Origin of the sequence: Pararhodobacter marinus (assembly GCF_003122215.1) — a bacterium.
Classification (GTDB): domain Bacteria; phylum Pseudomonadota; class Alphaproteobacteria; order Rhodobacterales; family Rhodobacteraceae; genus Pararhodobacter; species Pararhodobacter marinus.
This window is the reverse complement of the sequence record NZ_QEYD01000003.1, coordinates 113,299-169,773: the sequence shown is the minus strand read 5'-3', so window position 1 is coordinate 169,773 and position 56,475 is coordinate 113,299. Positions and strand designations below refer to the sequence as shown.

Annotated in this window: 51 protein-coding genes and 1 tRNA gene (2 of these 52 cut by a window edge); 26 read left to right on the top strand and 26 right to left on the bottom strand. The window is 67.1% G+C overall.

All coding sequences use genetic code 11. The features are described from left to right. Together accC and accB are read right to left on the bottom strand one after the other, a co-directional pair. Window positions 1–1,063, bottom strand: partial view of an acetyl-CoA carboxylase biotin carboxylase subunit gene (gene accC / locus C4N9_RS05755; RefSeq protein WP_109532348.1) — the 5' portion only. It extends 284 nt beyond the left edge of the window; only the first 1,063 of its 1,347 coding nucleotides appear in the window; its start codon is at window positions 1,061–1,063; the stop codon falls past the left edge of the window. A 10-nt stretch (window positions 1,064–1,073) separates the two neighbouring features. Beyond that, window positions 1,074–1,568, bottom strand: coding sequence for an acetyl-CoA carboxylase biotin carboxyl carrier protein (accB, locus tag C4N9_RS05750; protein WP_109532347.1), 495 nt, complete (start codon window positions 1,566–1,568; stop codon window positions 1,074–1,076). A 305-nt stretch (window positions 1,569–1,873) separates the two neighbouring features. Here accB and C4N9_RS05745 point away from each other — a divergent pair, with 305 nt between their 5' ends. From C4N9_RS05745 to clpX, 9 genes are all read left to right on the top strand, one after another. Then, entirely contained in the window at window positions 1,874–3,196 is a 1,323-nt protein-coding gene (locus tag C4N9_RS05745; protein WP_109532346.1) for a helix-turn-helix transcriptional regulator, read from the top strand. 266 nt (window positions 3,197–3,462) lie between these two features. Then, the gene (locus C4N9_RS05740) at window positions 3,463–3,819 is read left to right on the top strand and encodes a response regulator transcription factor (RefSeq protein ID WP_245902473.1); all 357 of its coding nucleotides are present in this window, start codon (window positions 3,463–3,465) and stop codon (window positions 3,817–3,819) included. Window positions 3,820–3,826: 7 nt separating this feature from the next. Further along, a complete protein-coding gene (locus tag C4N9_RS05735) occupies window positions 3,827–4,171 on the top strand; it encodes a hypothetical protein (RefSeq protein ID WP_245902472.1) in 345 nt (114 codons plus the stop codon). Then, on the top strand, window positions 4,168–6,909 hold the full coding sequence (locus C4N9_RS05730) for an ATP-binding protein (protein ID WP_109532344.1): 2,742 nt from the start codon (window positions 4,168–4,170) through the stop codon (window positions 6,907–6,909). Before C4N9_RS05735 ends, C4N9_RS05730 begins: the two co-directional genes overlap by 4 nt. A gap of 92 nt (window positions 6,910–7,001) precedes the next feature. Next, window positions 7,002–8,978 (top strand): heme lyase CcmF/NrfE family subunit, encoded by a 1,977-nt coding sequence (locus tag C4N9_RS05725; protein WP_109532343.1) that lies wholly within the window; start codon window positions 7,002–7,004, stop codon window positions 8,976–8,978. Window positions 8,979–8,982: 4 nt separating this feature from the next. Beyond that, window positions 8,983–9,429 (top strand): cytochrome c-type biogenesis protein, encoded by a 447-nt coding sequence (locus C4N9_RS05720; RefSeq protein ID WP_109532342.1) that lies wholly within the window; start codon window positions 8,983–8,985, stop codon window positions 9,427–9,429. A 71-nt stretch (window positions 9,430–9,500) separates the two neighbouring features. Beyond that, window positions 9,501–10,277: an enoyl-CoA hydratase-related protein gene (locus tag C4N9_RS05715; RefSeq protein ID WP_109532341.1), complete on the top strand. Its 777-nt coding sequence runs from the start codon at window positions 9,501–9,503 to the stop codon at window positions 10,275–10,277. A 163-nt stretch (window positions 10,278–10,440) separates the two neighbouring features. After that, window positions 10,441–11,067 (top strand): ATP-dependent Clp protease proteolytic subunit, encoded by a 627-nt coding sequence (locus C4N9_RS05710; RefSeq protein WP_109532340.1) that lies wholly within the window; start codon window positions 10,441–10,443, stop codon window positions 11,065–11,067. Between the two features lie 140 nt (window positions 11,068–11,207). Continuing rightward, a complete protein-coding gene (clpX, locus tag C4N9_RS05705) occupies window positions 11,208–12,491 on the top strand; it encodes an ATP-dependent Clp protease ATP-binding subunit ClpX (protein ID WP_109532339.1) in 1,284 nt (427 codons plus the stop codon). A 123-nt stretch (window positions 12,492–12,614) separates the two neighbouring features. Here the strand turns inward: clpX and C4N9_RS05700 are convergent, their stop codons facing one another. Genes C4N9_RS05700 through C4N9_RS05685 form a run of 4 tightly spaced genes read right to left on the bottom strand, consistent with a single transcriptional unit; the run spans window position 12,615 to window position 16,846 of the window. Next, entirely contained in the window at window positions 12,615–14,168 is a 1,554-nt protein-coding gene (locus tag C4N9_RS05700; RefSeq protein WP_109532338.1) for a 5-guanidino-2-oxopentanoate decarboxylase, read from the bottom strand. Continuing rightward, on the bottom strand, window positions 14,165–15,343 hold the full coding sequence (locus tag C4N9_RS05695) for a pyridoxal phosphate-dependent aminotransferase (protein WP_109532337.1): 1,179 nt from the start codon (window positions 15,341–15,343) through the stop codon (window positions 14,165–14,167). Before C4N9_RS05695 ends, C4N9_RS05700 begins: the two co-directional genes overlap by 4 nt. A 1-nt stretch (window position 15,344) precedes the next feature. Next, complete coding sequence (locus tag C4N9_RS05690; RefSeq protein WP_109532336.1) at window positions 15,345–15,971, bottom strand: TetR/AcrR family transcriptional regulator; 627 nt, start codon at window positions 15,969–15,971, stop codon at window positions 15,345–15,347. Then, window positions 15,968–16,846 (bottom strand): dimethylarginine dimethylaminohydrolase family protein, encoded by an 879-nt coding sequence (locus C4N9_RS05685; protein WP_109532335.1) that lies wholly within the window; start codon window positions 16,844–16,846, stop codon window positions 15,968–15,970. The genes C4N9_RS05690 and C4N9_RS05685 overlap by 4 nt, the downstream gene beginning before the upstream one ends. A gap of 113 nt (window positions 16,847–16,959) precedes the next feature. Here C4N9_RS05685 and C4N9_RS05680 point away from each other — a divergent pair, with 113 nt between their 5' ends. The 3 genes from C4N9_RS05680 to C4N9_RS05670 are packed head-to-tail and all read left to right on the top strand — an operon-like array spanning window position 16,960 to window position 19,289. Next, entirely contained in the window at window positions 16,960–17,730 is a 771-nt protein-coding gene (locus C4N9_RS05680) for a transporter substrate-binding domain-containing protein (RefSeq protein ID WP_109532334.1), read from the top strand. 3 nt (window positions 17,731–17,733) lie between these two features. Beyond that, window positions 17,734–18,483, top strand: a complete 750-nt coding sequence (locus tag C4N9_RS05675) for an ABC transporter permease (protein ID WP_109532333.1) — start codon at window positions 17,734–17,736, stop codon at window positions 18,481–18,483. Next, complete coding sequence (locus C4N9_RS05670; protein WP_109532332.1) at window positions 18,480–19,289, top strand: ABC transporter permease; 810 nt, start codon at window positions 18,480–18,482, stop codon at window positions 19,287–19,289. Before C4N9_RS05675 ends, C4N9_RS05670 begins: the two co-directional genes overlap by 4 nt. Window positions 19,290–19,472: 183 nt before the next feature. On the opposite strand, the gene C4N9_RS05665 is transcribed toward C4N9_RS05670, so the two are convergent. From C4N9_RS05665 to C4N9_RS05650, 4 genes are all read right to left on the bottom strand, one after another. Continuing rightward, window positions 19,473–20,546 carry a TRAP transporter substrate-binding protein gene (locus C4N9_RS05665; protein WP_109532331.1) on the bottom strand — a complete coding sequence of 358 codons (1,074 nt, stop codon included), beginning with the start codon at window positions 20,544–20,546 and terminating at the stop codon, window positions 19,473–19,475. A 14-nt stretch (window positions 20,547–20,560) separates the two neighbouring features. Further along, window positions 20,561–22,102, bottom strand: coding sequence for a TRAP transporter large permease (locus C4N9_RS05660; RefSeq protein WP_109532330.1), 1,542 nt, complete (start codon window positions 22,100–22,102; stop codon window positions 20,561–20,563). Continuing rightward, complete coding sequence (locus C4N9_RS05655) at window positions 22,099–22,587, bottom strand: TRAP transporter small permease subunit (RefSeq protein WP_210403986.1); 489 nt, start codon at window positions 22,585–22,587, stop codon at window positions 22,099–22,101. Before C4N9_RS05655 ends, C4N9_RS05660 begins: the two co-directional genes overlap by 4 nt. An 87-nt stretch (window positions 22,588–22,674) precedes the next feature. Next, window positions 22,675–23,070, bottom strand: a complete 396-nt coding sequence (locus tag C4N9_RS05650) for a YbaN family protein (protein ID WP_109532557.1) — start codon at window positions 23,068–23,070, stop codon at window positions 22,675–22,677. 278 nt (window positions 23,071–23,348) lie between these two features. Between C4N9_RS05650 and C4N9_RS05645 the strand changes: the two genes are divergently transcribed. Together C4N9_RS05645 and C4N9_RS05640 are read left to right on the top strand one after the other, a co-directional pair. Then, window positions 23,349–24,920: a Re/Si-specific NAD(P)(+) transhydrogenase subunit alpha gene (locus C4N9_RS05645; RefSeq protein ID WP_109532329.1), complete on the top strand. Its 1,572-nt coding sequence runs from the start codon at window positions 23,349–23,351 to the stop codon at window positions 24,918–24,920. A gap of 15 nt (window positions 24,921–24,935) precedes the next feature. Further along, window positions 24,936–26,381: an NAD(P)(+) transhydrogenase (Re/Si-specific) subunit beta gene (locus C4N9_RS05640; protein WP_109532328.1), complete on the top strand. Its 1,446-nt coding sequence runs from the start codon at window positions 24,936–24,938 to the stop codon at window positions 26,379–26,381. A gap of 100 nt (window positions 26,382–26,481) precedes the next feature. On the opposite strand, the gene C4N9_RS05635 is transcribed toward C4N9_RS05640, so the two are convergent. Together C4N9_RS05635 and hemB are read right to left on the bottom strand one after the other, a co-directional pair. Then, on the bottom strand, window positions 26,482–27,060 hold the full coding sequence (locus tag C4N9_RS05635) for a lipid-binding SYLF domain-containing protein (RefSeq protein WP_109532327.1): 579 nt from the start codon (window positions 27,058–27,060) through the stop codon (window positions 26,482–26,484). Between the two features lie 136 nt (window positions 27,061–27,196). After that, window positions 27,197–28,195 carry a porphobilinogen synthase gene (hemB, locus tag C4N9_RS05630; protein WP_109532326.1) on the bottom strand — a complete coding sequence of 333 codons (999 nt, stop codon included), beginning with the start codon at window positions 28,193–28,195 and terminating at the stop codon, window positions 27,197–27,199. 124 nt (window positions 28,196–28,319) lie between these two features. On the opposite strand from hemB, the gene C4N9_RS05625 reads away from it, so the two are divergent. The 3 genes from C4N9_RS05625 to C4N9_RS05615 all read left to right on the top strand — a co-directional run bounded on the left by C4N9_RS05625 (window position 28,320) and on the right by C4N9_RS05615 (window position 33,157). Then, on the top strand, window positions 28,320–28,847 hold the full coding sequence (locus C4N9_RS05625; RefSeq protein WP_109532325.1) for a component of SufBCD complex: 528 nt from the start codon (window positions 28,320–28,322) through the stop codon (window positions 28,845–28,847). A gap of 31 nt (window positions 28,848–28,878) precedes the next feature. Next, the gene (mfd, locus tag C4N9_RS05620) at window positions 28,879–32,301 is read left to right on the top strand and encodes a transcription-repair coupling factor (protein WP_109532324.1); all 3,423 of its coding nucleotides are present in this window, start codon (window positions 28,879–28,881) and stop codon (window positions 32,299–32,301) included. Between the two features lie 154 nt (window positions 32,302–32,455). After that, a complete protein-coding gene (locus C4N9_RS05615) occupies window positions 32,456–33,157 on the top strand; it encodes an NYN domain-containing protein (RefSeq protein WP_109532323.1) in 702 nt (233 codons plus the stop codon). 42 nt (window positions 33,158–33,199) lie between these two features. On the opposite strand, the gene C4N9_RS05610 is transcribed toward C4N9_RS05615, so the two are convergent. After that, the gene (locus C4N9_RS05610; protein ID WP_109532322.1) at window positions 33,200–33,622 is read right to left on the bottom strand and encodes a PaaI family thioesterase; all 423 of its coding nucleotides are present in this window, start codon (window positions 33,620–33,622) and stop codon (window positions 33,200–33,202) included. 56 nt (window positions 33,623–33,678) lie between these two features. Between C4N9_RS05610 and C4N9_RS05605 the strand changes: the two genes are divergently transcribed. Continuing rightward, window positions 33,679–34,467: an enoyl-CoA hydratase gene (locus C4N9_RS05605; protein ID WP_109532321.1), complete on the top strand. Its 789-nt coding sequence runs from the start codon at window positions 33,679–33,681 to the stop codon at window positions 34,465–34,467. 122 nt (window positions 34,468–34,589) lie between these two features. On the opposite strand, the gene purB is transcribed toward C4N9_RS05605, so the two are convergent. After that, window positions 34,590–35,891, bottom strand: a complete 1,302-nt coding sequence (gene purB / locus C4N9_RS05600) for an adenylosuccinate lyase (protein ID WP_109532320.1) — start codon at window positions 35,889–35,891, stop codon at window positions 34,590–34,592. Between the two features lie 112 nt (window positions 35,892–36,003). Here purB and C4N9_RS05595 point away from each other — a divergent pair, with 112 nt between their 5' ends. Further along, window positions 36,004–37,023 (top strand): NAD(P)/FAD-dependent oxidoreductase, encoded by a 1,020-nt coding sequence (locus tag C4N9_RS05595; RefSeq protein WP_168192130.1) that lies wholly within the window; start codon window positions 36,004–36,006, stop codon window positions 37,021–37,023. Here C4N9_RS05595 and C4N9_RS05590 read toward each other — a convergent pair. Further along, window positions 37,011–37,487 carry a hypothetical protein gene (locus C4N9_RS05590; protein ID WP_146195121.1) on the bottom strand — a complete coding sequence of 159 codons (477 nt, stop codon included), beginning with the start codon at window positions 37,485–37,487 and terminating at the stop codon, window positions 37,011–37,013. The two genes, C4N9_RS05595 and C4N9_RS05590, sit on opposite strands and share 13 nt — an antisense overlap. A 141-nt stretch (window positions 37,488–37,628) precedes the next feature. Between C4N9_RS05590 and moaA the strand changes: the two genes are divergently transcribed. Both moaA and C4N9_RS05580 read left to right on the top strand, forming a co-directional pair. After that, entirely contained in the window at window positions 37,629–38,639 is a 1,011-nt protein-coding gene (gene moaA, locus C4N9_RS05585) for a GTP 3',8-cyclase MoaA (RefSeq protein ID WP_109532317.1), read from the top strand. Between the two features lie 294 nt (window positions 38,640–38,933). After that, entirely contained in the window at window positions 38,934–39,710 is a 777-nt protein-coding gene (locus tag C4N9_RS05580; protein WP_109532316.1) for a sulfite exporter TauE/SafE family protein, read from the top strand. A gap of 10 nt (window positions 39,711–39,720) precedes the next feature. Here C4N9_RS05580 and C4N9_RS05575 read toward each other — a convergent pair whose 3' ends face one another. From C4N9_RS05575 to C4N9_RS05555, 5 genes are all read right to left on the bottom strand, one after another. Next, window positions 39,721–40,716, bottom strand: a complete 996-nt coding sequence (locus C4N9_RS05575; RefSeq protein ID WP_245902471.1) for an alpha/beta fold hydrolase — start codon at window positions 40,714–40,716, stop codon at window positions 39,721–39,723. Between the two features lie 122 nt (window positions 40,717–40,838). After that, a complete protein-coding gene (locus C4N9_RS05570; protein WP_109532555.1) occupies window positions 40,839–41,150 on the bottom strand; it encodes a hypothetical protein in 312 nt (103 codons plus the stop codon). Then, window positions 41,150–42,334, bottom strand: a complete 1,185-nt coding sequence (locus tag C4N9_RS05565; RefSeq protein ID WP_109532315.1) for a phosphoglycerate kinase — start codon at window positions 42,332–42,334, stop codon at window positions 41,150–41,152. Before C4N9_RS05565 ends, C4N9_RS05570 begins: the two co-directional genes overlap by 1 nt. Window positions 42,335–42,688: 354 nt before the next feature. Further along, the gene (locus C4N9_RS05560) at window positions 42,689–44,452 is read right to left on the bottom strand and encodes a methyl-accepting chemotaxis protein (RefSeq protein ID WP_109532314.1); all 1,764 of its coding nucleotides are present in this window, start codon (window positions 44,450–44,452) and stop codon (window positions 42,689–42,691) included. A 24-nt stretch (window positions 44,453–44,476) separates the two neighbouring features. Then, on the bottom strand, window positions 44,477–45,046 hold the full coding sequence (locus C4N9_RS05555; protein WP_109532313.1) for a hypothetical protein: 570 nt from the start codon (window positions 45,044–45,046) through the stop codon (window positions 44,477–44,479). A gap of 296 nt (window positions 45,047–45,342) precedes the next feature. Between C4N9_RS05555 and C4N9_RS05550 the strand changes: the two genes are divergently transcribed. From C4N9_RS05550 to C4N9_RS05535, 4 genes are read left to right on the top strand one after another with little or no spacing between them, the layout of a single operon-like run. Next, window positions 45,343–46,755: a circularly permuted type 2 ATP-grasp protein gene (locus tag C4N9_RS05550; protein WP_109532312.1), complete on the top strand. Its 1,413-nt coding sequence runs from the start codon at window positions 45,343–45,345 to the stop codon at window positions 46,753–46,755. A gap of 5 nt (window positions 46,756–46,760) precedes the next feature. Further along, window positions 46,761–47,714 carry an alpha-E domain-containing protein gene (locus C4N9_RS05545; protein WP_109532311.1) on the top strand — a complete coding sequence of 318 codons (954 nt, stop codon included), beginning with the start codon at window positions 46,761–46,763 and terminating at the stop codon, window positions 47,712–47,714. Next, complete coding sequence (locus C4N9_RS05540) at window positions 47,711–48,517, top strand: transglutaminase family protein (RefSeq protein WP_109532310.1); 807 nt, start codon at window positions 47,711–47,713, stop codon at window positions 48,515–48,517. Before C4N9_RS05545 ends, C4N9_RS05540 begins: the two co-directional genes overlap by 4 nt. A 59-nt stretch (window positions 48,518–48,576) precedes the next feature. Further along, window positions 48,577–49,302 carry a proteasome-type protease gene (locus tag C4N9_RS05535; RefSeq protein ID WP_109532309.1) on the top strand — a complete coding sequence of 242 codons (726 nt, stop codon included), beginning with the start codon at window positions 48,577–48,579 and terminating at the stop codon, window positions 49,300–49,302. 167 nt (window positions 49,303–49,469) lie between these two features. Here C4N9_RS05535 and C4N9_RS05530 read toward each other — a convergent pair. Next, window positions 49,470–49,544 (bottom strand) — tRNA-Gln (locus C4N9_RS05530). 319 nt (window positions 49,545–49,863) lie between these two features. On the opposite strand from C4N9_RS05530, the gene C4N9_RS05525 reads away from it, so the two are divergent. Then, a complete protein-coding gene (locus C4N9_RS05525) occupies window positions 49,864–51,027 on the top strand; it encodes a BaiN/RdsA family NAD(P)/FAD-dependent oxidoreductase (RefSeq protein ID WP_109532308.1) in 1,164 nt (387 codons plus the stop codon). 146 nt (window positions 51,028–51,173) lie between these two features. Here C4N9_RS05525 and C4N9_RS05520 read toward each other — a convergent pair whose 3' ends face one another. From C4N9_RS05520 to C4N9_RS05500, 5 genes are all read right to left on the bottom strand, one after another. Then, on the bottom strand, window positions 51,174–52,643 hold the full coding sequence (locus C4N9_RS05520; RefSeq protein WP_109532307.1) for a carboxypeptidase M32: 1,470 nt from the start codon (window positions 52,641–52,643) through the stop codon (window positions 51,174–51,176). 3 nt (window positions 52,644–52,646) lie between these two features. Beyond that, on the bottom strand, window positions 52,647–53,798 hold the full coding sequence (ctaA, locus tag C4N9_RS05515) for a heme A synthase (protein WP_109532306.1): 1,152 nt from the start codon (window positions 53,796–53,798) through the stop codon (window positions 52,647–52,649). Window positions 53,799–53,872: 74 nt separating this feature from the next. Beyond that, a complete protein-coding gene (locus C4N9_RS05510) occupies window positions 53,873–54,622 on the bottom strand; it encodes an RNA methyltransferase (protein WP_109532305.1) in 750 nt (249 codons plus the stop codon). Between the two features lie 260 nt (window positions 54,623–54,882). Then, a complete protein-coding gene (locus C4N9_RS05505; RefSeq protein WP_109532304.1) occupies window positions 54,883–55,671 on the bottom strand; it encodes an FAD binding domain-containing protein in 789 nt (262 codons plus the stop codon). A gap of 12 nt (window positions 55,672–55,683) precedes the next feature. Beyond that, window positions 55,684–56,475, bottom strand: the end of a protein-coding gene (locus C4N9_RS05500; protein ID WP_109532303.1) for a xanthine dehydrogenase family protein molybdopterin-binding subunit. Its footprint extends 1,584 nt past the window's final position; the window shows 792 of its 2,376 coding nt (coding positions 1,585–2,376); its start codon lies beyond the right edge, outside the window; it ends in the stop codon at window positions 55,684–55,686.

Genomic DNA, 56,475 nt, shown 5'->3' with positions numbered 1-56,475 from the left:
TGTTCACCATGCCGGGGCAGGGTGCGAAATTCGGCAGCCTCTCGGCATTGATGCGAACCTCGATCGAATGGCCCAGAACCTGCAGGTCTTCCTGCCGGAAGGACAGGCTGTTGCCCGCCGCGACCCGGATCTGTTCGCGCACCAGATCGACGCCGAAGATCGCCTCCGTCACCGGATGCTCGACCTGCAGACGGGTGTTCATCTCGATGAAATAGAACTCGCCGTCCTCGAACAGGAACTCGATGGTGCCGGCACCGGCGTATTGCATCTTGCCGATGGCGTCCGCGCAGACCTTGCCGATCCAGGCGCGCTGCTCGGCCGTGATGACCGGGCCGGGGGCCTCTTCCAGCACCTTCTGGTGGCGCCGCTGCAGCGAGCAGTCGCGCTCGCCCAGATGCACCGCGCCGCCCTTGCCGTCGCCGAAGACCTGGATCTCGATATGGCGCGGCTTTTGCAGGTATTTCTCGATATAGACCTCGTCGTTGCCGAAGGCGGCCTTGGCTTCAGACCGCGCGGTGCGGAAGGCCATTTCCAGCTCGGTCTCCGATTTCGCGACCTTCATGCCGCGCCCGCCGCCGCCGGCGGTGGCCTTGATGATCACCGGATAGCCCATGCCGCCCGCGACCTTCTTCGCGGTCTCAAGGTCCGGCACGCCGCCCTCGGATCCCGGCACGACCGGGATGCCCAGCGCCTTGGCGGTTTCCTTGGCGGTGATCTTGTCGCCCATCTGGCGGATATGCTCGGCGCGGGGGCCGATGAAGGTCAGGTCGTGATCCTCGACCATCTGCACGAAATTGGCGTTTTCCGACAGGAAGCCATAACCGGGATGGATCGCCTGCGCGCCCGAGATTTCACAGGCCGAGATGATCGCGGCCATGTGCAGGTAGCTGTCGACCGAGGGCGCCGGGCCGATGCAGATCGCCTCGTCGGCCATGCGGACATGCATCGCGTCGCTGTCGGCGGTGGAATGCACGGCGACGGATTTGATGCCCATCTCACGGCAGGCGCGGATCACCCGAAGCGCGATCTCGCCGCGGTTGGCGATGAGGATTTTCTCGAACATGGGAAGCCCCTTATTCGATGATCATCAGCGGCGCGCCATACTCGACCGGCGTGCCGTCGGTGACGAGGATGCGCTTGACCACGCCCGAGGCCGGGGCGGGAATGTGGTTCATGGTCTTCATCGCCTCGATGATCAGCAGGGTCTGGCCCGCGCTGACCTGCTGGCCCACCGACACGAAGGCATCGGCGCCGGGTTCGGGCGCCAGATAGGCCGTGCCCACCATCGGCGAGGCCACCGCGCCGGGATGATCGGCGGGATCGCTGCTTTTCGACGCGGCGGCGGGCGCGGCGGCGGCCGGAGCCGAGGCCGCGGGGGCCTGCGGGGCCGGTGCATAGACCGGGGCCGGGGCTGCCGCCATCGCCGACATCTTCGACACCTTGACGTTGAGCGTATCGTTCTCGCCGTATTCGCGTTTGACCGAAATCTCGCTCAGCTCGTTATCGTTGAGCAGTTCAGCAAGGGCCTTGATGAAGGCCACGTCGTCGGTGGAGTGATCTTTGCTCATGGACATCCTCTTTGGGGGCAGCTTCGGACGCCCCAGATGCTTTTCATTCATGCGTTCGGCGCTAACGCGATTTGCCGCGGCGTTATACGTTACGCTCCGCTCGCTGAAAAGCGCGTTTCTGGGCGGCTTGCGTCTTCGTGCCGTCGGATCGGGCCGCCGGGCGCGGCGAACAGCTTCCTGACGGGACCCGCCGCCCCCCTCCGATCAAGGGCCGGCCCCGGCTTTGCAGGCTTGACGGGCGGGGGCGCGCAGGACCAAACAAGGATCTCGCAACCCGCAACCAACGGCAAGGGATACGCAGCCGGATGCCAAAATCCGCCCTGTCCGGGACCCGGATCCGCGCCTTGCGCACCGCCCGGCGGATCGGGCAGGCCGATCTTGCGCGGCTGGTCGGGGTTTCGCCCTCGTATCTCAATCTGATCGAGCATAACCGCCGCCGCGCCTCGTCCCGGGTGATCGAGGCAATCGCCGAGGCGTTGCAGATCCCCGCCGCGACCCTGCAGGAAGGCGCCGGCGACGAACAGCTTGCCGCCCTGCGCGCCGCGGCCGCGCGCGCGCAGCCGGGCGCTGCGCCGGAAATCGACCGGGCCGAGGAATTCGCCGGGCGCTTTCCAGGCTGGGCCGCGCTGCTGGCGCATCTGGCCGCGCATTCCGAGATGCAGGAGCGTATCGTCGAGCGGCTCTCGGACCGCATGGCGCATGACCCCAACCTGTCGGCCTCGTTGCATGAAATCGTCTCGGCGGTGACGGCGGTGCAGTCGACGGCGGCGATTCTGGCCGAGTCCGAAGACCTCGATCCCGAATGGCGCGCGCGGTTCCACCGCAACGTCCATGCCGATTCGGTGCGGCTGGCCAATGCCGCCGAAACGCTGGTCGCGTTTCTCGACACCTCGAGCGAGGAGGCGGGTCTCGCCGCGCCGCAGGAAGAGCTGGAAAGCTGGCTGGAGCGGCAGGGCTATCATGTCGCCGCGCTCGAAGACGGCGCAAGCGTCGATATCGCCGCGCTCACCCAGGGGCAGGCGGAGCTGGCCTCGGTTGCGTCCCGGCAATTGGCCGAGGGCTGGCTGATCCGCGCCCGCGACGACGCCCGGGCGCTGCCGCTTGCCCAGCTGATGCCCGTCCTGTCGCGTCTCTTCGCCTCGGGTCAGGCCTTTGCCCCCGACGTGCTGGCGCAGCGTTTCGGGGTCTCGCTGGCGCGGCTGTTCCGGCGGCTGGCCACGCTGCCCGTGCAGCAAACGATCCCGCGATTCGGGCTGGTGGTCTGCGACGGGTCGGGTACGATCACCTTTCGCCGCCCCGTCGACGGCTTTCAGCTTCCGCGCTTTGGCGGCGCCTGTCCGCTCTGGCCGCTTTACGAGGCCCTGTTGCAGCAGGGCCGCCCGGTCCGGGCCTTTGTCGAATTTTCGGGCCGTCTGCCCGCGCGGTTCGTCGCGCATGCCGTCGCCGACCGGCGCGGGCCGTTGCAGTTCGAGGCGCCCAATGCCTGGGAATCCTCGATGTTGCTGACGCCGGCTGGCGCGGTGCCCGATGCGGGAAGCCTGCCGACGCGGCTGGTCGGGTCGAATTGCCGGGTCTGTCCGCGCGCCGGCTGCGCGGCGCGGCGCGAGCCGTCGATCGTGTCGGTCTGACCCGTGGCGCGGAACACCTTTCGCCGCCGCTTCCCGGCAGAACCGCGCGCAGCGACTCTTTGACACAGGGTTTTTTAGACGTAATAGTCGGGCCCTGGACGGTCGTCAGGGGAGGAGTACGACCGTCCGTGTGCGGAACTGGGGAGGATCGTCGCATGGGCCACGGCGGCCCCGACCAAGCGTCGGGTGATGATTCACCGTTCTGCGCACAGGGGCAGGCCGGCCCGCGTTCAGGCGAGGACGCCAAACGCGGAGCCGGCCGCCGCGTGCTCGTGGTCGAGGACGAGCCCAACATTTCCGAAGCGATCCGGTTCATTCTCAGCCGCGACGGCTGGCAGGTCGAGATGATCGGCACGGGCGAGGGCGCGCTGGACCGCATCGCCGCGGGCGAACCCGACGTGGTGATCCTGGACGTAATGCTGCCCGATCTCAGCGGCTACGACGTGTTGCGGACGCTGCGGGTCAGGCCCTGCACGGCGCGGCTGCCGGTGATCGTGCTGACCGCGCGCGGTACGGCGGCGGCGCGCGAGACGGCGCGCGATGCCGGGGCGTCGGTGTTCATGGCCAAGCCTTTCGTCAATTCCGAACTTCTGAGCGTCGTGCGCCAGCTTGCCGGGGCATGATCGCCGCATGAAGACACCCCGCCCTCCGCTCTTCCTGGAACGCAGCACCTATCGCCGGCGGCGGATGATGGACGCGGCGCGGATCCTGCCGGTGGTGGGTTTCGTGCTGATCCTGCTGCCGGTCCTTTGGACCCATAGCGGCGGCTTCGGCACGGCGGGCGAGGCGGTGTACCTGTTCGGTCTCTGGGGGCTGCTGATCGTGGCGGCGGCGCTGTTGTCCGCGCCGCTGCGCGGGGCGCTGCGCCGCGACGCGCAGGGCAATGCGCCGGACGCCCGGCCCGAAACCCGGACCCGGCCCGTCGACGGGACCGGGGTCGGGACTGGTGGCGGGGCCGAGCGGGACGGCCCATGACGCTCAATATCCTGATCCCGGCGGCGCTGGGATATGTCGTGTTCCTGTTCCTCATCGCCTCGCTCGCCGAGCGGCGCGCCGAGGTCCTGCGCGCCGCGGGGCGCGCCCCGCGTTTCCTGCGCTCGCCCGTCATCTACACGCTGTCGCTGTCGGTCTATTGTACCGCCTGGACCTTTTACGGCGCGGTGGGCTACGCGGCGCGGTCGGGGCTGGAATACGTCACGATCTATCTGGGTCCGACGCTGGTTTTCGTCGGCTGGTGGTGGCTTCTGCGCAAGCTGGTGCGGATCGGCAAGGCGCAGCGCGTGACGTCGATCGCGGACCTGATTTCGTCGCGCTACGGCAAGTCGAACGCGGTCGGCGTCATCGTGACACTGCTCGCGCTGGTCGCGACGACGCCCTATATCGCGCTGCAGCTTCAGTCGATCGCGCTGAGTTTCGGCGCTTTCGCCGCCGATCAGCCGCTCGCGCCGAAGCAGCTGGCGCTCTGGGTGGCGGCCGGGCTGGCGCTGTTCACCATCCTGTTCGGGACGCGCAATCTGGACGCCAACGAGCAGCATCACGGCGTCGTCACCGCCATCGCCTTCGAGGCGGTGGTCAAGCTGGTGGCCCTGATCGCTGTCGGTGCCTGGGTCGTCTGGGGGCTGGCGGACGGGCCGGCCGACATCATGGCGCGCATCTCGGAAGTCGAGTTGCCGGAATGGGAGATCCAGATGGGCCGCTGGATGGGCCTGACCTTTCTGGCCGGCGTCGCGGTCGTCACGCTGCCGCGCATGTTCCAGGTGCTCGTGGTCGAGAATGCCGACGAGACCCACCTGGCCATCGCGTCCTGGGCTTTCCCGCTCTACCTGCTTGCGATCAGCCTGTTCGTCCTGCCGATTGCCGCCGCCGGGCTGACCTTCCTGCCCGAGGGGATGAATCCCGACCTTTTCGTGCTCAGCCTGCCGCATTCGCTGGGCCAGCCGGGGCTGGCGATGCTGGCCTTTCTGGGCGGGCTGTCGGCGGCGACATCGATGGTGATCATTGCCGCCATCGCGCTGGCGACGATGATGTCGAACCATATCGTCGTGCCGCTCTGGCTGGCCTCGCGGCGCCGGGCGGCGGGGCGCGGCGCGATCCCGTCGCGCGATGCCAGCGACATGCGGGGCCTTGTGCTGAACGCGCGGCGGCTGTCGATCGGCGTGATCCTGGGGCTGGGCTATCTGTATTTCGCGGTCTCGGGCGGGTCGCGGGCGCTGGCGGCGATCGGCCTGATCTCGTTTGCCGGGATGGCGCAGGTCCTGCCCGCCTTGGTCGGCGCGCTTTACTGGCGGGGGGCCAGCCGCATCGGCGCGGCGCTGGGAACAAGCGTCGGCACGCTGGCCTGGCTTTACACGCTGTTTCTGCCGTCCTTCGGGCCCGACGTGATCCTCAGCGCCGCGCTGATGAACGAGGGGCCGTTCGGCCTGTCATGGCTGCGCCCGCACGCGCTGTTCGGGGTCGAGGGGCTGGACCCGCTCCTGCATGCGCTGTTCTGGTCGCTGCTGATGAACGTCGCCGCGTTCCTCGCGGGCTCGCTCGTCAGCTTTCCCAGCCCGGTCGAGCGCGTGCAATCGGCGCAATTCGTCAATGTCTACGATCTTGCCGCCTCGGACGAGAGCACGGTCGCACGCGGCTGGTCGCATGACGCGGCCGAGAACGAGGCCGAGGACCTTTTGGCCATGTCGCAGCGCATCCTCGGCGCGGATGTGGCGCTGGCTTTCTTTGCGGCGGCAGCACGCGGGCAGGGCAAGGGCGGCTTCCTGCCCGACCCGACGCCCGATTTCCTGAACCGGCTCGAGCGGGAACTGGCGGGTTCGGTGGGTGCGGCCACGGCCCACGCGATGATCGCGCAGATCGTCGGCGGGCGGCTGGTGACGGTCGCCGACCTGATGGCCGTCGCCAGCGAAACCGCGCAGATCATGGAGCATTCCGCCCAGCTTGAAGCCAAGTCCGAGGAGCTGGCCCGTACCGCCCGCCAGCTGAGCGAGGCCAACGAGATGCTGCAGCGCCTGTCGGTGCAGAAGGACAGTTTCCTCAGCCAGATCAGCCACGAGCTGCGCACGCCGATGACGTCGATCCGGGCGTTTTCGGAAATCCTGATGGATGACGAGGTCACGCAGGACGAAACGCTGCGCTATGCCCGGATCATCCATGACGAATCGATCCGCCTGACCCGGCTTCTGGACGATCTGCTGGATCTGAGCGTGCTGGAAAACGGCCAGGTCAATCTGGATATCGAGGACGCCAACCTGCACGAGTTGATCGACCGCGCGCTGATGGCGTCGAACTCGGTCCAGCCGCAGCGCGATTTCGTCATCCGCCGTCAGGTCGCGGACGAGGATATCGCGCTGCGCACGGATATCGGGCGGCTGACGCAGGTTTTCATCAACATCCTGTCCAATGCCCGCAAATATTGCGATTCCGCGCAGCCTGAACTGCGGATCGTGGTGCGCAAGCGGGCCGCGCAGGTCGCGGTGGATTTCATCGACAACGGCTCGGGCATTCCCAAGCAAAGCCAGGTGCTGATCTTCGAGAAATTCGCCCGCCTCACCGATACGCACAAGGCCGGCGGCGCCGGGTTGGGACTGGCGATCTGCCGCGAGATCATGCTCAATCTGGGCGGCGACATCGCCTATGTGCCGGGGCAGGGCGGCACGGCCTTCCGGGTGACCTTTCCGCTGGTGTTGAAACCCCGCGCCGCACGCGCGGCACGCTGAGCTGTTCACGACCCCGCGACCGCGCCGCAAGGTCGCAGCCTGCGCGCCGCTCTGCGCTTTGCGAAACGGGCCGCGCAGGCTATAGCAGGGGCATGATCGTCGAACTCGGACACTACGCCCTCATCCTCGCCTTTGCCCTGTCGCTTCTGCAGACGGTCGTTCCGCTCGTGGGCGCCCAACGGGGCTGGGCCGACTGGATGGCCGCCGCCAACCCGCTTGCCACGGCGCAATTCGTGCTGATCGCGCTCAGTTTCGCGGCGCTGACCTATGCCTTCGTGACATCCGATTTCTCGGTGGTGCTGGTCGTGGACAATTCCCACACGCTGAAGCCGCTTCTCTACAAGATCAGCGGCGTCTGGGGGAACCACGAGGGGTCGCTGCTGCTGTGGGTGCTGATTCTGGCCCTGTTCGGCGCCTGCGCGGCGTGGTTCGGAGGCAATCTGCCCGCCACGCTCCAGGCCCGCGTTCTGGCGGTGCAGGGCTCGATCGGGGCGGCCTTCATGGCATTCACGATCTTCACCTCGAACCCGTTCCTGCGCGCGGCCTTTCCGCCGTTCGACGGCAGCGACCTGAACCCGCTTCTGCAGGATCCCGGCTTGGCCTTCCATCCGCCATTCCTGTATCTGGGCTATGTCGGCCTGAGCATGGCATTCAGCTTTGCCGTGGCCGCCCTGATCGAAGGCAAGGTCGATGCCGCCTGGGGCCGCTGGGTGCGTCCCTGGACGCTGGCCGCGTGGATCTTCCTGACCATCGGCATCGCGCTGGGATCGTGGTGGGCCTATTACGAGCTGGGCTGGGGCGGATTCTGGTTCTGGGATCCGGTCGAGAACGCGTCCTTCATGCCCTGGCTCTTCGCGACCGCGCTTCTGCACTCGGCCATCGTGGTCGAAAAGCGCGAGACGCTGAAGGCCTGGACCATCCTGCTGGCGATCCTGGGCTTCGGCTTCTCGCTGATGGGGACGTTCATCGTGCGCTCGGGGCTGATCACCTCTGTCCATGCCTTCGCCTCGGATCCCGAGCGGGGCGTGTTCATCCTGATGATCTTCGCCGTGTTCGTCGGTGGCGCGCTCACGCTGTTCGCGCTGCGCAGTGCCGCGCTCGAAGCCAAGGGGGTCTTCGCGCTGGTCAGCCGCGAATCCGCTCTGGTGCTCAACAACGTGCTGCTGGCGGTCGCATCCTTCGTGGTCTTTGTGGGGACGATGTGGCCGCTGGTGTCGGAAATGGCCTTTGACCGCGTCCTGTCGGTGGGCGCGCCGTTCTTCGACGCGGCCTTCACGCCCTTCATGATCGCACTCGCCATCGCGCTGCCCGTGGGCGCGGTGTTGCCGTGGAAACGCGGACAGCTGGGGCGCGCCGCGCGCAGCATGACGGGTGCCGCCGCGCTGGCGGTGGCCCTGGGCGCGCTGACCTTCGCCCTGCAGACCGGCGGCAGCGCGCTGGGGCCGGTCGGCGTGGCGCTTGGCGTCTGGCTGGTCGTCGGCTCGTTCCTGGACCTTTACGGCCGTGCGGGGCGCAAGGGCCTGGGCGACCGCCTGCGCCGCATGACCCGCCTGCCGCGCGCCGAATGGGGCAAGGCCGTCGCCCATGCCGGGCTGGGCGTGACGATCTTCGCGGTCGCCGCCGTCCTGGGCTGGGCGTCCGAGGATATCCGCGTCGCGCGCGTCGGCGAGAGCTTCGAGCATGGCGGCTACACGCTGACCCTGACCGATGTCTCGCGCGAGCAGGGGCCCAATTACATCACCACGATGGCCACGATCGAGGTCCGCGACGGCGCGCGTTTCGTGGCGACCCTGCATCCGGAGAAACGCGTCTACCCCGCCGCCGGGATGCCCACGACCGAAGCCGCCATCGATTACTCGCTGACCCGCGACCTGTATGTCGCCCTGGGCGATGCGCAGGACGGCGGCGGCTGGGCGCTCAGGACCTATGTCAAACCCTTCGCGACCTGGCTGTGGCTGGGGGCGGCGCTGATGGCGTTCGGCGGGCTGGTGTCGCTCAGCGACCGGCGCTACCGGGTGGCCGCGGGCGCGCGCAAGGCGCCGCGCGCCGCCGCGACCCCGGCGGAGTAGGTCCATGCGCAGGCTGCTCCTTGCCCTGACGATGCTGGCTCTGGCGCTGCCCGCGCTGGCGGTGCAGCCCGACGAGATCCTTGCCGATCCCGCGCTCGAAGCGCGGGCGCGCGAGATCACCGCCGAGCTGCGCTGCGTCGTCTGCCGCAACGAGTCGGTCGACGATTCCAATGCCGACATCGCCCGCGACATCCGCCTCATGGTGCGCGAGCGGCTGGTGGCGGGCGATACGAACGAAGAGGCGATCCAGTACATGGTCGACCGCTTCGGCGAATTCGTCCTGCTTAACCCGCGCGCGACGGGGGCGAACCTGATCCTGTGGGTGACGGGCCCGGTGTTGCTGATCGTCGGGTTGGGCATCGCGCTTGTCGCGATCCGCCGCCGCAAACCCGGCCCCGAGGCCCTTAGCGACGCCGAAGAGGCCCGGTTGCGCCAGCTTCTCGAGGAGTGACGCAAGGTCGCGCCTTTTCGCCCCGCCCCGCGCGCGGCTAACCTGCGCTGGAACAACCGGGAGGGGCCGCCATGATCTACAAGACTTTGTCCGTGTCCGAAGATGGCGGGATCGGTGTCATCACCATGAACCGCCCGACGCTGATGAACGCGCTCAACACCCAGATGCGCGCCGAGATCACCGCCGCCGTGCGCGATCTGGGCGCACGGATGCGGGTGCTGGTGCTGACCGGCGAGGGACGGGCCTTTTGCTCGGGTCAGGATCTGGGCGACGGGGTTTCGATCGACGAGCTGGACCTGGGCCGCGTCCTGCGCGAGGAATACGAACCCATGCTGCGCGCGATCCATGATTGCCCGGTGCCGGTCATCGCCGCCGTCAACGGGGCTGCGGCGGGGGCGGGCGCCAATCTGGCGCTGGCCGCGGATGTGGTGATCGCCACGCAATCGGCGGTCTTCCTGCAGGCCTTTACGCGCATCGGCCTGATCCCGGATGCGGGCGGCACCTACTGGCTGCCGCGCCTTGTGGGGTATGCCCGCGCGATGGGGCAGGCGCTGTTTGCCGACAAGGTCTCTGCCGACGAGGCGCAGGAGATGGGCCTGATCTGGGCCTCGGTCCCCGACGACAGGTTCCAGGCCGAGTGGAAAGCCCGCGCCGCCCAGCTGGCGCAGGGACCGACGCTGGCTTACGGCGCGGTCAAGCGCGCGCTTCAGGCCAGTGTGACCAACGATCTGGAGGCGCAGCTCGATGTCGAGGCGCGGCTGCAGGGCGAAGTCGGCGCCACGCGCGACTTCCGCGAAGGCGTGATGGCCTTCCTGGAAAAACGTCCGGCGAAATTCGAAGGCCGTTGACCCCGCCTGCGGCAGGCCCCGGCGCGGTCCGGGGCCCTGGCTCCAAAGCGGGCTCTCAAGATTGCTCCCGGGGGTCCTCTTGCGGGGGGTGGATCGGAAGGCTAAGTCTTGGGCAAGAATTCTTCACTACCGTGACTGATACGTCCCCAGCGAGGCCCGAGCGATGCGTGATCCGATTGAAACCTACATGAACCTCGTTCCGATGGTGGTTGAACAGACCAGCCGGGGCGAGCGTGCCTACGACATCTTCTCGCGCCTGCTCAAAGAGCGCGTGATCTTCGTGACCGGACCCGTCCATGACGGCATGGCCTCGCTGATCGTGGCGCAGCTTCTGCACCTGGAAGCCGAGAATCCGTCGAAGGAAATCTCGATGTACATCAACTCGCCGGGTGGCGTGGTGACCTCGGGCCTGTCGATCTACGACACGATGCAGTACATCAAGCCGAAGGTGTCCACGCTGGTCGTGGGGCAGGCAGCTTCGATGGGCTCGCTGTTGCTGACCGCCGGCGAAAAGGGCATGCGCTTCTCGCTGCCCAACAGCTCGGTGATGGTGCACCAGCCCTCGGGCGGTTACCAGGGGCAGGCGACGGATATCCTGATCCACGCCCGCAACACCGAACGGCTGAAGCGCCGCCTGAACGAGATCTACGTCAAACATACCGGCAATACCTACAAGAAGGTCGAAGACGCGCTTGAGCGCGACAACTTCATGACCCCCGAAGAGGCCAAGGACTGGGGTCTGATCGACGAAATCCTCGAGTCGCGCGAAGCGCCGGCCGAGAAGTCGTGATCGCAGGCCTGATCGTAGGGTCGTGATGATCGGCCGCGGGCGGGACGGCAATTTGGCATTGTCCCCGCCCGCCCACTGGCCTAGTTTTGACGTAAAGGCCCGTCAGAAGGCCGCAACCGATGACGAGCACGAGGTGTCGAATGGCTCATTCCTCCGGTAATGACAGCAAGAATACGCTGTATTGTTCCTTTTGCGGCAAGAGCCAGCACGAGGTCCGAAAACTGATCGCCGGTCCGACCGTCTTCATCTGCGATGAATGCGTCGAATTGTGCATGGATATCATCCGCGAGGAAACCAAGGGCACCGGGTTCAAGACCACGGACGGCGTGCCGACCCCGGCCGATATCTGCGCGGTGCTGGACGATTACGTGATCGGACAGGAGCGTGCCAAGCGCGTGCTCTCGGTCGCGGTCCACAACCACTACAAGCGTCTTGGCTATTCGGGCAAAGCCGGCAAGGCCGGCGAAATCGAATTGTCGAAGTCGAACATCCTGCTGATCGGTCCGACCGGCTGCGGCAAGACGCTGCTGGCGCAGACGCTGGCGCGCATTCTGGATGTGCCGTTCACCATGGCCGACGCGACCACGCTGACGGAAGCCGGCTACGTGGGCGAGGATGTCGAGAACATCATCCTGAAGCTGCTGCAGGCGTCCGAATACAACGTCGAGCGCGCGCAGCGCGGCATCGTCTATATCGACGAGGTCGACAAGATCACGCGCAAGTCGGACAATCCCTCGATCACCCGCGACGTGTCGGGCGAGGGGGTGCAGCAGGCCCTGCTGAAGCTGATGGAAGGCACGGTGGCCTCAGTTCCGCCGCAGGGCGGGCGCAAGCATCCGCAGCAGGAATTCCTGCAGGTGGATACGACCAACATCCTGTTCATCTGCGGCGGCGCTTTCGCCGGTCTCGACCGGATCATCGCGCAGCGCAACAAGGGCACGGCGATCGGCTTCGGCGCCGATGTGAAGGACGAATCCAAGCGCACCGTGGGCGAGGCGCTGATGCAGCTTGAACCCGAGGATCTGCTGAAATTCGGCCTGATCCCGGAATTCGTCGGCCGTCTGCCGGTGGTCGCCACGCTGACCGATCTGGATGAGGATGCGCTTGTCACCATCCTGAGCGAGCCGAAGAACGCGCTGGTGAAGCAGTATCAACGCCTGTTCGAGATCGAAGGCGCGGACCTGACCTTTACCGACGACGCGCTCAAGGCCATCGCGAAACGCGCCATCGCCCGCAAGACCGGGGCGCGCGGCCTGCGCTCGATCATGGAGGACATCCTGCTCGACACGATGTTCGAACTGCCGGGCATGGAGAATGTCGAAGAGGTCGTCGTCAACGAAGAGGCCGTGACTTCGGGCGCGCGTCCGCTTCTGATCTTCACCGAGAACAAGCCGTCACAGAACGCGTCGTCCTCGGCCGGCTGATCCGTTCGCAGGACCGGAACAGAAAACGCCTCGCGGAGTTTCCGCGAGGCGTTTTTCTTTGCTTTCCGGGTGGAAATGAAAGCCTGACATTTTAACGTCAGGCAATTAGGGTTCACCTAATCCTCAGAATTCACTGACAGGTTTGCGCTTCACTTCGACAAGTCGTGGACCTTTTCCACTGGCCACGATCAGCGGCAGGTCGCTGTCGGTCGCCCGGGCATAGGGCAGCCCCATCGCTTCGGCCAGGGCGCGCATATCGGGGGCGGAGGGGGTGCAACCGATCACGTCGGCGCCGGCATCCTTCATCGCCATCGCGATCTCGCCATAGCCTTCGTTGTTGAACACGACGAAGGTGACATCCAGATCCTCGTCATGCGCGGTGCGCAATTCGCCGGGATGGAACATCAGCCCGCCATCGCCGGTCAGGCACACGACGCGCGCTGTCGGATCGGCCAGTGCAGCGCCCACGGCGGCACCGATCCCGTAGCCCAGGGCACCGTAACCGGTGGCGGCGTTGAACCAGCCATTCGGGCGGTCATGGCTGTAGAAAAGGTTACCCGCATAGGCGATCTGCGTGGAATCGCCCACGAAGATCGCGTTCGGCACGGCATCGCGCAGCGCCGACAGAAGCCGGACCTCGTCCTGGTAGTCCGGCGTCAGCGACGCGAAAGCGGCCTGGCGCGCGGCAGCGGCGCGGGCGGGGCCATCGGGCGCCGGGGCCAGCGGGTGCAGCTTGGGCAGGATTTCCTTCGCATCGGCCTGCAGCGTGAGCGCCGAGAAATGTCGCGCCAATTGTGCGCCGTCGATATCGATGCGGATCATTCCCGACAAAGCCGGAAGCTGTCCGTTCACGAACATGTCATAATCGGTCGGCCCCAGTTCGGACCCCACCACCAAAAGCTGGTCCGAGTCGCGGATCAGGTCGCGCACCGGATCGAGGCTGGGCGAGGCGGGCACCGCGAGCGGGTGGTCATGCATCAGCCCGCGCGCATTGGTCGTCAGCACCACGGGCGCGCCCATCGCCTCGGCCAGCGCCTTCAGTTCGGGGCCCGCATCGCGACACCCGCCCCCAGCCAGAATCAGAGGCTTGCGCGACAGGCGCAGCCGGGCCTTGGCCTTGGCCGGATCGGGCTGCGGCGCGCCGGGCTTGGCCAGCGCCACGGCAGGCGGCGAAGGGACGTTCATCAGGTCAAGCGGGATTTCCACATGGACCGGACCGCGCCGCCCGGTGGTCAACGCGCGGCCCGCATGGGCCAGCATCCCGGGCAGGGCGTGCGGGTCTTCCAGATGCAGCGCGGGTCCCACGACGCGGGTCACGGCGCGCTGATCGGGCAATTCGTGCAGATGACCCAGCCCCTTGCCCAGTGTCTCGCGGCGATTGACGCCCGAGATGACCAGCACGGGCACCGAATCCGCGCGGGCCTGCGCCATCGGCGTCAGGGCATTGGTGACGCCGGGGCCGGTGATGACCAGCGCGACGCCGAAATGTCCCGATACGCGGGCATAGCCGTCCGCCATGAAACCGGCGCTGGCTTCGTGCCGGGGGGTGACGTGGCGGATCCCGGCGCCGGGAAGCGCGCGGTACAATTCGATCGTGTGGACGCCGGGGATCCCGAAGATCACCTCGACGCCTTCCGTTTTCAGCCAGTCAACAAGGGTTTGTGCGACAGTCTTCATGCTGCCTTCTGCATTGCATAAGCAGCAATGCGGGCGCAAGCCTCCTCGGTGTCCGCATCGGACGCATTCAGCGCCACGCGCAGCCAGCCTTCCAGCGCCGCGCCGAAAGAGGCGCCCGGCATCATCGCGACGTCGGTCTCGGCCAGAAGGTCCAGCGCGAAGGATTGCGAATCGTTCGACAGGGCGCGGATGTCGATCAGGGCGAACATCCCGGCCTCGGGGCAATGCACTTTCAGCCCGGCCACGCCGTCCAGACGTTCTTTCAGGATGCGGGCGCGGCGGGCCATCCGCGCCGCCATCCCCTGCGCCAGAACCGGCTCCGATGTCAGCGCCAGCGCGGTCATGTCGGCGATGAAGGGTTGCGAGCCGAACAGCATGGTTTCCGACAGCGGCAGCGCGCGCGCGGTGAACTCGGCCGGCCCGCAGGCCCAGCCCGAACGGAAGCCAGGCGCCGCGTGGCTCTTGGAGATCGACGCGGTGACGATGGTGCGATGCTCGAAGGCCGGATCGGCCAGTGCCGAGGTAAAGGGCCGCCCCTCATGCGTCAGATCGCCATACACCTCGTCCGAGACGATCCAAAGATCGTGCTGTTCGGCCAGCTCTCCCAGCGCCGACAGGTCCTCGGGCGACAGGATCGCGCCGGTCGGATTGTGCGGCGTGTTGAGAAAGAGCACCCGGCTTTTCGGCGTGATCCTGGCCGCGACATCGGCGGCCCGCAGCCGGAAGCCGTTTTCCGGGTCCAGCGCCACAGGGACCGGCACCGCGCCCGAGGACCGGATCAGCCCCTCATAGGTCGCGTACATCGGATCGCCCACCAGAACCTCGCAGCCCGCTTCGCACAGGCTGCGGAACACCAGATAAAGCGAGGTCTGCGTGCCCGGCAGGCACAGGAAACGGTCATGCCCGATATCGCGGCCCAGCCTGGCGCTGTAGCGCGCGGACAGAGCGTCAAGCAGCGCAGTCTCGCCCCGCCCGTTGGAATAGCCCGTGCGACCGGCCCGCATCGCGGCGCAGGCGCTTTCGATCAGCGCCTCGGGGGTCTCCACATCGGGCTCGCCGATGGTCAGGTTGATGACCTTGGCACCCGCGCGCAGGCGCGCCGAGGCGGCGGCGCTGAGAACCCATTTGTCCGATCCCAGCCCGGCAAGCTGTTCGGTGACCGCAGCGTATTTCATGTCAAACCTCTGGCAGATCGAGTGAGAGAAGCCGCGAGAAAGCCTTGATCGCGATGGATCGCAGCTCGCCCGGGGCAAACTGGTCGGGCAGGGCGCCGGCTTCGACCCATAGCCCGTCGAGCAGCGCGTTGCCGGCAATGGCAAGGCTTCTGCTCTCGTCGGTGTCGCGTCCGGCGCTGCGCAGCGCGTCGGCGATCATCGCTTCCAGCCGGTCGCGAAAGCCCAGATAGGTGGACAGATGCACCGCCCGCATCGCCGCGTCGCGCGGCACCAGCTGCATCGAGGCAGCCCACAGGGCCACCGCGCGCGGGTCCGTCACCGGCGGCGACACGGCATTGCCGATGAACACCGACAGCCGCGCCACCGGGTCGTCGGGCAGGGCATCCGCGCTTCCCATGCTGGCCTCGGTCAGGCCGGTCATCAGCGTCTCATGCGCGGCGGCGACCAGCTCTTCCTTGGTGGCGAAGTAATGCCGGATCAGTCCCGGCGTGACGCCCGCGCGGGTCGCGATGGCGCGCACGGTCGCGGCCTGCGGGCCGCCCTCGGCAATGAGATCCAGCGTCGCCTCGATCAGCGCGCTGCGCCGGGTTTCCTCGCCCACGCGCTGAAAGGGACGCCGGGCGCTCATGCCGGATCGGCGCGCAGTACGGGCCGCGTCAGGCAGGTGGGGCCACCTTCGCAGGCAATGCACAGCGCGTCGCCTTCGAAAACCTGAACGCGGCAGCCCGCCTCTTCCATCAGCGCGCGGGTTTTCGGGAAACCGTCGACCATCACCACATCCTGCGGCTTCAGCATCAGCACGTTCAGGCTCAACCCGCCCGAGGCCAGGAATTCGTCTTCCGGCGCGTGCAGCAGCGTCCAGCCGCGCGCCTTCAGGTCGGCCCACATCGCGTAGGGCAGAAGCGGCGCATGGATCAGCGCCATCTTCGGCGCCAGCGGCGAGATCAGCGACATCAGGTGCAGACAGGCTTCGGGGCCGGTCCAGTAGGGCAGGTCATAGGCCACGACGGAATAGCCATGCGGTTCCAGGATCGCCCGCACCGCGTCGATGCCCGCCTGGTTCGACCGCGCACCGCGACCAATCGCCAGCGTCGTCGCGTCGATCCAGACGCAATCGCCCGATTCGACCGTCGCGTCACCCGTCAGGCGCCCCAGAACGGGCACGCCAAGCGCTTCGTAGGCGGCGACATGCAGGTCGGGCTCGCCCCGGCGCAGGACCTTGCCCATGTTCAGCACAACGGCGCCCTTGGCCGTGACAAAGGACGGGTCCTGCACGAAGACCGCATCTGACATCGCGTCATCCTGTGACGGAATCCAGTGGATTTTCGCGCCCGAAGCGGCGACGATGCCCGCAAGGTCGGCGTGCTGCGCCTCTGCGCGCCGGGGATCGAAGCCCGGGCCGTAATGCCATTCTGCCGGATCGGCGGCGGCCATGGCGGGGCCGGGTGCGCGCATCATCACGCGGGCAAGGGGTTTCGAGCGATCTTCGGCACCAAAGGGCATGTTCTCACCGGGGCAGCTAATTATACGCTTGCATAATTACGGAGGCTTTGGCCTTCTACAAGGACAAACTCATCACGGGCGCGACCAACAGCGCCGCATCAACAGGAGCCACGATGAAAACCTTCTTCCTCGCCACCACCGCCGCCGCCGCGCTGATCGCCTCGGCCGCTACCGCGCAGGAAACCGTCCGCGTGGGTATCGCCGCCGAACCCTATCCGCCCTTCACCGCGCCCGACGCCGCCGGCAACTGGGTGGGCTGGGAAATCGACATCATCAACGCGGTCTGCGAAGCGGCCGAGATGACCTGCGAGATCACGCCGACCGCCTGGGACGGCATCATTCCCGCGCTGGTCTCGGGGCGCATCGATGCGATCATGGCGTCGATGTCGATCACCGAGGACCGGCTGCAGACGATCGACTTCTCGGATCCCTATTACAACACGCCCACCGTCATCGTCGCCCAGAACGGCGTCGAGATCGAACCCACGCCCGAAGGCCTCGCCGGACTGATCCTGGGCGTGCAGGTCTCGACCATCCACCAGACCTATGCGCAGCAATATTTCGAGGGCGAGACCGAGATCCGCACCTACCAGACGCAGGACGAGGCCAACCAGGATCTGGCCGCGGGCCGCATCGACGCCGCGCAGGCCGACAGCCTCGCGATGGAAGATTTCCTCAATTCCGAGGCCGGCGCCTGCTGCCATCTCGTCGGCGCCGTCGCCCATGACGAGGCGATCCTCGGATCGGGCGTCGGGGTCGGTCTGCGCAAGGGCGAGGACGACCTGCGCGAACGCTTCAACGCCGGTATCGCCGCGATCCTCGAAAACGGCACCTATGACGAGATCACGTCGGAGTATTTCCAGACCTCGATCTACGGCAACTGAGCCTTGCTCGACGGGTTGTACTCGCTGTGGCCGGGGCTTGAAGCCTCGGTCACGCTCCTGTCGCTCGAGCCGCCGGGCTGGGGGGCGAACCTGCTGCGCGGCGCGGTCAATTCGCTGATCATCGCGCTGGGGGCCTTCGGGCTGGGCGCGGTGATCGGCATTTTCGGCGCGCTCGGCAAGCTGGGCGGCGGTCCCGTGACGCGTGACCTGCTGTCGGTCTATACCACCGTCGTGCGCGCGGTGCCCGAGCTGATCCTCATCCTGATCCTGTATTACGCGGGCACCGACCTTCTGAACCAGTTCCTGCGTCTTCTGGGCCAGCGCCCGGTCGAGATTTCGGGACTGGCCGCCGGGATCGGCGTGCTGGGGGTGGTGCAGGGCGCCTATGCGACCGAAGTGCTGCGCGGCGCGATCCAGTCGGTGCCACGGGGACAGCTGGAAGCGGCGCGCGCCTATGGCATGACCCGCAGCCAGACCTTCCGGCGCGTGACCTTTCCGGCGATGCTGCCGCTCGCGCTGCCGGGGCTGTCCAACCTGTGGCTCATCGCCACCAAGGACACGGCGCTTCTGGCGATCGTCGGCTTCTCCGAACTGACGCTGGAAACCCGCCAGGCGGCGGGCTCGACGCGGGCCTATTTCACCTTCTTCCTGGCCGCGGGCGCGATCTACCTGCTGATGACCCTTGTCTCGGGCCGGATTTTCGGCTGGATCGAGGCGCATTACCGGCGCGGACAGGCGGGAGCGCGCGCATGAGGGGAACCGTCACAGGCTCCGTCTCCGGCGCGGTGAGGGACTGGCTCAGACCTCACCGCATCGGACTGATCGCGCTGGCGCTGGCGCTCGCGGTCTGGGCGGGCGTGTCGATGCGCTGGGACTGGATCCCGCGCTATGCCGGGCTGGGGCTCGAAGGGCTCTGGCGCACGCTGTGGCTGCTGGGCCTGTCGATCCTGATCGGCTCGGCCATGGCGGTGCCGCTGGGGCTGGCCCAGGCCTCGGGGCCTGTCTGGCTGGCCGCGCCGGCGCGCTGGTTCTGCACGGTGATCCGGGGCACGCCGCTGCTGCTGCAGATCTGGCTGATCTATTACGGCCTGGGCTCGCTCTTTCCGCAATATCCCTGGATCCGGCAATCCGAGCTCTGGCCCTATCTGCGGCAAGCCTGGCCCTATGCGCTCCTGGCTCTGTCCTTCAGCTTCGCGGGCTACGAGGGCGAGGTGATGCGCGGCGCTTTCAGATCTGTGCCCCATGGACAGCTCGAAGCGGGCCGCGCCTACGGCTTCTCGCGCTTCGCGGTGTTCTGGCGCATCCATCTGCCGCAAGCCATCGCCCGCGCGCTGCCCACGCTGGGCGGCGAAACGGTGCTGCAGCTGAAAGCCACGCCCCTGGTCGCGACCATCACCGTGATCGACATCTACGCGGTCGCCAGCCGGGTGCGGCAGGACACGTTCATCATCTACGAACCCCTCCTGCTGCTGGCGGTGATCTACATGATCATCGCGGGGCTGATTGCCCTGGGGTTCCGACTGCTGGAAAATCGGTTCACCCGGGGGCTCGGCGTGTAGGGGCCCGGCGTCTTGGCGCCACCAAGAAACCCGCAGGATGGAAAACCCGCAGGATGGCCCCGGAACAATCAGCCCGGGTTAACCCGACCTTGAGGCCCATCTTTACGCCGCAAATATCCTCGGGGGGTGAATTTGGCGAAGCCAAAGAGGGGGGCAGACAGCCCCCCTCCTTTCCTTTTCCGCTCAGCGCGCGGCGAGGTAGCGCCCGACGAAGGCATTCGAATAGCCGATCGTGCCTTCGCGGAACGGCTCGTAGCTGTCGAGAACGCGCGCGGCGTCGGCGCTGGCCGCGCGCTGCTCTTCCTTGACCTCTTCCCAGGCGGTCTTCATCGCCGCGACGACGTCCTCGGGGAATTCGAGGAACTCGACGCCGCCCTCCTGAAGCGAGGTCATCGCGCCCACGTTCATGTAGTCGAACTGGCCCAGCGTCTCCATCGAGCATTGCATCGCGGCGGCCTCGAGGATCGCTTTCAGATCGTCGGGCAGGCCGGCATAGGCGTCGGTATTCACCACGACCTGCAGCGCCGCGCCGGGTTCGGCATAGGCGGGCGTGTAGCAGAAATTGGTGATCCGCTGCAGGCCAAAGGCCTGGTCCAGCAGCGGGCCCACCCATTCGGCCGCGTCGATGGCGCCCGATTGCAACGACTGGAAGATCTCGGTCGCGGGCATCAGGATGGCGTTGACGCCCAGCTTGCGCATCATCTCGCCGCCAAGACCGGCGATGCGCATGTTGAGGCCCTGCAGGTCATCGAGGCTTTCGATGCGGCTCTTGAACCAGCCGCCCGCCTGCGTGCCCGAATTGCCCGAATAGAAGGGCTTGAGATTGCGCTCGGCATAGATCTCGTCCCAGATTTCCTGCCCGCCGCCCCATTTCAGCCAGGCGAAATGCTCGTTCGCGGTCAGGCCGAAGGGCACGCCGGTGAACCAGTGCGCCGACGCGGTTTTCGACGCGGCGTAATAGGGCGTGCCGTGGCCGATCTGCACGTTGCCCGCCTGCACCGCGTCTTCGACCGCGAAGGGCGGGACCAGTTCGCCCGCGCCGTAGACATTGATCACCATCCGGCCTGCCGACAGCGATTCCACCAGCTCGGCGAAGCGGGTCGAGTTGGTGCCGACGCCGGGCGCCGCTTTCGGGAAGGACGAGGGCATGTCCCATTCGATGCGCTCTTGCGCCAGCGCGGGGGCGGCAAGCCCGACCGCTGCGGCGCCGCCGGCCGCGATGCCCGCGCCGCTTTTCAGGAAAGTTCTGCGTTTCATTGTGAAACTCCTCCTCAGTTGAACATCAAAGTCGGCAGCCAGGTGGCGAGCGCCGGAAAGGCGAAGACCAGCACCACGGCCAGGATCTGAATGAGAACAAAGGGCACCACGCCGCGATAGATGTCCATCGTCGAAATGCCCCGCGGGGCGACGGAGCGGAAATAAAAAAGCGCAAAGCCGAAGGGCGGCGTCAGGAAGCTGGTTTGCAGGTTCATCGCCATCAGCACCGCGAACCAGACGGGCGAGATGTCGCCCGCCAGCACCGCGGGGCCCAGAAGCGGGACGACGATATAGATGATCTCGACCGCTTCCAGGATGAAACCCAGCAGGAACACGATCACCATGACCGCCAGCAGCGCGCCCATTTCCCCGCCGGGGAATTCGCGCATCAGATGCTCCACCGCGTGCTCGCCGCCGAAGCCCCGGAAGACCAGCGACAGCATCGAGGCGGCGATGACGATGCCGAAGACCATGCCCGAGATCTTGATCGTCTCGACCATCGTGCCGCCCAGCATGTCCCCCCGGACAAGCCGCCAGATCGCGACCAGCACGCCCAGTGCCAGCAAGAGCGCGGCGGCGATGCTGACCAGTTGCGCAAGGCTGCCCGCATCGCCCCGCCCAAGGCTCATGCGGATCGCCACCAGAACGAAGGCTGCAAGCCCCGCGATGCCGATGATGCTGCGTTCAAGCCGCGACCGGCTGAGCGAGAACGCCGCCATCAGCCCGGCGCCGACGGCGCCAAGGCCCGCGGCCTCGGTCGCGGTGGCGATGCCACCCAGGATCGAGCCCAGCACGGCCAGGATCAGCAGCATCGGCGGCAGGAAGGTGAACAGCACTTCGCTCATCGACACCGGCTCGCGCTCGGCGCTGACGCGGCGCGCGCGGCCCGGGCGCAGCGTGATCAGAAGCCACAGCGCGTAAAGCCCGACCAGCACCAGCCCCGGCACCATCGCGCCCGCGAACAGGTCGGCCACGGATACCGGCATGGGCGCGAAGTTCCCCGCGCGCTGTTGTGCCTCGAGATAGGTGTTGCCGATCTGGTCGCCCAGAAGCACGAGCAGGATCGAGGGCGGGATGATCTGGCCCAGCGTGCCCGAGGCGCAGATCAGCCCCGCCGCCTGCCGTTTGGGCACGCCCGCTTCCAGCATCGGCGTCAGCGCGATCAGCACCAGCATCACCACCGTGGCGCCGATGATGCCGGTCGAGGCGGCGATGATGGCGCTGAAGGCCAGCACGGCCAGCCCCATGCCAAGGGGCGAGCCGCCCAGCAGCCGCGCCAGCACCCGCAGCATCCGCTCGGCCAGCTGCGCGCGTTCCAGAAACACGCCCATCAGCACGAAGAGCGGCACCGCCATCAGCAGGGTGTTGGTCATCACCCCCAGCACACGCGCGGGGAAATTGCTGAGAAAGGCAAGGTTGAACAGGTCGAACTGCCCGGCAATCACCGCCAGAACCAGCGGTACGCCGGAAATCGCCAGCATCGCCGGAATGCCCGACAGGATCCCGCCGAACAGGGCAAGGAACAGGACGATCAGCATCCATTCCTGGCCGCTCATGCCTCGGGCTCCCTCAGCACGGCGGCAAGGCCCTGGATGATCATCAGGACAGCGGCGAGCGGCATCGCCGTCTTGACCAGATACATGCCGCCCAGCCCGCCGGGCGTGGTGCTGCCTTCTCCGATCTGCCACGAAAAGACGATCTCACCCCAGCCCGCCCAGACGATCAGCCCGAAGACCGGCACCAGAAACAGCGCCCAGGCCAGCGCATCGGCCAAATGCATGGTGCGGCGCGACAGGCGCTCGGAGAGCACCTCGACCCGGACATGGCCCGCGCGGGCGTGGCACAGCGGGACGGCAAGGATCAGCAGCACGGCAAAGGCATAGGCGGCGAGGTCCTGCATCTTGATCGAGCCGGTCCCGAAGCCGTAGCGCAGCACGACATTGAGCAGCACCATCAGCACCAGCGTTCCGCCCGCCGCCATGGCCAGCCACAGCGTCAGCCGGTCCAGGCCGCGCGCAAAAGCCAGATATCCCCCGATCAAGGTTTCGCTCCCCATCCCCGTTTTGTGCCCACCACGAACGATTTACGCATGGACATGTCAAGGCAAGGGGGCGGGCCGCCGAGGGCCTCAGCGCTTGGCGGCGGGGGGCTTGATGGCGTTCAGGCTGGGTTTCGGGGCCGGACGGGTCAGGATGAACAGCGTCACCGCGCCCAGCGTGACTGCCTGAATGAGCAGGACATGAGACGGCAGGCGCATGAAGACGCTCAGCGCGAACGTGGCGCCGATGGCGATCATCGCCATGGTCTTGGCGCGCGGCGAGATCGCGCCCTCGGCCCGCCAGTCGCGGATCGGCGGGCCGAAGCGGGGATGCTCGACCAGCCACGCCTCGAGCCGGGGCGAGGATCGCGCGAAGCAGAACGCCGCCAGGAGCAGCAGCGGCGTCGTCGGCAGAAGGGGCAGTACGATGCCCACGATGCCGACGGCCAGCGCCACGCCGCCGGCGATGCTCCAAAGGATCCTGATCATGCCGCCTCCGCGCCTTATGCCGCGTAGATAGTACGCAAGCGCCGTCGGGACAGGGCGGGGATCGGGCGGAAAAGGGGACGAACAGCCCCGGGTCGACCGGCCGCGAGACTCCGGGCTTGAATTCCTCTGGCCGAGGCGGCACTCCGAACACCCGCCCTGCGCGGGCCCGCTTCGTGCACAGATCGCCTTGTGAAATAATCTTGCGCGCGCTATGCCACGGCGGGAACGAATAGATCGGGCGGCGCCTCGCCCGGCCCTTGGAACGGAGGACCAACGTGAAGATCGGGGCACCGAAAGAAATATTCCCGGGTGAAAACCGGGTCGCCATGACGCCGGATTCGGCGCTACAGCTGCAAAAGCTCGGCCATAGCTGCATCATCGAAACGGGGGCGGGTGCTGCCGCCGGGTTCGAGGATGCGGCCTACGAAGCGGCGGGCGTGGAAATCGCGCCCTCGGCTCAGGCGCTCTTCGAGGCGGCGGATGTCGTCGTGAAGGTGCGCGAAGCCACCACCGAGGAAATGAACCGCCTGCGCGCCGATCAGACGCTGATCGCCTTCTTCTGGCCCGCGCAGAACGCCGAGATGCTGGAACTGGCCAAGGAAAAGGGCGCCACCGTCGTCGCGATGGACATGGTCCCGCGCATCAGCCGCGCGCAGAAGATGGACGCGCTGTCGTCGATGGCCAATATCGCCGGCTACCGCGCGGTGATCGAAGCGGGCAACAATTTCGGCCGCTTCTTCACCGGGCAGGTGACGGCGGCGGGCAAGGTCCCACCGGCGAAGGTGCTGGTGGTCGGTGCGGGCGTGGCCGGTCTGGCCGCGATCGGCACCTCGACCAGCCTGGGCGCGATCACGCTGGCCTTCGACGTGCGTCCCGAAGTGGCCGAGCAGATCGAATCGATGGGCGCCGAGTTCGTCTATCTCGATTTCGAAGAGCAGGCTCAGGACGGCGCCGCGACCGGCGGCTATGCCGCGCCCTCGTCGCCCGAATTCCGCGAGAAACAGCTCGAGAAATTCCGCGAACTGGCGCCCGATGTCGATATCGTCATCACCACCGCCCTGATCCCCGGTCGCCCGGCGCCCAAGCTGTGGACCGAGGACATGGTCCGGATGATGAAGCGCGGTTCGGTCATCGTCGACCTTGCGGCCGAGAAGGGCGGCAATTGCGACCTGACCGTCAAGGACGAGAAGATCGTCACCGAGAACGGCGTCACCATCGTCGGCTATACCGACTTCCCCAGTCGGATGGGCACGCAGGCCTCGACGCTTTATTCGAACAATATCCGCCACATGCTGACGGATCTGACGCCCGGCAAGGACGGTGTCATCAACCACAACATGGAAGATGACGTGATCCGCGGCGCGACCGTGGCCCATGCGGGCGAGATCACCTTCCCGCCGCCGCCGCCCAAGGTGCAGGCCATCGCCGCGCAGAAGCGCGAGAAGCCGAAGGAACTGACGCCCGAGGAAAAACGCGCGCAGGAAGTGGCCGCGTTCAAGGCCCAGACCCGGCAGCAGGTGACGCTGCTGGGCGTGGGCGGTGCGCTGCTGTTGCTGGCCGGGTTCTTTGCGCCCGCCAGCTTCATGTCCCATTTCATCGTCTTCGTGCTGGCCTGCTATGTCGGCTTCCAGGTGATCTGGAGCGTGTCGCATTCGCTGCACACGCCGCTCATGGCCGTCACCAACGCAATCTCGTCGATCATCATTCTCGGTGCGCTGATGCAGATCGGGTCGGGCAGCTGGCTGGTGATGATCCTTGCCGCGCTGTCGGTCTTCATGGCCGGTATCAACATTTTCGGTGGCTTCATGGTCACCCGGCGCATGCTCGCCATGTTCCAGAAGTCGTAAGGGGAGCGGTCAACCATGGAATACGGTTTCACCACCGCCGCTTACGTCGTTGCGGCTGTTCTGTTCATTCAATCGCTGGGCGGCCTGTCCAACCAGGAAAGCGCCAAGCGCGCGGTCTGGTACGGCATCGTCGGCATGGCGCTGGCGGTTGTCGCCACGCTCATGGGCCCCGGCGCGGGCAACTGGGTGCTGTCGCTCATCCTGATCGCCATCGGCGGGGCCATCGGCTGGGTCGTGGCGCAGCGCGTGCAGATGACCGAGATGCCGCAGCTCGTGGCGGCGATGCACTCGCTCGTCGGTCTGGCGGCGGTCTTCATCGGCTTCAACGCGCAATTCGAAATGGTCCGGGTCGCGGCGATGCAGGCCGCGGGTGACGCGGCTGCGCTGGACATGCTGACCGGCTTCGCCGCCAAGGTGGCCGAGAAGAGCGCGGCCGAGATCGCGGTCCTGAAGGTCGAGGTGTTCCTCGGCGTCTTCATCGGGGCCGTGACCTTCACCGGCTCGGTCATCGCCTATGGCAAGCTGTCGGGCAAGGTGAACTCGGCCGCGACCAAGCTGCCGGGCGGTCACATGCTCAATGCGGGCGCGGCGCTGATCTCGATCCTGTTGCTGATCCTGTACTTCCAGGGCTTCGGCACCTGGACGCTGATGCTGATGACGCTGCTGGCCTTCTTCATCGGCTATCACCTGATCATGGGCATCGGCGGCGCCGACATGCCGGTCGTGGTGTCGATGCTCAACAGCTATTCCGGCTGGGCGGCGGCGGCGATCGGTTTCTCGCTGTCCAACGATCTGCTGATCGTGGTGGGCGCGCTGGTCGGCTCGTCGGGCGCGATCCTGTCCTACATCATGTGCAAGGCGATGAACCGCTCGTTCGTCTCGGTCATTCTTGGCGGTTTCGGCGGAAGCTCGGGCCCGGCGATGGAGATCGAGGGCGAGCAGATCGCCATCGACGCCGACGGCGTCGCCTCGGCGCTGAACGAGGCCGATTCGATCATCATCGTGCCGGGTTACGGCATGGCGGTGGCGCAGGCGCAGCAAGCCGTCAGCGAGCTGACGCGCAAGCTGCGGGCCAAGGGCAAGAACGTGCGTTTCGCGATCCACCCGGTCGCGGGCCGTCTGCCGGGGCACATGAACGTGCTTCTGGCCGAAGCCAAGGTTCCCTACGACATCGTGCTGGAAATGGACGAGATCAACGAGGACTTCCCGGAAACGGACGTGGTGATCGTCATCGGCTCGAACGACATCGTGAACCCGGCGGCGCAGGAAGATCCCAACTCGCCCATCGCGGGCATGCCGGTGCTGGAAGTGTGGCGCGCCAAGCAGGTCTTCGTGTCGAAGCGCGGGCAGGGCACGGGCTATTCGGGCATCGAGAACCCGCTGTTCTACAAGGAGAACACGCGCATGTTCTATGGCGACGCCAAGAAGTCGCTCGATGCGCTGATGCCGATGGTGGAGTGACCCCACCAAGGATGAGAAATGAAAACGGGGGGCCTTGGCCCCCCGTTTTCATGCGCGCTTCCGCCTGTGGCGTGCCGTGGAACCGGCGCGCCGTACCGGGTCAGGGAATGATGCGCTGATAGCGCACGCCCGCGAGCGAGGCGCCCGCGATCAGCCCGGCCTGACCGAAGACGACCGCGATCACCGGCGAGAACATCGTCGTGGTCTGCACCCCCGCCGAGCCGCCATTCTCCGGCGTGGCATAGCGCAGGTCGGCCGAGCCGGCCCAGCCTTCGCCGGCGCGGAAATCGGCCAGTGCCTGCGGTGTCATGAAGAACAGCACATGTGCGTATTGCTGCGCGCCGATCTGCAGCCCGGCAGAAACCCGCGTGGCCGAGTAGTAATCCACCGTCGCGTCGTTGATCCTGAGCGCGCCCTGGCCGAACGAGCCGCCCAGCATGAAGCCCGCCTCGGTCATCAGGGGCATGTACAGGATGCCCTGCGCGTTCTGGAACAGCGGCGTCAGTTCCTCGTGGTTCTGGCGCAGATAGTCGCGGGTCGCGTCCACGCGGGCGTCCAGCCGCTCGGCGTTGACGCTGCCAACCGGGTTACCGCAGGCTGCCAGCAGCGACGCCGCGGCGCCCCCCACCAGCAGGCCACGACGCGAGAGCGGGCGCGAAAGGCGCGTGTCTTGGGTCATGCTCGTCCTCGTTTGTGTCGGTCCGGGATCTTGCGCCCCGGTCGCCGGAAAACCTGTGGATAATCTTATACACCGAAGCGGGAATCGTGTCACGCCCGCATCGCTGCAGGCGGGGGCGTTCCGCCGGTCGAAAACCTTAGCCGCGCAGGGCTTTCGCGGCGGCCGGCGCGAAATAGGTCAGCACGCCGTCGCAGCCCGCGCGCTTGAAGCCCAGCAGGCTTTCCAGCATCACCGCCTCGCTCAGCCAGCCGCGCTCGATCGCGCCCGCCAGCATCGCGTATTCGCCCGACACCTGATAGGCGAAGGTCGGCACGCCGAACTCGTCCTTAACCGCGCGGCAGATATCGAGATAGGGCAGGCCGGGCTTCACCATCACCATATCCGCCCCCTCGTCCAGATCGCGCGCCACGCAGCGCAGCGCTTCCAGACGGTTCGCGGGATTCACCTGGTAGGTCTTCTTGTCACCCACCAGCCGCCCCGAGGCGCCCACCGCGTCGCGGAAGGGGCCGTAAAAGGCGCTGGCGAATTTCGCCGCATAGGACAGGATCGCCACGTGCTGGAAGCCCGCCTTTTCGACGGAACGGCGGATCGCCCCGATCCGCCCGTCCATCATGTCGGACGGGCCCAGGATGTCGGCGCCCGCCTCGCATTGCGCGAGCGCCATCCTGACCAGCGCCTCGACGGTGCGGTCGTTGACGATTTCCTCGCCTTCGACGAAGCCGTCATGGCCGTTGATGTTGTAAGGGTCGAGCGCGATATCCGTCATCACCGCCATGTCGGGCAGCTCGGCCTTGAGCATGCGGATCGCGCGGTTCGTCAGGTTCTCGGGGTTCCACGCCTCGGCGCAATCCTCGGTGCGCAGTTCGGCGGCGGTGTAGGGGAACAGGCAGATCGCCCCCACGCCCGCCTCGTGCGCCTCGGTCGCCCTGCGCATCAGCATGTCCAGCGACAGCCGGTTCACGCCGGGCATCGAGCCGATGGGCTCTTCGACGCTTTCGCCCTCGCGGATGAAGACGGGCCAGATCAGGTCGGCGGCGCTGACGGCATTCTCCGCCACGAGATCGCGCAGCGCGCTGGTGCGGCGCAGGCGGCGAAGACGGGCGGCGGGGAAGGGGGCGGGGCTGTGCGGGGGCATGGATTTCTCCCTATCTGAGGGCGTATTGCCACGCTGTGGGGCCAAGCTCAAGCCTCGGACCGATCGCGTCTTGGCCCCGGCGCGAAAGGCGATTAGTCAGGGGGGCGCAACCTGGGACCCTGCAGTGAATCTGACGGACTCGCTTTTCTCCACCATCGACGTCAGGTCGTTTTCGAACCTGTGGTTCTGGCTGGTGCTTGCGGTGGCGTGGTCGAACGTCACCCATTTCGTCATGGGCGTGCCCTTCGACATGGTCCAGCGCGCGCGCCGGCAGGGCGGCGAGGCAATGCGCGACCTCAACACCCTCGCCGCGATACAGGCCCGCCGACGGCTGGGGATCCTGCGCGCCTCGGGCGTGTGGCTGGTGGGCTTCTGGATGGCGGTGCTGACGTCGCTCGCCCTTCTGGGCTTTCGGCACGGATTCGAACTGGCGCAGGCGTCGTTCCTTCTGCTCGCGCCCCTGTCGCTGGCGGGCTGGCTGAGTCTCAGATTGTCGCTGCGGGTCGCCACGGGCGCGCTGGTTGATGAACCCTTGGTGCGCGCCATCTTCTGGTACCGTGTCGTTATCCAGGCCGTCGGCCTTGCCGCCATCCTGGTCACGACGATGTGGGGCATGTGGCACAACCTTTCGGTCAGCACGCTGGGCGGCTGACGACGGCGACGCAGGAACGGATGAAGACACCATGACCGCTGATCGCATCCTCCTGGGCGGGGCGCCCGAAGGCTTCGACGCCGAATTGCTGCGGCGCGAGATGGCGAAGCGCAGCGCGCCGGTGATCCATGTCGCGCGCGACGACAAGCGGCTCGAGGCGATGCGCACCGCGCTGTCCTTCTTCGCGCCCGATCTGGTCGTCCTCACGCTGCCCGCCTGGGACTGCCTGCCTTATGACCGCGTGTCGCCCAATCCCGAGATCCTCGCCCGCCGCATGGCCTCGCTCGCCGCGCTGGCGCAGGGGGTGCCAGGAAATTTCGTCCTGCTGACCACGCTCAACGCGGCGATGCAGAAACTGCCCGCGCGCGCCACCGTCGGAGCGGCCAGTTTCACCGCCCATGTCGGCGGGCAAGTGGATGAAGAGGCGCTGCGCCAATACCTGGCCCGGATGGGCTATTCGCCCAGCCCGACCGTCACCGAGCCCGGCGATTTCGCCGTCCGGGGCGGCATCATCGACATTTTCCCCCCGGGCGATGCCGAGCCCGTGCGGCTTGACCTGTTCGGCGACGTCCTTGACGGGCTGCGCAATTTCGACCCCGCAACCCAGCGCACGACCGGCAAGCTCGACCGTCTGGAACTGGCGCCCGCCTCCGAGGTGATCCTCGACGAGGCCTCGGTCGCCCGCTTCCGCCAGACCTATCGCATCGAATTCGGCGCCGCGGGTTCCGACGATCCGCTCTACGAGGCCGTCAGCGCCCATCGCAAGCATCAGGGGATGGAGCATTGGCTGGGCTTCTTCCACGACCGGCTGGAAACGGTGTTCGACTACCTGCCCGAAGCCTCGGTGATGCTGGACGACCAGTCCGACGCCGTTCGTGCCGCGCGCTGGGACACGATCGCCGACCAGTATGACAACCGCGTCGAGGCGATGAAGACGAAGTCGCGCGTCGATACGGTCTACAAACCCGCTGCGCCGGACCTGCTGTATCTCGACGATGCCGGCTGGAATGCGGCCCTGACCGGGCACCGCGTGGTGCAGCTATCGCCGCTGCAACAGCCGCCGGGTCCGGGCGTGGTGGATGCCGGGGGCCGTGCCGGACGCTCGTTCTCGCTTGAGCGCCAGCAACCGGATACCAATATCTTCAAGGTGTTGCGCGATCATGTTCAGACCGAACGCAAAGCGCGCAGCGTTGTTCTCGCCTCGTGGTCGGAAGGCGCGCGCGAGCGCCTGAAGGGCCTTCTCGCCGAACACGGGCTGACCGATGTCGCGGAAATCCCCGACGCCCGGGCGCTGGGTGGCAAGGGTCAGGTCGCGCTTGCCGTCTGGCCGCTGGAAGCCGGGTTCGTCACGCCTGACCTCTGCGTCATCTCGGAACAGGACGTGCTGGGCGAGCGCCTGGTGCGTGCCACCCGCAAACGTCGCCCCGAAAACTTCCTGACCGAGACGCAAAGCCTGTCGCCCGGCGATCTGGTCGTCCATGTCGATCATGGTGTCGGGCGCTATAACGGGCTGGAAACCGTCACCGCGATGGGCGCGCCCCACGAATGCCTGGCGCTGGAATATGCGGGCGGCGACAAGCTGTTCCTGCCGGTCGAGAATATCGAACTGCTCAGCCGTTACGGCCACGAGGAAGGGCTGCTCGACAAGCTGGGCGGCGGCGCCTGGCAGGCCAAGAAGGCGCGGCTGAAACAGCGCATTCGCGAGATGGCCGACAAGCTCATCCGCATCGCCGCCGAACGCGAGCTGCGCAAGGCCCCGGCGCTGAGCCCGCCCGAAGGCATGTGGGAAGCCTTCGCCGCCCGCTTCCCCTATGCCGAGACCGAGGACCAACTGAAGGCCATCGAGGACGTCATCGACGATTTCGACCGCGGCCGCCCGATGGACCGGCTGATCGTCGGCGATGTGGGCTTCGGCAAGACCGAGGTCGCGATGCGCGCGGCCTTCATCGCCGCGATGTCGGGCCTGCAGGTCGCGATCGTCTGCCCCACGACCCTTCTCGCGCGTCAGCATTACAACAATTTTGCCGAACGTTTCCGCGGCTTTCCGCTGGTTGTCAGACAATTGTCGCGCTTCGTTTCGGCCAAGGATTCCAGCGCCACGCGCGCAGGCCTCACCGATGGCACGGTCGATATCGTCGTCGGCACCCATGCGCTTCTGGCCAAGCAGGTCAAGTTCCGCAATCTGGGCCTGATGATCATTGACGAAGAGCAGCATTTCGGCGTCAGCCACAAGGAACGGCTGAAGGAGATGCGCTCGGACGTCCATGTCCTGACGCTCACTGCCACGCCGATCCCGCGTACGCTGCAATTGTCGCTCACCGGCGTGCGCGACCTGTCGCTGATCTCGACCCCGCCCATCGACCGTCTGGCGATCCGCACCTATGTCTCGGAATTCGACACGGTCACGATCCGCGAGGCGCTTCTGCGCGAGCGCTATCGCGGCGGGCAGAGCTTCTATGTCGTCCCCCGGATCAAGGACCTGCCGGAAATCGAGGATTTCCTGCGCGATCACGTCCCCGAAGTCTCGGTCCTCGTGGCGCATGGCCAGATGGCGGCGGGCGAACTCGACGAGCGGATGAACGCCTTCTACGACGGAAAATACGACGTCCTTCTGGCTACCACGATCGTCGAATCCGGCCTCGACATCCCGCGCGCCAACACGATGATCGTGCACCGCGCGGACATGTTCGGCCTGTCGCAGCTCTACCAGATCCGCGGCCGCGTCGGGCGCTCGAAGACCCGCGCCTATTGCTACCTGACCACGAAACCCCGCGTGCCACTCACCCCGCAGGCCGAGCGCCGGCTGAAAGTGCTGGGCTCGATCGACAGCCTCGGCGCGGGCTTCAACATCGCCAGCCAGGACATGGACCTGCGCGGCGCCGGCAATATTCTGGGCGAGGAACAATCGGGCCATATCAACGAGGTAGGCTACGAACTTTACCAGAACATGCTCGAGGAAACGATCGCCAAGCTGCGCTCGGGCGAGATGGCGGATCTCTCGGACGGCCAGTGGGCCCCGCAGATCAATCTGGGCGTGCCGGTGCTCATCCCCGAGGATTACGTAACCGATCTCGATGTCCGCCTCGGTCTCTATCGCCGCCTCTCCACGCTCGACAGCAAGGTCGAGTTCGAAGGATTCGCCGCCGAACTCATCGACCGTTTCGGCCCGCTCCCGCGCGAGGTGAACACGCTCATGGTCGTGGTGCGCATCAAGGCGATGTGCAAGAAAGCCCACATAGCCCGGCTCGATGCCGGACCCAAAGGCGCGACGGTGCAATTCCACCAGGACAAATTCCCCAATCCCTCGGGGCTTGTCGAATTCCTGCATGCCCAGCCGGGCGCGAAGATCCGCGACAACAAGGTCGTGCTGCCCGCCGACTGGTCGAAAGAGAAAGACAAGCTGCGCGGCGCCTTCGCCATCGCCCGCGACCTCGCCGCCCGCGCCGATCCCTGATCCGGCGCTCACCGGTGGGCTCAGTCGGGCCTCATCGACCCGCACCCGGCGCTCTCCTTGCCCCTTCACTTTGTCCCAAATACTCTGGGGGTGAATGGGCCGCAGGCCCAGAGGGGGCAACGCCCCCTCGACACGCTCAACAGAAAGGCCCGACATGGCCCGCAACGGTACGCCCATCCTCGCCGTCCTCGTGGATGCCGACAATTCCTCGCCCCGCTGGGCCGACGCGATTTTCGAGGAAATCGCCTCGCTGGGCGAAGCCTCCGTGCGCCGCATCTACGGCGACTTCTCGCGCCAGCAGATGTCGGGCTGGCAAGAGAAACTGCCCGCGCTCGCGCTCGTGCCCCATCACCAGCCGGCCAATACCGTCGGCAAGAACTCGTCCGACATCGCGCTGGTGATCGACGCGATGGACCTTCTGCATTCGGGCCGGTTCGACGGCTTCGTGCTGGTCTCCTCGGACAGCGACTTCACCCGCCTTGCCAGCCGGATCCGCGAGCAGGGGCTCGATGTCTACGGGATCGGTCAGCAAAAGACGCCCGAAGCCTTCCGCAAGGCCTGCAAGCGCTTCATCTTCGTCGAGAACGTGATCCGCGACGCGGAGCCGCGCGAGACGCCCTCGACCAAGTCGCAGCCGCGCGACGCGGTGCCGTTGATCAACGCGGCGATGCAGGCGCTCGACCCCGAGGGCGAATGGTTCCCCCTGGGCCTGATCGGCCAGACGATCCAGTCCACGCATCCCGATTTCGACAGCCGCTCCTTCGGCTGCGGCAAGTTGTCGGAACTGGTCGAGAAAGCGGGCCGCTACGAGATCCGCCGCAACGGCGCCCAGGTCGAATTGCGGCGGCGCGACTGACGCGGCGGGCCCCGGCGCCGGGTCTTAGCGGTGGGGCGGGCCTCAGCGCCGCGGCGGGATCGCGTAGGTCATCGAGGCGCGGGCCAGCACGTCGTCCGACCCCTCGTTGCGGATCAGCACATCGCCCACGGCCAGCGTCTTGCCCAGTTTCAGCAGCCGGGCGGCGCCGATCAGGTCGCGCCCGGCCTCGGGCTTGCGCAGGAAGTCGATATTGGCATTCGTCGTCACGGCCAACGCCACCGGCCCGATCATCCCCAGCAGTACGGCATACATCGCCAGGTCGCCCAGCGTGAACATCGACGGCCCGCTGACCGTTCCGCCGGGCCGCAGGTGGTTCTCGCCGATCAGCATGCGGACATCGGCCTCCATCGGCGCCACGCGCTCGACGCGGAAATCGCGGGCGACCTGCGGAAACTCGGCCATCATGAAGGCGTTGAGCGACGCGGCGTCCATCGCGTTGGTCATGCTTTTCTCCCTCTCTCCCCGTCGCTAAGCTCAGCGAAAGCCGCGAGGAGGGCAAGATGAGCGACGCTTTGGTGACGTGTGACGTGACGGAACGGATTGCGGTTCTTACCCTGAACCGGCCGGGCGCTCTGAATGCGCTGTCCGACGCGGTGCTGGCCGCGCTCAAGGACCGGCTGACCGCCATCGCCGGGGATGATACCGTCAAGGTCGTGGTGATCCGGGGCGCCGGCAAGGTCTTCTGCGCGGGCCACGACCTGAAGGAAATGCAGGCGGGCCGCGCCGCAGCCGATGGCGGGGCGGCCTATTTCGCCGATCTCTTCACCCGCTGCGGCGCGGTGATGCAGCTGATCCCCCGGATGCCGCAGCCGGTCATCGCGCAGGTCCACGGCATCGCCACGGCGGCGGGCTGCCAGCTTGTCGCGGCCTGCGACATGGCGGTCGCGGCCGAGGATGCGCGGTTCGGGGTCAACGGGGTCAATATCGGCCTGTTCTGCTCGACCCCGATGGTCGCGCTCAGCCGCAACGTGCCGCGCAAGCAGGCCTTCGAGATGCTGACCACGGGCGAATTCATCCCCGCCGCCCGCGCGCGCGAGATCGGGCTGGTCAACCGGATCGCGTCGCCCAACCGGCTCGAAGCCGAGACGATGGCGCTGGCGCAGACCGTCGCCGGCAAGCTCGGCGTCGCGGTCCGGATCGGCAAGCGGGCCTTCCATGAACAGGCGCTGATGCCGCTCGATCAGGCCTATGACTACACCCGCGACGTGATGGTCGAGAACATGCTCGAGCGGGACACGAACGAGGGCATCACCGCCTTCATCGAGAAACGCAAACCCGACTGGGCGTGACCGACCCGCGCCCGACGCCACAATCGAAACGGGACGGGCGCGCGTTAACCCAAAGTTAACCCGCGCCCGTCTTTGTTCCTCAAATATCCTGGGGGTCCGGGGGCAAAGCCCCCGGTCCGCCTTCAGCCGAACACGCGGCGGAAGATCGTGTCGACATGCTTGGTGTGGTAGTCCATGTCGAATTTCGCGCGGATCCCGTCCTCGCCCAGCGCCGCCACGACATCCTTGTCGGCCAGCAGCTGCTCCTGAAAATCCACCCGGTCTTCCCAGACTTTCAGCGCGTTGCGCTGGACCATGACATAGGCATCCTCGCGCGACACGCCCGCCTGCGTCAGCGCCAGCAGCACGCGCTGCGACATGACCAGACCGGGGAACTTGTTCATGTTGTCCAGCATGTTCTGCGGATAGATGATCATCTTGTCGACCACGCCCGCCAGCCGGTTCAGCGCGAAATCCAGCGTCACGGTCGCGTCGGGGCCGATGCCGCGCTCGACCGAGGAATGCGAAATGTCGCGCTCGTGCCAGAGCGCCACGTTCTCCATCGCCGGGATCACCGTCATGCGAACCAAGCGGGCGAGGCCCGTCAGGTTCTCGGTCAGCACCGGGTTCTTCTTGTGCGGCATCGCCGACGAGCCCTTTTGGCCCATCGAGAAGAACTCCGCGCCTTCCAGCACCTCGGTGCGCTGCATGTGGCGGATCTCGATCGCGACGTTCTCGATCGACGAGGCGATGACGCCCAGCGTGGCGAAGAACATCGCGTGACGGTCGCGCGGGATCACCTGGGTCGAGATCGGCTCGGGCTTCAGGCCCAACTTGGCGCAGACATGCTCTTCGACCGCCGGGTCGATATTGGCGAACGTACCGACCGCGCCCGAAATCGCGCCGGTGGCGATTTCCTCGCGCGCCGCCCGCAGGCGGGCGAGGTTGCGGTCGAATTCGGCATAGAACCGCGCGAAGGTCAGGCCCATCGTCGTGGGTTCGGCATGGATCCCGTGCGAGCGGCCGACGCGCACGGTATACTTGTGTTCTTCGGCGCGTTTCTTCAGCGCGGCGAGCACTTTCAGGATATCCGCTTCCAGGATGTCGGCGGCACCCACCAGCTGCACGTTCAGGCAGGTGTCCAGAACATCCGACGAGGTCATGCCCTGATGGACGAAGCGCGCCTCTTCGGAACCCACATGCTCGGCCAGATGCGTCAGGAAGGCGATGACGTCATGCTTGGTGACGGCCTCGATCTCGTCGATGCGGGCCACGTCGAAGTCCACGTCCTTGGCTTTCCACACCGCCTCGGCATTCTCTTTCGGGATCACCCCAAGGGCGGCCTGCGCGTCGCAGGCATGGGCCTCGATCTCGAACCAGATCCTGAACTTGGTCTCGGGCGACCAGATGGCGACCATTTCGGGGCGGGCATAGCGGGGGATCATGGGGAATCCTTCAATTCGGGCGGGGTTGCGGCCTGATAGACCCCGGCGCCCAGCCGTGCAAGTCTCGCTCAGGCTCCGGGCGGCCATCGGCCCGGGAATCGGAGGATGGACAATGCGGGTAGCCGTGATCGGTGCGGGAATTCTGGGCGCTTCCGTGGGGCTGTACCTGCGCGAGGGCGGGGCCTCGGTCACGCTCTATGATGCAGGCGAGGGGCAGGCGACGCCCGGCTCTTTCGGCTGGATCAATGCAAGCTGGGGCAACGATCCCGCGTACCGGGCGCTGCGGCTTGCGTCGATGGACCTGTGGCCCGCTCTGGGGGCGGCGTTCCCGGGCGCGGGCTACCGACGCTGCGGCGGGCTGCTATGGGATTTGCCCGAGGCCGACTTGCGCGCGCTCGAGCAGGAGACGGGCGATTACGGGCGCATCGTCGACCGCGCGGCAGCCGCCGCGGTCGAACCGGGGCTGCGCGCCTTGCCCGAGCTGGCCTTCCACGCCCCCGGCGAGGCGCAGGTCGAGCCGCAGGCGGCGGCGCGCCTCATGGCCGGGGCGGTCGAGCGGCTGCGGGTCGAGGCGCTCGAGCCCGGGACAGGCGGGGTCTCCCTGCGCACCGTGGACGGCACGGCCCGCTTCGACGCGGCGGTGATCGCGGCCGGAACCGCAAGCGCATCGCTGCTGGAGCCTCTGGGTCTGGGGCTGGAGATGAGCGCGCCCGTGGGGCATCTGGCCTGGTCCGAGCCCGTCGCGCCGGTTCTGCGCGGGCTGGTGATGATGCCCGACATGCATCTGCGCCAGAATGCCGAGGGACGGATCGTTCTGGGCGAGGATTTCGGCGGCGGTGACGGGAGCGGTGACGCCGAGGACACGGCGCGCGATCTGCTGGCGCGGGCGGGCGAGCGGCTGGGCGTCACACTGGCCCTGTCGCGCGTCACCCGCGCAGCCCGGCCGGTTCCGGGGGACGGGCGCCCGGCGCTTGGCGCGCTGCCCCTGCCGGGGCTGTATCTGGCGCTCAGCCATTCGGGCGTGACGCTGGCGCCGCTGATCGGTCAGGCGCTGGCGGCCGAGATCCTGACGGGCGCGCGCGACCCTCTGGTCGCCCGCTATGCGCCCGACCGGGTGCTTTATTCGGCATAGACCCTGAGCGTGGCGAGCTGGCCCAGCGGCAGACCCAGCGCCTGCATCGCCGGGACCGAGATCGTGCTGCCGGCCGAGGGTGCCGCGCCGGAAGGCCGCAGCTCGACATCCAGCGTGGCGCCCGACTGGGTTTCGACCCGGCCGGGACGGCGCGCGGTGACAAGCCCGGTCTCGACCCAGTTGCCGGGGCCGCCGGCAGCCCCGATCCCCGCCAGCGTCTCGCCGAGAAGCCCGTCCGCGCCGGGTTCGGGCGCCGCCGGCGTGGTTCCGTCGGCCTCCATGCCCGCCTCCATGCCCGGGGCAAGGCCCGTTTCGGCGCCCGCCGCGCCCGGTCGTCCCTGAGGCCGCATCACGCCGGTGTCCGGGCTTTCCGTGACGCGGATATCGGGGCGGTCCCCGGTGCCGCCGAAGGGCAGCGAGGAACAGGCGGCAAGCAGCGGGGCCAGGGCAAGGGCGAGGGGCATGAAGCGCATGCGCGAAGGGTAGCGCTGCCCCCCTGATGCGGCAAGCGCGCAGCGCGTGGAAACCGACGGGCCTGCCTATTCCTTCGTCGACCTTGCCGGGCGCGGGGCGGGGGATTACGTTTCGGTGCCGAGGAGACCCACGTGACCCAGACCGCCCCGCTCATCGACCCTTTCGCGCGCGCCATCCAGTATCTGCGCGTCTCCGTGACCGACCGCTGCGATTTCCGCTGCACCTATTGCATGGCCGAGCACATGACCTTCCTGCCGAAGAAAGAGCTTCTGACGCTGGAAGAGCTCGACCGGCTGTGCACGACCTTCGTCGGCATGGGGGTGGAGAAGCTGCGCATCACCGGCGGCGAGCCGCTGGTGCGGCGCGGGATCATGACCTTTTTCGAAGGGATGGGACGCCACCTGTCGTCAGGCGCGCTCAAGGAACTGACGCTGACCACCAACGGCTCGCAGCTGGCGCGCTTCGCGCAGCCGCTCGCCGATGCGGGCGTGCGGCGGGTCAATGTCTCGCTCGACACGCTCGATGACGACAAGTTCGCCGCGATCACCCGCTGGGGACGGCTGCCGCAGGTGCTCAAGGGGATCGACGCGGCCCAGGCGGCGGGGCTGCGGGTAAAGATCAACGTGGTCGCGCTGAAGGGGTTCAACGAGGACGAGCTGTTCACCATCGCCGAATGGTGCGCGCGCGAGGATCTGGACCTGACCTTCATCGAGGTCATGCCGATGGGCGACATGTCCGAAGAGGCGCGGCTCGACCAGTACTGGCCACTCAGGGATCTGCGCGCCCGGCTGGCCGAGCGCTATACCCTGATCGACCTTGCCGAGCGCACCGGCGGCCCCGCGCGCTATGTCCGGCTGGAAGAGACGGGGCAGAAGATCGGATTCATCACGCCGCTCACGCATAATTTCTGCGAAAGCTGCAACCGCGTGCGGCTGACCTGCACGGGCGAGCTGTTCATGTGCCTGGGACAGGAGGACGTGGCCGATCTGCGCGCCCCGCTGCGCGCCTCGGACGATCCGGCGGTGCTGGAACAGGCGATCCGCGACGCCATCGCGCGCAAGCCCAAGGGCCACGATTTCGACTATTCGCGCCAGAAAGTCGCGGGACAGGTCAGCCGCCACATGAGCCATACCGGCGGCTGACCCCTGCCGCAGCCGCGGCGTTTCCGTGCAAGAGGGGGGCTGTCTGCCCCGCTCGGCCTGCGGCCTCACCCCCGAGGATATTTTGGGAACAAAGATGCGCGAGTTTTCGTAAAATTGCGCTGTTCTGTGCCCTGCTCATCTTTGTTCCTCAAATATCCCGGGGGTCCGGGGGCTGGCCCCCGGGGGCGGATGCGGGCGCAGCGCCATTCAGGGACGGCCTGATCGCGGGGTTTTCTTCGCCTGTTCAGTAAACTAGGGTCGCGCTCGTCGTGTTGAGGCCGGGAAGGGCGGGACATGGATTTTCTCACGCATTGGACGGTGTTCCAGTCCCCGTCTATGGTCTGGGTCACGCTGCTGGCCGTGGGGCTTGTGGGCCTGTCCAAGGGGGGGCTTGGCGGAGCCTTCGCGCTGATGGGCGTGCCGCTCATGTCGCTGGTGATGCCGCCGGTTCTGGCCGCGGCAGTGTTGTTGCCGGTCCTTTTGATGATGGATGCCGCCAGCCTGTGGATCTGGCGACACTGGCGCGACGGCGAGGTGCTGCGCGTGATGCTGCCCGCGGCCATGGTCGGTATCGCGGCGGGCTGGGCGGCGGCGGCGGTGACCTCGGACGCCGCGGTGCGGCTGATCGTCGGGATCGTCGCGCTGGGTTTCGCCGCGCGCGCGCTTCTGGGGCGCTTCATCGGCACCGCGCCGCGCTATGTGCCGGCGATGGGCTGGCTCTGGGGGACGATCGCCGGGTTCACCTCGTTCGTGGCGCATGCCGGGGGGCCACTGTTCCAGATCCAGGTCCTGCCCAAGCGGCTGGACCCCAAGCTCTATACCGGCACCTCGGTGCTGTTCTTCGCTGTCGTCAACCTCGTCAAGGTCGTGCCCTATGCCGCTCTGGGCCTGTTCGAGCGCGACGTGCTGGTCTCGGCGCTGATCCTGTTGCCGCTGGCCTTCATCTCGGTCAGGGCAGGGGCGGCGGTCATCAAGCGCATGAAACCCGAGGTCTTTTACCCCTTCACCTATTCCATGGTCGTCGTGGTCGGGGTGAAGCTGGTCTGGGACGGGGTTTCAGCGCTTTTCTGACGCGCGCCGGTCAGCCGCCATACCCCGCGCGGCGCCTGGCGCGGTCGATGGCCGCAAGCACCGCGTCAAGCCGCGTATGCTGGATCATGTGGCCCGCGCCGGGCAGGGTGACGAGATGCGCGCTGGGAACCCGGGCGGCGAAGGGGCGGGCATGGATGTCGATGCCGACGATCTGGTCTTCCTCGCCGTGGAGCATCTCGATGGGCAGGGTCAGCGTGTCGTAATCTTCGCTCATCTCGGTGATATACGACAGAAGATCGTTGATCTGCCGGTTATTGGCCGCCTGCGAGGCGCGGCGCAGCGAGAGGACCGCGCCGAAGGCTTCAGCATAGCCTTCGGGCGGGTCCTCAGGCTCGAAGACCTTGGCGATGGGGGCCTCGATCGCGGCTTCGGGCGTGAAGGCCGACAGGGCCGAGCGTACGGGCGCGCCCAGCGCGGTCTGGTTCAGGTCATACCAGAAGCTGAGGGTGCCGTCCCAGGGTTCGAGCGCGGCCGCAAGGAGAACAAGCGCCGCCGTGTCCTGAGGGGCTTCGAGCGCCCAGGCGGTGGCGACCGCGCCGCCATAGGAATGCCCCAGCACGATCGGCCGGTCCAAGCCGATCTGCTCGGCCGCGTCGCGCAGCACGCGGGCCTGCAGCCGCGGGTCGCTGTCGGCGGGACCCCAGCTGTCGGAATAGCCCAGCCCCGGCCGGTCGAGCGCGATCACCCGATAATCGGCTTCGAGCCGCGAGACGAGATCGATGGTGAAATCGCGCACATTGCCGTTGGCGCCGTGGATCAGCACGATATCGGGGGCGGTGCCGCGCGGGCGTCCGCGCTCGATCAGGTGGACGCGGTGGCCCTCGACCTCGACGAAGCGGCCCAGCGGCGGGTATTCGGCCTCCCATTGCGCCTCGCGATTATCGGCGCGTTCATCGACCAGCGGACCGCAGCAGGTCAGCAGGGTCAGTGCGGCGAGGATCGGCATCAGGCGGGAAAAGCGGGGGCGATCGGAAACAAGGGGCATCGGGCAGGGATCCGGCGGCGAGGTTGCGGGGCGCAGGAACAGCTAGCCCGCCACGGCGGCGGGACCAGTCCGGGCATAGACGGGCCCGCCGCCATGGCGGGCCGCTTGCGGCGGTGCAGGGGTCAGTTGGCAAGCCCCGTCACGCGGGCCGCGCGCCCGCCCCGACGCCGATGGCTGTTGAGCGAGGGCGCGCTGGCCGCAGCCAGCAGCGCGGTCATCGGATGGTCCGCATCGCGCGGCGCCTGGCTGGCCAACCGCGCCGCCGTCTGCGCGTAATCGGCGCCAGGAGGCAGGCTCAGCGCCCAGTCGACAAGAATCGAGCGGCATTCGGCCTCGCTGATGCCGTCGAGCTTGTAGGCTTCGCGGATCAGCCCCTTGGGATCGTCGGGGTCCTTGTCGCGATGCTTGTCGGGATCTTTGTCGGGTTTTGTCATCATGGCTCCAGCGCGGCGACGCCGGGCAGGGTCTTCCCTTCCATCCATTCTAGGAACGCGCCGCCGGCGGTCGAGATATAGGTGAAATCGCCGGCGGCGCCGGCGCGGTTGAGGGCCGCCACCGTGTCGCCGCCCCCCGCCACCGAAACCAGGCCCCCCTCCCGGGTGAGCCGCGCGGCTTCGCGGGCCGCGGCATTCGTCGCGGCGTCGAAAGGCTCGATCTCGAACGCGCCGAGCGGGCCGTTCCAGATCAGTGTACGCGAATTGCCGAAGAGGGCGGCGATCTGCGACACGCTCTCGGGGCCGGCATCGAGGATCATCGCATCCTCGGGGCATTCGGTGACGATCTCGCTGGGCGCGTTTGCCCTGAAGTCGCGCGCGACGACAAGATCGACGGGCAAGAGCAGCCGGCAACCGCGGGCCTCTGCCTTGTCCAGGATGACGCGCGCGGTCTCGGCCAGGTCGTGTTCGCAGAGCGATTTGCCAACCGGATGACCCTGGGCGGCGAGGAAAGTATTGGCCATGCCGCCGCCGATGACGAGCGCGTCGACTTTCTCGATCAGGTTGCCCAGGAGGTCGAGCTTGGTCGAGACCTTGGCACCGCCGACGACCGCGACGACCGGGCGGGCGGGGTTGCCGAGCGCGGCTTCCAGCGCGGTCAGCTCGGCTTCCATCAGGCGTCCGGCGCAGGCCGGAAGAAGCCGGGCGATCCCCTCGGTCGAGGCATGCGCGCGGTGTGCGGCCGAGAAGGCATCGTTGACGTAGATGTCGCCAAGCGCGGCCAGGGCGGCGGCCATCATCGGATCGTTCTTTTCCTCACCTGCATGGAAGCGCGTGTTCTCAAGCAGCAGGACATCGCCCGGCTCCATCGCCAGGACCGCGTCCTTGGCGGGCTTGCCGATGCAATCGGCGGCGAAGGCGACGGGTTTGCCCAGCCGCGCCTCGAGCGCCGGACGAACCTGCGCGAGCGACATCTCGGGCACGACCTGCCCCTTGGGGCGGCCGAAATGGGCAAGCAGGACGGCCTTGCCGCCCGCCGCGACGATATCGTTGATCGTCGGCAGGACAGCGTCGATGCGGGTGAAATCGCTGACGGCGCCGTTCTCGAACGGGACGTTGATGTCCACGCGGACGAGGGCCGTCTTGCCGGTCAGCTCCATCGCGTCCAGGGTCTTGAAATCCATCTGCTGCTCCTCAGGCGGGTACCCGGGTTTGATGCCCCCGTGGAAGGGGCGCGTCAACCTTGGGCGCCACTGCCGGCCCATCGGTGGCGCATTCATCCGCGTTTCGCATGGCGCGGGACGACCGGTCGGGTGCGGAACGCGGCATGGGAGCAGAAGGCGGCGCGACACGTTGGCCGAATTCCCCGGGCAGATCGACGGAAAGGGGGCCGACCGGCAGGGCTGTGGGCTTACCGAAACGCTGCGGGTCTGTCGCTGCCGTCCGTAGAAAGCGCGTTGGCCGCGCGTTGTCAGGACGGGCCTCAGTCGCCGGGTCGCGACGATGCCGGTACGGGCCGCCGGGACATGGACCGGGTGTCACGCAACATGACGGTCTTGCAGATCGGCTGCCCGGGTGCCGCCAGAATTGTCACCGGTGCGGAAATCCGCCAGCACTTCGGCCAGATCGAGCGATTGCTGGCGCAATTCGTGGATGGCCACCGTTGTCTGTTGCACCATGGCCGCGTTCTGTTGCGTCACCGTGTCAAGCTGGCCCACGCCCACGTTGATCTCGGTCACGCTGTGCGCCTGGTCGTCGGCCGCCTGTGCGACGCTGGTCATCAGACCGGCGATCTCGTCCACCTGGACGGCGAATTCGGACAGTGCCGAGCCCGAGCGGCGGACCAGTTCGACGCCATGATTGACCTGATCGGCGCTGCCGGTGACCAGCTCCTTGATTTCGCGCGCGGCATCCGAGGAACGTTGCGCAAGGCCGCGCACTTCGGAGGCGACGACCGCGAAGCCGCGTCCGGCTTCGCCCGCGCGCGCCGCCTCGACCCCGGCATTGAGCGCGAGAAGGTTGGTCTGGAACGAGATATCGTCGATCATCGTGATGATCTGCGAGATCTGCGACGAGCGGTGCTGGATCGCCGCCATCGCGTCGATCGCCTCGCGCACGATGGGCTCGCTGACCTGCGCTTTCTGCTGCGCGCCCCGGGCGATGCGCTCGGCCTCGCGCGCGTTGGTGGCGGTTTCGGTGACGCGGGTCGAGATCTGCTGGATCGCGGCGGCCGTCTCTTCCAGCGTGGCGGCCTGGGTTTCGGTGCGTTTCGACAGGTTGTCGGCCGAGCGCGTCATGTCTTCGGCCCCCTGACGCATCCGGGTGACCGAATCGATCACGATATTGATCGTGTCGCGCAGCGCCGTGACGGTCTGGTTGAAGTCTTCGCGCAGGGTTTCGTAGCGGTTGCTGAAGGGGCTGTCGAAAGAGACGCCCAGGTCGCGGCGCGCCAGCGCCGCGAGCCCGTCGCGCAGGGTTGCCACGACGCGCAGCTGTTCCTTGTGGTCGGCTTCGCGCGCCAGTTCGTCGTCATGGGCGATGCGCAGACGGTCGCGCAGGTCCGAGATGTGGCGGGCGAAATCGCCGATTTCGTCGCCGCGGGTCAGTTCAGGGATCGCGCCGTCGTACTGCCCCTGGCCGATTTCCGCGAGCGACATGGCCAAGCGGCGCATCGGCAGCGTGATGAGCTGGCGCATCAGCAGCATCGACAGCGGGATCAGGACCACCAGGATAACGCCGGCGAGGGCCAGCTTGAGCGGTGTGTCTTCATGCGCGCGCGCAAGCGCCGGCGCGGTGGTCCAGATCGAGGTGATGCTGCCCACCGGCTCGGCGCCGTCCCGGGCGTGGATCGGCGTTTCCATCAGGAAACGCCCGTCGCCGAGCCCGGTGCGAAGCATGTCCCCGGCTTCAACCCGGGCGGCGCCGGCGGCGGCGGCGAGGTTGCGGTCGAGCCTGGCCGCGTCGCCGAAGCTGCCGATCCGGTTGCCACCCGGATCCGTGACAACGAGCGCGATCAGCGATGCGGAATCGATCTGGGCGAAGGACTGAATCAGGTCTTCCAGCCGTGCCGTATCGCCGAACCGGACGGGTGCTGCAATGGTTTCCGCCAGATCGTCGAGCCGCAACTCGGTGACGTAATGCATGTTTTCGACGCCGTGCTCGGTGGCCGAGCGATAGGCGATGGTGAAACTGGCGGTTTCGACCAGAAGCGTCACACCGACGAGCACCGCCGAGATCTTGATGAACAGCGACAGGCGGAAATTCATCGCGTTGAAGCGCGGCACGGACTTGAGAAGTCGCATCGTCGGATCCTTAGCCTGTTGCGATCACATCAATTGTTCGGCGTCGACACCGACCGTGATGGCGCCGATCGGATCGCCGGTTTCGGGATCGGTCAGCGTGAACGAGATCTGCCCCTGATAGCGGCCGGTCGATTCGTCGAGTTCGACGTCGCTGAGATGCAAGGCACCCGGACCGGAGCCATAGGTTTCCGTGTATTTCGCTTCGTCGCCCTGCCAGTAATCCGACGTGGCCGAGGAGACGGCGACATTCAGCCCGACGGCATCCATGACGATGATTTCGGTGATCGTCCCGCGCGAGGCTTCCACTTCGCTGCGAAGGTGGTCAGACAGGGCATTGCCGAGCACGGGGGTGATGGTGGGCGTTTCGGGCTGGCCCAGTTCGGCCTGCCAGGCGCGGTCCAGCGTCGCGATGCGGTCGCCGTCATAGGATCCGGTCAGGGCATTCTGCGCGCGGACCGCGTCGAGGATCATGGGCTGGCTGCCGAGCTGCGACAAATCCGACCTGTAGAAGCTTTCAAGCGCGGGCCCGAAATCCTGGGCAAGACCGGCGCTGGCGGTGAAGGTGGCGAACACGGCGAGACTGGCCAGTTTCATAACGGGATCCCCTGAATGGCGCGCCCATGGCCGGACGCGATTCGCAAGATAGGGGCGAAGGTTTTAGGGGGTGTTAATGCCCACCCGCCTCGCTCGGGCGCCAATCTTGCGCGGTTTCTCGTCGCCTGCGGCCATCCTCGCGGGGGCGGCGGCGTTGCCTGCGAAGCGGGCGCCGGGCTTTCGTGGTGATGCAAAATCAGGCGGAAAAGGAACTGTGAGCGTTAACACGCGCATCATCTCTTACCATTGCCGCGCACGCCGGATCGACTACACTCAAGGTGAACAGGGACGGTGGCATGACAAATTATTTCAATGAAATGATGGAAAACGGCGCGGTCAGAGCGCCTTACGCGCATCTGCAAGGCTGGGTCGACCAGATGCCCGCCGAGCTGCGTAATCTTAAACAGGCCGAGGCCGAAGCCCTGTTCCGCCGCATCGGCATCACCTTCGCGGTCTATGGCGAGGGCGGCGATCCCGACCGGCTGATCCCCTTCGACATGTTCCCGCGCGTGTTCAGCGGACAGGAATGGTCGCGGCTCGAACGCGGTATCAAGCAGCGGGCGCGGGCGCTCAACGCGTTCCTGGCCGATGTCTACGACCGGGGCGAGATCGTGCGCGCGGGGCGTCTTCCGGCGAAGCTTGTCTACCTCAACGAGGCCTATGAAAAGGCGGTGGCGGGGATCCGGCCGCCCAAGGGGGTCTACAGCCATATCGTCGGCATCGACCTTGTGCGGACGGGTCCGGACGATTTCTTCGTGCTCGAAGACAATTGCCGCACGCCCTCGGGGGTCAGCTACATGCTGGAAAACCGCGAGATCATGATGCGGATGTTCCCCGAACTCTTTGCCCAGAACAGCATCCAGCCGGTCGAGGCCTATCCTGAGATCCTGCGCCGCACGCTGGCCTCGGTCGCGCCCGAAAAATGCGACAGCGAACCCAACGTGGTGATCCTGACGCCCGGGCATTTCAACAGCGCCTATTACGAGCACAGCTTTCTGGCCGACATGATGGGGGTCGAACTGGTCGAGGGGCAGGACCTGTTCGTCGAGGGCGAGTTCGTCTGGATGCGCACGACCGAAGGTCCGCGCAAGGTCGACGTGATCTATCGCCGGATCGACGACGCGTTTCTGGACCCGTTGTGCTTCAGGCCGGATTCCATGCTGGGCGTGCCGGGGCTGATGGATGTTTATCGTTCGGGCGGGGTGTCGATCTGTTCGGCTCCCGGCGCGGGCGTGGCCGACGACAAGGCGGTTTACACCTTCGTGCCCGAAATGGTGCGCTTTTACCTGGGCGAGGAGCCGATCCTGCAGAACGTGCCGACGTGGCAATGTGCCAGGGGCGACGAGTGCAAATACGTGCTGGAGAATCTGGGCGAGCTGGTGGTGAAGGAAGTCCATGGCTCGGGCGGTTACGGGATGCTGGTGGGGCCGAAATCCACCAAGGAACAGATCGAGGCCTTCCGCGCCAAGATCGAGGCCGATCCCGACAATTACATTGCCCAGCCCACGCTGGCGCTGTCCACGGTGCCCAGCTTCGTCGAAGAGGGCGTGGCGCCGCGACATGTCGACCTGCGGCCCTATTGCCTTGTGGGCGAGCGGATCGAGCTGGTCCCCGGCGGGCTGACCCGCGTGGCGTTGCGCGAAGGCTCGCTCGTGGTGAACTCGTCGCAGGGCGGCGGGGTCAAGGATACCTGGGTCTTGGCGGAGTAACGGACATGCTGAGTAGAACCGCCGACAACCTGTTCTGGCTCGCGCGCTACATGGAGCGCGCCGAAACCGCCGCCCGGCTTCTGGAAGTGGGCGCGCGCATCGCCATGCTGCCCAATTCCGAGCAGGGCTACCGCAACGAATGGGAGGCGCTGCTGCATGCCAACGGCACGCATGACGCCTTCATGAAGAAATACGGCGACCCGGTGCAGCGCAACATCGAGAGCCACCTGTTCTTCGACCGCGAGAACCCGTCATCGGTCATATCCTGCATCACCGCCGCACGCGAAAACGGGCGCATCGTGCGCACGGCGCTGACGACGCAGATGTGGGACGCGCTGAACACCGCGTTTCAGGAAATGCGCCAGATAGAGCGCGAGCCGCGTTCGGATCAGTCGCTCAACCGTCTGACCGACTGGACCCGGCGCCATTGCGCGATGGTGCGCGGGGCCATGGACACGACGCATCTGCGCAACGATGGCTGGGATTTCCTGAATATCGGCTATTACCTGGAACGCGCCGACAGCACCGCGCGGCTGCTCGATGTGAAGTACTGGGTGCTGCTGCCGCATGCCGATTTCGTGGGCTCAGGGCTGGACAATTACCAATGGCGCACGCTGCTGAGGGCGATGTCGCTGCACCGCGCCTTTCACTGGGCCTATGGCGGCGAGATCACCGCGCGCAAGATCGCGCATTTCCTGATCCTGAACCCGCAGACGCCGCGCGGGCTGGTGCCCTGCGTGGAGGCGCTGAACCTGCATCTCGACCGGCTGGCCCGCTATTACCGCCGCCCGACCGAGGCGCAGGCGGCCGCGCGCAACATGATGGCGCGGATGTTCGAGACCTCGACCGAAACGATCTTCGACGAGGGGCTGCACGAATTCCTCATGCGCTTCATTTCCGAAATCGGCGATCTGGGGAGCCGCGTCCACGCGGCCTATCTGAACGGAGACGTGCGATGAAACTCACGGTCGAACACGTCACAACCTATGTCTACGACCAGCCGGTGCGCGGCGTCGTGCAGAGCCACCGCCTGCTGCCGACGCAGTGCCAGAACCAGAGCGTCGAGCGCTGGAACGTCACCGTTTCGGACGGGATGATGGGTGGCAGTTTCCGCGACGGCGCGGGCGATCAGGTGCAGGCCTGGACCGTTACCGGCCCGGTCGAGCGCATCGAGGTCCGCGTCACCGGCGTTGTCACCACGACCGATTGCGCGGGCGTCCTGCGCGGCAATCGCGAGCTGATCCCGCCGGTCGCCTGGCTGGGCGAGACGGGGCCCACCATGCCCGACAGCGGGCTGAAGGCGCTGGCGGCGGGGGCGAGTGGCGAGACCGCGCTGCCGCTCGCGCATGATCTCTCGGCGCGGGTGTCCGAGGCGATCGCCTACACCCCCGGCGCGACGGACGCCCATACCACCGCCGCCGAGGCGCTGGAACAGGGGCAGGGGGTCTGTCAGGACCACGCCCATGCCCTGATCGCCTGCGCCCGGTTGCGCGCGCTGCCCGCGCGCTATGTCTCGGGCTATCTGTTCACCGATTCGGACGGCACGGGCCACGAGGCTGCGCATGCCTGGGCCGAGATCTGGATCGAGGGGCTGGGCTGGGTCGGGTTCGATCCGGCCAATGCCTGCTGCCCCGACGAGCGGTATATCCGGCTGGGCTGCGGCGCCGATGCGGCCGCCGCCGCGCCCATTCGCGGCATCGCCCGCGGGCCGGGATCCGAGCGCATGGAGATTGCCGTTGCGATCGCCTCGGCGCAACAGTAAGCACGGACGGTCGCGCGCCCCGGGCCGGGGTGCGGCGGGGCTGAGAGGGCCGGAGTGACGTGACCTATTGTGTGGGATTGCTGTTGAAGGCAGGCATGGTCTTGCTGTCGGATACCCGGACGAATGCCGGGCTCGACAATATCGCCACCTACCGCAAGATGTTCACCTTCGAAGAACCGGGCGAGCGGTGCATCGTCATCCTCACGGCGGGCAGCCTGTCCGTGACGCAGACCACGCTGGCGCAGCTGCGCGAGGGAATCGAGCATCCCGAGACCGAGGAAACGCCCTCGATCATGCAGGCGCATACGATGCTGGACGTGGCCGAGATCGTCGGCAACACGCTGGCCTCGGTGCGCCAGGATATCGACGCGAAGATGCAGGCCTCGAAAGTGTCGACCGCCGCCTCGATGATCGTCGCCGGCCAGAGGCGGGGCGGTGCCATGCGCATGTTCCTCGTCTATCCAGAGGGCAATTTCATCGAAGCGACCGAAGACACGCCCTACCTGCAGATCGGCGAGCACAAATACGGCAAGCCGATTCTCGACCGGGTGGTGACGCCCGACACCTCGCTCGACGACGCGCGCAAGGCGGTGCTTCTGTCGATGGATTCGACCCTGCGCTCGAATCTCTCGGTGGGCATGCCGCTGGATTTCGCGGTGGTCGAAAAGGATGCCTGCCGCCTCAGCCGTGTCGAGCGGATCGAGGCCGAAAACGAAAGCTTCCGCGCCATGTCGCAGGCCTGGTCGAACGCCCTGCGCGACGGCTTCCAGAAGATCGAGATCTGAACCACGCGGTTCGATGACACAAAAGGCCGGGTTCGCCCGGCCATTTTGCTGCGCGAAACACGCGCAAGGCCGCTTCGCGGAGGGCCCGCCCTGTCACCGCTGCGTCATGGCATCTTCACCGCCGCGACATCGTCGCGTCACCGGGATCGGTCATCTTTTCAGGAAGTTGGCTGGGGCGGTAGGATTCGAACCTACGGTACACGGTACCAAAAACCGATGCCTTACCACTTGGCCACGCCCCAACTGAGGCGCTGTTTATCTCGGTGACTCGGCCGCCGCAAGAGGGCGAGGGCGAAAAAATTGCCCCTTCTTTCCGGCGATGCTCATGCAATCCGCGCATCCCTTTCTGCACAGGGATCGGCGGCCCCTGGGTTTGTGTCGCGCCTGCCCGGGCATCGGCTTTCCGGGCCGCGTTCGCCTGTTTCCGGGCCTTTCCAGACGCTTGCCGATTCGCGCGGGGTTGTCCCTCCACCCTTGTGTCACGAAGCGGGCTTGCATCCCGGCCGCGCCCCCGTCTATCGCTGGCTCCTGCGCGCAGGGCGCGACGACGGGAGATCGGGGATGCATGACGTGATCGTGCTGGGCGCGGGGGCGGCCGGACTGATGGCAGGGATCGAGGCCGCGCGCCGGGGCCGCCGGGTGCTGGTGCTCGACCATGCCAGGGCCCCGGGCGAGAAGATCCGCATCTCGGGCGGCGGGCGGTGCAATTTCACCAACCTGCAGATCGCGCCCGAACGCTTCCTCAGCCAGAATCCGCGCTTCGCGCTCTCGGCGCTGCGACGCTACACCCAGCATGATTTCATCGCCCGGATCGACCGCGCGGGCATCGCCTGGCACGAGAAAACGCTGGGCCAGCTCTTTTGCGACGGCTCGGCGCGGCAGGTCGTCGACATGCTCCTGCGCGATCTCGCCGAGGCCGGGGGCGAGCTGCGGCTCGGTGTGACGATCTCAGGCCTGCGCCCCGGCTTCACCGTCGATACCGGCGACGGCCCGCTCGACGCGCGTTCGGTGGTGGTGGCGACGGGCGGCAAGTCGATCCCGAAGATGGGCGCGACCGGGCTGGGCTACGATATCGCGCGCGCCTTCGGTCTCGACGTGATCGAGCCGCGTCCGGCCCTTGTCCCGCTCACCTTCTCGGACCAGCAGCGCGACGCGATGCAGGCGCTGGCAGGGGTGAGCGTGCAGGCGCGGGTGGGGCTGAAGGACGCGAAGATCGCCTTCGACGAGGGGCTCCTCTTCACCCATCGCGGGCTGTCGGGGCCGTCGATCCTGCAGATCTCCAGCTATTGGCGCGAAGGACAGGCGATCGAGGTCGACCTCGCGGCCGGTCGCGATCTCGCGCAAGAGGCGCAGGCGGCCCGCTCCGAAAAGGGCGCACGCGAGCTCGCCAATGCACTCGACCTGCCCGAGAAACTTGCGCGGTCGGTGACCGAGCGCGCGGGGCTGTCGGGCAAGCTCGCCACGCAGTCGAAAGCGGCGCTGCAAAAGCTCGGCGACGCCGTGCATCGCTGGCAGCTCGTCCCCAACGGGACCGAGGGCTGGCGCACCGCCGAAGTCACGCTGGGCGGCGTCGATACCCGGGCGCTCGACGCGAAGACGATGCAGGCGCGCGGGGTGCCCGGTCTCTATTTCGTGGGCGAGGTGGTCGATGTGACGGGCTGGCTCGGCGGCTACAATTTCCAATGGGCCTGGTCTTCCGGCTGGGCCGCCGGGCAAGCCGCCTGAGCGCTCTTTCACTTTGCCTCAAATACTCAAAAAGCGGCTCCCACGAGAGAGCCGCCCGGACCGGGCGATACCGGCCTCAAGCGTCCCGCCGGGCCCTTGGCCCGGCCGCGCGGCGCGGGGGCTCGATGCCCCCGCGCCGCGCCCCTTCAGAGCCGGTACAGGTCGCTGAACTTGGCCTCGAGATAATCCATCAGCGGCGCTTCCGAGGGCTCGAAACCGCAGGCCTCGGTGATCGTGTCGCGCGGCTCGCGCAGCCCGCCATGACGCTGCAGCTTCGCGGTCAGCCATTCGGTCGCGACCGTGGGCCGCCCCTCGGCCAGCGCGGTATCGATCCCCACGAGGTCCTTGCGCAACGCCTTCATCAGGCAGCCCGCATAGACATTGCCCAGGGCATAGGTCGGGAAATAGCCGAACAGACCGATCGACCAGTGCACGTCCTGCAGCATCCCGTGCGACGGGCGATCCACCGCGACGCCGAAATCCCGCAGGAACCGGTCGTTCCAGGCCGCTTCCAGGTCGCCGGGCTGCAGGTCGCCCGAGATCAGCGCGCGTTCCAGGTCGAAGCGCATCATGATGTGCAGGTTGTAATGCACCTCGTCGCTCTCGGTGCGGATATGGCCCGGCTGCACGCGGTTGACCGCGCCGAAGAAGCCCTCGGGATCCAGCCCCAGATCGCCGAATTCGTGGCGCATCTGGCCATGCAGCCAGCCGGTGAAGGCCCGCGAGCGGCCGAGCTGGTTCTCGTAGATCCGGCTCTGGCTTTCATGCACGCCCATCGACACGCCTTCGCCCAGCGGCGAATAGCGGTAGCCTTCGTCGATATTCTGCTCGTAGCAGGCATGCCCCACTTCGTGGATCGTCGAATACAGGCAGTTGAACGGGTCGTTCTCGGCCACCCGCGTGGTGATGCGCGCATCCGCGCCCGACCCCGACGAGAAAGGATGCACCGCCAGATCGAGCCGCCCCTTCGCGAAATCGTAGCCGAAGGCTTCGGCCAGGGTCCGGCTCAGCCGCAATTGCCTTTCGCGAGGGAATTCGCCCTTCATCGGCGCAGGCTGATAGGCGGCGCCCAGAACCTTCTCGCGCAGCGCGACCAGCCGCGTGCGCATCCGCGCGAAGATCGCCGCGATCTCGTCGCCGCTGATGCCCGGTTCGTAATCGTTCAAGAGCGCGTCATAGAGCGCACCGTTCTCGGCCAGCGCCGAGGCTTCCTCGCGCCGCAGCTCGATCACCCGCGTGAGGGTGGGCAGGAAATGCGCCACGTCGTCGCGCGCGCGGGCCTCGGCCCAGACACCCTGCGCGACCGAGGTCACGCGGGCGAGTTCCGCCGCCAGCGCGGCAGGCACCCGCGTGTTGCGGGTATAAGAGCGGCGCACATGGCGCAGGATCGCCTCGCCCTTGGCATCGGGGGCGGTGGCCGCTTCCAGCCATTCGCCAAGGCGGGGATCGGTGCGCCGCGCGTGCAGCACTTCCTCCATCGCCGCCATTTCCTCGCCCCGCTGCTCGGCGGCGCCGCGCGGCATCATGGTTTCCTGATCCCAGCCCAGGCGCCCCATCACCTGCGACAGGGCCCAGCTCGTGCGTTCATGCGCGACGATGTTGTCATATGCGGTCATGGTTTATCCCCGGATGGTGCCGCCCAGCGGATACTGGGCCAGATAGCGGGCGCGGATGATCAGCACCCACAGGATGACGGCCATGAACTGGTGCGCGATGCCCAGCTCCAGCGGCGCCCCGTGCATCACGGTGACGATGCCCAGCACGATCTGCGCGGCCAGCGCGCCCAGAACCCAGTGGAAGGCATTGCGCGTGCGCGCATAGCTCGAGCGCCGGCCCCGGTTCCAGGCGATCACGCCGAAGACCAACAGCAGATAGCCCGAGACGCGGTGGATGAACTGCACCGTGCCGTCATTTTCGAAGAGGTTGCGCCAGACGGGGCTGAGCTCCCACATCGCGGGCGGCAGCACCGAGCCGCCCATCAGCGGCCAGTCGGTATAGCCCCGGCCCGCATCGATCCCCGCGACCAGCGCGCCGAGGATGATCTGCAGGAAGGCGAAATGCATGAGCCCCGTTCCCAACGAGAACAGCTTCGCCTCGCGCGAGCGGCGGGCCTGCAGAAGCTGCGCCTCGGGCCGGCCCAGCAAGAACATGTACCATGCGATGAAACCCAGGATGACGAAGGCCAGCCCCAGATGCGTGGCCAGACGGTAGCTGGCGACGCTGGTCACACCTTCGCCCTGCGTCACGCCCGACGAGACCATCCACCAGCCGATCGCGCCCTGAACGCCGCCCAGCACGCCGGGGATCAGCAGCCGCCCGGTCCAGCCCGCGGGGATCTTGCGCAAGGCCAGGAAGGCCAGGAACCCCAGCGCCCAGACCACGCCCACCGCGCGGCCGAGCTGCCGGTGCGACCATTCCCACCAGTAGATCGACTTGAACTCCGACAGCGTCATGTCGGCATTCAGCAGATGGAACTGGTCGATCTGCTGGTAGAGGTCGAACTCGGCCTGCCAGTCGGCCTCGGTCATCGGTGGCAGCGCGCCGGTCAGGGGCTTCCATTCGGTGATCGACAGCCCGGAATCGGTGAGCCGCGTCAGGCCACCCACGGCGATCATCGCCATGACCATCACGAACAGCACGCCCAGCCAGACCCGGATCGCGCGGCGCGCGCCCGACGGGGCCTCGATCCCGCCGCGCCGCGCGGGCTGCGCGGCAGGCTGTGCGCTCGCTTTGGGCGCTGTGGCATCCTCGAAGATCGGGCGTTTCGCCATCGGCACACTCCTTTTCTGGCGGCGTCAAGCTATTGCGGGGGTGGGGCGGTATCAAGAGCACCCGACGCCGCAGATCAGTCCCTGGGACGCACCAATTGCCGCAACGCGCCGTGCAGCGTCTGCACTTCCGAGCGCGTCATGCCCCAACGGCCCCACATGTTGCGCAGGTTGCGCTTCATATGCGGCGCCTTCTCGGGCGGATGGAAGAACCCGGCCTCGTCCAGCCGGTTTTCGAAATGATCGCCCAGCTTCTCGATCTCGATCTGCGTGGCCAGATCGGTGCCTGCCAGTTCCAGCCGCGCGCCCTCGACCTGCGTGGTCTGGCGCATCCATTCATAGGCGGTCAGCAACACGCATTGCGCAAGGTTCAGAGAATAGAAACCCGGATTGACCGGCACGGTGATGATCGCGTTGGCCTGCGCGATGTCGTCGTTTTCAAGCCCCGCACGCTCGGGGCCGAACAGAACCGCCACACGCTTGCCCGCGCCGATCATCGCGCGCGCCTCGGCCATCGCGGTCTCGGGGGTGAGGACGGGCTTCACCAGCCCCCGCCCGCGCGCGGTCGTGGCATAGACATAGTCGCAATCGGCCACGGCGTCGGCCACGCCGGGAAAGACGGCGGCGTTGTCGAGCACGCTCGACGCGCCCGAGGCCATGGCGATCGCCTTGGGATTGGGCCAGCCGTCGCGCGGCGCGACAAGGCGCATGTGCTCGACGCCGAAATTCAGCATCGCCCGCGCGGCGGCGCCGATATTCTCGCCCATCTGCGGGCGGGTAAGCACCATCAGCGGGGCAGTGCCAAGGTCGGTGGAAAGCGCGCGCATGATCGGGATCCTTTCGCCCGCCCGATTAACGACCGGCGCCGCGCTTGGCAACCGCAAGCCGCCGGGGGCTCTGCCCCCCGCCACGCCGGCTGGCGCCGCCGCGTCTCCCCCCGGGATATTTGGAGAACAAAGAGGCGCGCTCACGGACCTGTCAGCGGCATCTTTACGCCGCAAGTATCCTCGGGGGGTGAATTTGCCGCAAGGCAAAGAGGGGGGCAGACAGCCCCCCTCTCCTGGTTTCAGGCGCGATGGCGCCGTGTTCAGTGCGCGGCGGCGACCGCGCGGCGGGTCATCACGCCCACCAGATGCGCGCGGTATTCGGGCGTGCCGTGCAGATCGCCGATCATCTGATCGGCCGAGGCCGCCAGCCCGGCAAGCGCGTCGGCCGAGAAGTTCGACGACAGCGCCGCCTCGGCCTCGCTCCAGCGGAAGACGCCGTTCTCCGAGGCGCCGGTGATCGCCACCCGCACGCCGTTCGCGTATTGCGCGACGAAGGCGCCGGTCAGGGCAAAGCGCGAGGCGGGCTGGGCGAATTTCGCATAGGCCGCCTTCTGCGGGATCGGGAAGCGCACCGAGGTGATGATCTCGCCCTCGTCGAGCGCGGTGGCGAACATCCCCTGGAAGAAGTCGTCCGCCGCGATCTCGCGCTTATCGGTGACGATGGTCGCGCCCGAGGCCAGCGCCGCCGAGGGATAGCAGGCCGAGGGATCGTTATTGGCCAGCGAGCCGCCGATCGTGCCGCGGTTGCGCACCATCGGGTCGCCGATCTGGCCGGCCAGTTCCGCCAGCGCCGGGTAATCGGCGGCGGCGTCCCGCGCCACGACCGCATGCGGCGTGGCCGCGCCGATGACCAGCATGTCGCCGTCGCGGCAGACGCCTTTCAGCGCGTCGATCCCGGTCAGCGAAACCAGCGTCGCGGGCGCGTTCAGGCGCTGTTTCATCGAGGGCAGCAGGGTCATGCCGCCCGAGAGCGGCTGCGCCTCGTCGCCGCCGAGCGCGGCGACCGCGTCTTCGACCGAGGCGGGTTTGACGAAGTCGAAATTATACATCCGGACCTCCTTTTACTGGGCGTTCATCGCCGCCCAGACGCGCGAGGGCGAAGCGGGCATGTCGATATGGGTGACGTGGGAATGGCCGCCGCGCTGAAGCGCGTCGATGACCGCGTTGATGACGGCGGGCGGGCTGCCGATGGCCCCGGCCTCGCCGCAGCCCTTCACGCCCAGCGGGTTGTGGGTGCAGGGGGTTACGCAGGAATGATCGACCGTGTAGTTCGGCAGATCGTCCGCGCGCGGCATGGCGTAATCCATGTACGAGCCCGAGACGAGCTGCCCGTCCTCGTCATAGACACAGCGTTCCAGAAGCGCCTGACCGATCCCCTGCGCGATCCCGCCATGGACCTGGCCTTCGACGATCATCGGGTTCACCACATTGCCGAAATCGTCGGCCGCGGTGAAGGCGAGGATCTCGACCTCGCCGGTCTCGGGGTCGACCTCGACCTCGCAGCCATAGGCGCCCGAGGGATAGGTGAAGTTGGACGGATCGTAGAAGGCCGTCTCTTCCAGCCCCGGCTCCATGGATTCGAGCGGGTAGTTATGCGGTACATAGGCCGCCAGCGTGACGCCCGCCCAGTCCACCGACTTGTCGGTGCCCGCGACGGTGAACTTGCCGTCGGCCAGCTCAATATCCGCTTCCGAGGCTTCAAGCAGGTGAGCCGCGATCTTCTTGGCCTTGTTGATCACCTTGTTGGTGGCCTTGACCAAAGCCGAGCCGCCCACCGCCAGCGAGCGCGAGCCATAGGTGCCCATGCCCATCGGCGTGTTGGCGGTGTCGCCGTGGTTGATCTCGACCTGGCC

Coding starts and splice junctions, on each gene's coding strand:
- C4N9_RS05520 (WP_109532307.1), bottom strand. CDS start 52,643: ATGACCGCATATGACAACATCGTCGCGCATGAACGCACGAGCTGGGCC.
- C4N9_RS05725 (WP_109532343.1), top strand. CDS start 7,002: ATGATCGTCGAACTCGGACACTACGCCCTCATCCTCGCCTTTGCCCTG.
- C4N9_RS05735 (WP_245902472.1), top strand. CDS start 3,827: ATGAAGACACCCCGCCCTCCGCTCTTCCTGGAACGCAGCACCTATCGC.
- C4N9_RS05505 (WP_109532304.1), bottom strand. CDS start 55,671: ATGTATAATTTCGACTTCGTCAAACCCGCCTCGGTCGAAGACGCGGTC.
- C4N9_RS05565 (WP_109532315.1), bottom strand. CDS start 42,334: ATGGATTTCAAGACCCTGGACGCGATGGAGCTGACCGGCAAGACGGCC.
- C4N9_RS05510 (WP_109532305.1), bottom strand. CDS start 54,622: ATGCGCGCGCTTTCCACCGACCTTGGCACTGCCCCGCTGATGGTGCTT.
- C4N9_RS05635 (WP_109532327.1), bottom strand. CDS start 27,060: ATGACCCAAGACACGCGCCTTTCGCGCCCGCTCTCGCGTCGTGGCCTG.
- C4N9_RS05660 (WP_109532330.1), bottom strand. CDS start 22,102: ATGAGCGGCCAGGAATGGATGCTGATCGTCCTGTTCCTTGCCCTGTTC.
- C4N9_RS05595 (WP_168192130.1), top strand. CDS start 36,004: ATGCGGGTAGCCGTGATCGGTGCGGGAATTCTGGGCGCTTCCGTGGGG.
- C4N9_RS05580 (WP_109532316.1), top strand. CDS start 38,934: ATGGATTTTCTCACGCATTGGACGGTGTTCCAGTCCCCGTCTATGGTC.
- C4N9_RS05640 (WP_109532328.1), top strand. CDS start 24,936: ATGGAATACGGTTTCACCACCGCCGCTTACGTCGTTGCGGCTGTTCTG.
- C4N9_RS05525 (WP_109532308.1), top strand. CDS start 49,864: ATGCATGACGTGATCGTGCTGGGCGCGGGGGCGGCCGGACTGATGGCA.
- C4N9_RS05575 (WP_245902471.1), bottom strand. CDS start 40,716: ATGCCCCTTGTTTCCGATCGCCCCCGCTTTTCCCGCCTGATGCCGATC.
- C4N9_RS05590 (WP_146195121.1), bottom strand. CDS start 37,487: ATGCCCCTCGCCCTTGCCCTGGCCCCGCTGCTTGCCGCCTGTTCCTCG.
- C4N9_RS05560 (WP_109532314.1), bottom strand. CDS start 44,452: ATGCGACTTCTCAAGTCCGTGCCGCGCTTCAACGCGATGAATTTCCGC.
- C4N9_RS05570 (WP_109532555.1), bottom strand. CDS start 41,150: ATGACAAAACCCGACAAAGATCCCGACAAGCATCGCGACAAGGACCCC.
- C4N9_RS05710 (WP_109532340.1), top strand. CDS start 10,441: ATGCGTGATCCGATTGAAACCTACATGAACCTCGTTCCGATGGTGGTT.
- C4N9_RS05545 (WP_109532311.1), top strand. CDS start 46,761: ATGCTGAGTAGAACCGCCGACAACCTGTTCTGGCTCGCGCGCTACATG.
- C4N9_RS05555 (WP_109532313.1), bottom strand. CDS start 45,046: ATGAAACTGGCCAGTCTCGCCGTGTTCGCCACCTTCACCGCCAGCGCC.
- C4N9_RS05615 (WP_109532323.1), top strand. CDS start 32,456: ATGGCCCGCAACGGTACGCCCATCCTCGCCGTCCTCGTGGATGCCGAC.
- C4N9_RS05540 (WP_109532310.1), top strand. CDS start 47,711: ATGAAACTCACGGTCGAACACGTCACAACCTATGTCTACGACCAGCCG.
- C4N9_RS05670 (WP_109532332.1), top strand. CDS start 18,480: ATGAGGGGAACCGTCACAGGCTCCGTCTCCGGCGCGGTGAGGGACTGG.
- C4N9_RS05680 (WP_109532334.1), top strand. CDS start 16,960: ATGAAAACCTTCTTCCTCGCCACCACCGCCGCCGCCGCGCTGATCGCC.
- accB (WP_109532347.1), bottom strand. CDS start 1,568: ATGAGCAAAGATCACTCCACCGACGACGTGGCCTTCATCAAGGCCCTT.
- C4N9_RS05685 (WP_109532335.1), bottom strand. CDS start 16,846: ATGCCCTTTGGTGCCGAAGATCGCTCGAAACCCCTTGCCCGCGTGATG.
- C4N9_RS05665 (WP_109532331.1), bottom strand. CDS start 20,546: ATGAAACGCAGAACTTTCCTGAAAAGCGGCGCGGGCATCGCGGCCGGC.
- C4N9_RS05745 (WP_109532346.1), top strand. CDS start 1,874: ATGCCAAAATCCGCCCTGTCCGGGACCCGGATCCGCGCCTTGCGCACC.
- C4N9_RS05730 (WP_109532344.1), top strand. CDS start 4,168: ATGACGCTCAATATCCTGATCCCGGCGGCGCTGGGATATGTCGTGTTC.
- C4N9_RS05610 (WP_109532322.1), bottom strand. CDS start 33,622: ATGACCAACGCGATGGACGCCGCGTCGCTCAACGCCTTCATGATGGCC.
- mfd (WP_109532324.1), top strand. CDS start 28,879: ATGACCGCTGATCGCATCCTCCTGGGCGGGGCGCCCGAAGGCTTCGAC.
- C4N9_RS05720 (WP_109532342.1), top strand. CDS start 8,983: ATGCGCAGGCTGCTCCTTGCCCTGACGATGCTGGCTCTGGCGCTGCCC.
- C4N9_RS05605 (WP_109532321.1), top strand. CDS start 33,679: ATGAGCGACGCTTTGGTGACGTGTGACGTGACGGAACGGATTGCGGTT.
- C4N9_RS05700 (WP_109532338.1), bottom strand. CDS start 14,168: ATGAAGACTGTCGCACAAACCCTTGTTGACTGGCTGAAAACGGAAGGC.
- purB (WP_109532320.1), bottom strand. CDS start 35,891: ATGATCCCCCGCTATGCCCGCCCCGAAATGGTCGCCATCTGGTCGCCC.
- C4N9_RS05550 (WP_109532312.1), top strand. CDS start 45,343: ATGACAAATTATTTCAATGAAATGATGGAAAACGGCGCGGTCAGAGCG.
- C4N9_RS05715 (WP_109532341.1), top strand. CDS start 9,501: ATGATCTACAAGACTTTGTCCGTGTCCGAAGATGGCGGGATCGGTGTC.
- hemB (WP_109532326.1), bottom strand. CDS start 28,195: ATGCCCCCGCACAGCCCCGCCCCCTTCCCCGCCGCCCGTCTTCGCCGC.
- ctaA (WP_109532306.1), bottom strand. CDS start 53,798: ATGGCGAAACGCCCGATCTTCGAGGATGCCACAGCGCCCAAAGCGAGC.
- C4N9_RS05690 (WP_109532336.1), bottom strand. CDS start 15,971: ATGAGCGCCCGGCGTCCCTTTCAGCGCGTGGGCGAGGAAACCCGGCGC.
- C4N9_RS05695 (WP_109532337.1), bottom strand. CDS start 15,343: ATGAAATACGCTGCGGTCACCGAACAGCTTGCCGGGCTGGGATCGGAC.
- clpX (WP_109532339.1), top strand. CDS start 11,208: ATGGCTCATTCCTCCGGTAATGACAGCAAGAATACGCTGTATTGTTCC.